This window comes from Belnapia sp. AC561 (assembly GCF_979252845.1).
Genome location: NZ_CEEDBP010000024.1, coordinates 55,985 through 97,618 on the forward strand (window position 1 = coordinate 55,985; position 41,634 = coordinate 97,618).

Annotated in this window: 37 protein-coding genes and 1 tRNA gene (1 of these 38 running past the window's edge); 14 read left to right on the top strand and 24 right to left on the bottom strand. The window is 71.9% G+C overall.

The genetic code is table 11. From position 1 onward, the window contains the following. Positions 1 to 630 carry the 5' end (the start) of a DNA repair protein RadA gene (gene radA, locus AC0IW9_RS19010; RefSeq protein WP_471649864.1) on the bottom strand. Its footprint begins 813 nt before the window's first position, so 630 of the gene's 1,443 nt are visible here — the first part of the coding sequence; the start codon lies at positions 628 to 630; the stop codon falls past the left edge of the window. Between the two features lie 111 nt (positions 631 to 741). Between radA and AC0IW9_RS19015 the strand changes: the two genes are divergently transcribed. Then, positions 742 to 1,329 (top strand): tyrosine phosphatase family protein, encoded by a 588-nt coding sequence (locus AC0IW9_RS19015; protein WP_471649865.1) that lies wholly within the window; start codon positions 742 to 744, stop codon positions 1,327 to 1,329. Here the strand turns inward: AC0IW9_RS19015 and AC0IW9_RS19020 are convergent. Beyond that, entirely contained in the window at positions 1,326 to 1,958 is a 633-nt protein-coding gene (locus tag AC0IW9_RS19020) for a response regulator transcription factor (protein ID WP_471649866.1), read from the bottom strand. The genes AC0IW9_RS19015 and AC0IW9_RS19020 overlap by 4 nt on opposite strands. Next, positions 1,955 to 4,195 (bottom strand): sensor histidine kinase, encoded by a 2,241-nt coding sequence (locus AC0IW9_RS19025; protein ID WP_471649867.1) that lies wholly within the window; start codon positions 4,193 to 4,195, stop codon positions 1,955 to 1,957. Before AC0IW9_RS19025 ends, AC0IW9_RS19020 begins: the two co-directional genes overlap by 4 nt. A 172-nt stretch (positions 4,196 to 4,367) precedes the next feature. On the opposite strand from AC0IW9_RS19025, the gene AC0IW9_RS19030 reads away from it, so the two are divergent. Then, the gene (locus tag AC0IW9_RS19030; protein ID WP_471649868.1) at positions 4,368 to 4,589 is read left to right on the top strand and encodes a hypothetical protein; all 222 of its coding nucleotides are present in this window, start codon (positions 4,368 to 4,370) and stop codon (positions 4,587 to 4,589) included. A gap of 12 nt (positions 4,590 to 4,601) precedes the next feature. Here AC0IW9_RS19030 and AC0IW9_RS19035 read toward each other — a convergent pair whose 3' ends face one another. From AC0IW9_RS19035 to AC0IW9_RS19070, 8 genes are all read right to left on the bottom strand, one after another. After that, complete coding sequence (locus AC0IW9_RS19035) at positions 4,602 to 5,489, bottom strand: TauD/TfdA dioxygenase family protein (RefSeq protein WP_471649869.1); 888 nt, start codon at positions 5,487 to 5,489, stop codon at positions 4,602 to 4,604. Between the two features lie 70 nt (positions 5,490 to 5,559). After that, positions 5,560 to 6,879 carry an ABC transporter substrate-binding protein gene (locus tag AC0IW9_RS19040; RefSeq protein ID WP_471649870.1) on the bottom strand — a complete coding sequence of 440 codons (1,320 nt, stop codon included), beginning with the start codon at positions 6,877 to 6,879 and terminating at the stop codon, positions 5,560 to 5,562. A 117-nt stretch (positions 6,880 to 6,996) separates the two neighbouring features. Beyond that, positions 6,997 to 7,206 carry a hypothetical protein gene (locus AC0IW9_RS19045; protein WP_471649871.1) on the bottom strand — a complete coding sequence of 70 codons (210 nt, stop codon included), beginning with the start codon at positions 7,204 to 7,206 and terminating at the stop codon, positions 6,997 to 6,999. Positions 7,207 to 7,288: 82 nt separating this feature from the next. Next, positions 7,289 to 8,068, bottom strand: coding sequence for an ABC transporter ATP-binding protein (locus tag AC0IW9_RS19050; RefSeq protein WP_471649872.1), 780 nt, complete (start codon positions 8,066 to 8,068; stop codon positions 7,289 to 7,291). After that, complete coding sequence (locus AC0IW9_RS19055; RefSeq protein WP_471649873.1) at positions 8,065 to 8,853, bottom strand: MlaE family ABC transporter permease; 789 nt, start codon at positions 8,851 to 8,853, stop codon at positions 8,065 to 8,067. The genes AC0IW9_RS19050 and AC0IW9_RS19055 overlap by 4 nt, the downstream gene beginning before the upstream one ends. Further along, positions 8,853 to 9,944 (bottom strand): alanine racemase, encoded by a 1,092-nt coding sequence (gene alr / locus AC0IW9_RS19060; RefSeq protein ID WP_471649874.1) that lies wholly within the window; start codon positions 9,942 to 9,944, stop codon positions 8,853 to 8,855. The genes AC0IW9_RS19055 and alr overlap by 1 nt, the downstream gene beginning before the upstream one ends. Beyond that, positions 9,931 to 11,475, bottom strand: coding sequence for a replicative DNA helicase (locus AC0IW9_RS19065; protein ID WP_471649875.1), 1,545 nt, complete (start codon positions 11,473 to 11,475; stop codon positions 9,931 to 9,933). Before AC0IW9_RS19065 ends, alr begins: the two co-directional genes overlap by 14 nt. Before the next feature lie 110 nt (positions 11,476 to 11,585). After that, entirely contained in the window at positions 11,586 to 12,752 is a 1,167-nt protein-coding gene (locus tag AC0IW9_RS19070; RefSeq protein ID WP_471649876.1) for an MFS transporter, read from the bottom strand. 155 nt (positions 12,753 to 12,907) lie between these two features. Between AC0IW9_RS19070 and AC0IW9_RS19075 the strand changes: the two genes are divergently transcribed. From AC0IW9_RS19075 to AC0IW9_RS19095, 5 genes are all read left to right on the top strand, one after another. Continuing rightward, entirely contained in the window at positions 12,908 to 15,886 is a 2,979-nt protein-coding gene (locus AC0IW9_RS19075; RefSeq protein ID WP_471649877.1) for a helicase-related protein, read from the top strand. A gap of 3 nt (positions 15,887 to 15,889) precedes the next feature. Further along, positions 15,890 to 16,195, top strand: coding sequence for an RNA-binding S4 domain-containing protein (locus AC0IW9_RS19080; protein WP_471649878.1), 306 nt, complete (start codon positions 15,890 to 15,892; stop codon positions 16,193 to 16,195). Between the two features lie 72 nt (positions 16,196 to 16,267). Next, positions 16,268 to 16,600, top strand: coding sequence for a ferredoxin FdxA (gene fdxA / locus AC0IW9_RS19085; RefSeq protein WP_471649879.1), 333 nt, complete (start codon positions 16,268 to 16,270; stop codon positions 16,598 to 16,600). 321 nt (positions 16,601 to 16,921) lie between these two features. Then, positions 16,922 to 17,782, top strand: coding sequence for a CarD family transcriptional regulator (locus AC0IW9_RS19090; RefSeq protein ID WP_471649880.1), 861 nt, complete (start codon positions 16,922 to 16,924; stop codon positions 17,780 to 17,782). Positions 17,783 to 17,785: 3 nt separating this feature from the next. Further along, positions 17,786 to 18,721 (top strand): ketopantoate reductase family protein, encoded by a 936-nt coding sequence (locus AC0IW9_RS19095; RefSeq protein ID WP_471649881.1) that lies wholly within the window; start codon positions 17,786 to 17,788, stop codon positions 18,719 to 18,721. A 3-nt stretch (positions 18,722 to 18,724) separates the two neighbouring features. Here the strand turns inward: AC0IW9_RS19095 and AC0IW9_RS19100 are convergent, their stop codons facing one another. Both AC0IW9_RS19100 and AC0IW9_RS19105 read right to left on the bottom strand, forming a co-directional pair. Further along, entirely contained in the window at positions 18,725 to 19,393 is a 669-nt protein-coding gene (locus tag AC0IW9_RS19100; RefSeq protein WP_471649882.1) for an RlmE family RNA methyltransferase, read from the bottom strand. Between the two features lie 13 nt (positions 19,394 to 19,406). Next, entirely contained in the window at positions 19,407 to 20,456 is a 1,050-nt protein-coding gene (locus AC0IW9_RS19105) for a Ppx/GppA phosphatase family protein (protein WP_471649883.1), read from the bottom strand. 253 nt (positions 20,457 to 20,709) lie between these two features. Between AC0IW9_RS19105 and AC0IW9_RS19110 the strand changes: the two genes are divergently transcribed. Further along, positions 20,710 to 20,783: transfer RNA gene (locus tag AC0IW9_RS19110), tRNA-Gln, on the top strand. A 21-nt stretch (positions 20,784 to 20,804) separates the two neighbouring features. Here AC0IW9_RS19110 and AC0IW9_RS19115 read toward each other — a convergent pair. Then, positions 20,805 to 22,073 (bottom strand): hydantoinase/carbamoylase family amidase, encoded by a 1,269-nt coding sequence (locus AC0IW9_RS19115; RefSeq protein ID WP_471649884.1) that lies wholly within the window; start codon positions 22,071 to 22,073, stop codon positions 20,805 to 20,807. Between the two features lie 107 nt (positions 22,074 to 22,180). Here AC0IW9_RS19115 and AC0IW9_RS19120 point away from each other — a divergent pair, with 107 nt between their 5' ends. After that, positions 22,181 to 23,755 (top strand): ABC transporter substrate-binding protein, encoded by a 1,575-nt coding sequence (locus tag AC0IW9_RS19120; RefSeq protein ID WP_471649885.1) that lies wholly within the window; start codon positions 22,181 to 22,183, stop codon positions 23,753 to 23,755. Between the two features lie 28 nt (positions 23,756 to 23,783). Here the strand turns inward: AC0IW9_RS19120 and AC0IW9_RS19125 are convergent, their stop codons facing one another. The 4 genes from AC0IW9_RS19125 to AC0IW9_RS19140 all read right to left on the bottom strand — a co-directional run bounded on the left by AC0IW9_RS19125 (position 23,784) and on the right by AC0IW9_RS19140 (position 29,910). Next, entirely contained in the window at positions 23,784 to 25,379 is a 1,596-nt protein-coding gene (locus AC0IW9_RS19125) for a zinc-binding metallopeptidase family protein (RefSeq protein WP_471649886.1), read from the bottom strand. Continuing rightward, positions 25,376 to 26,956 carry an ABC transporter substrate-binding protein gene (locus tag AC0IW9_RS19130; protein ID WP_471649887.1) on the bottom strand — a complete coding sequence of 527 codons (1,581 nt, stop codon included), beginning with the start codon at positions 26,954 to 26,956 and terminating at the stop codon, positions 25,376 to 25,378. Before AC0IW9_RS19130 ends, AC0IW9_RS19125 begins: the two co-directional genes overlap by 4 nt. 66 nt (positions 26,957 to 27,022) lie before the next feature. Beyond that, positions 27,023 to 29,032 carry a DNA/RNA helicase domain-containing protein gene (locus AC0IW9_RS19135; RefSeq protein WP_471649888.1) on the bottom strand — a complete coding sequence of 670 codons (2,010 nt, stop codon included), beginning with the start codon at positions 29,030 to 29,032 and terminating at the stop codon, positions 27,023 to 27,025. Then, complete coding sequence (locus AC0IW9_RS19140) at positions 29,029 to 29,910, bottom strand: DMT family transporter (protein WP_471649889.1); 882 nt, start codon at positions 29,908 to 29,910, stop codon at positions 29,029 to 29,031. The genes AC0IW9_RS19135 and AC0IW9_RS19140 overlap by 4 nt, the downstream gene beginning before the upstream one ends. Before the next feature lie 128 nt (positions 29,911 to 30,038). Here AC0IW9_RS19140 and AC0IW9_RS19145 point away from each other — a divergent pair, with 128 nt between their 5' ends. Beyond that, complete coding sequence (locus tag AC0IW9_RS19145; protein ID WP_471649890.1) at positions 30,039 to 31,628, top strand: ABC transporter substrate-binding protein; 1,590 nt, start codon at positions 30,039 to 30,041, stop codon at positions 31,626 to 31,628. Here the strand turns inward: AC0IW9_RS19145 and AC0IW9_RS19150 are convergent, their stop codons facing one another. Then, complete coding sequence (locus AC0IW9_RS19150; protein ID WP_471649891.1) at positions 31,629 to 32,795, bottom strand: GNAT family N-acetyltransferase; 1,167 nt, start codon at positions 32,793 to 32,795, stop codon at positions 31,629 to 31,631. Between the two features lie 102 nt (positions 32,796 to 32,897). Between AC0IW9_RS19150 and AC0IW9_RS19155 the strand changes: the two genes are divergently transcribed. Continuing rightward, positions 32,898 to 33,899: a dienelactone hydrolase family protein gene (locus tag AC0IW9_RS19155; protein WP_471649892.1), complete on the top strand. Its 1,002-nt coding sequence runs from the start codon at positions 32,898 to 32,900 to the stop codon at positions 33,897 to 33,899. Positions 33,900 to 33,923: 24 nt separating this feature from the next. On the opposite strand, the gene AC0IW9_RS19160 is transcribed toward AC0IW9_RS19155, so the two are convergent. Continuing rightward, positions 33,924 to 34,514 (bottom strand): DUF2889 domain-containing protein, encoded by a 591-nt coding sequence (locus AC0IW9_RS19160; protein WP_471649893.1) that lies wholly within the window; start codon positions 34,512 to 34,514, stop codon positions 33,924 to 33,926. A 169-nt stretch (positions 34,515 to 34,683) separates the two neighbouring features. Here AC0IW9_RS19160 and AC0IW9_RS19165 point away from each other — a divergent pair, with 169 nt between their 5' ends. Genes AC0IW9_RS19165 through AC0IW9_RS19175 form a run of 3 tightly spaced genes read left to right on the top strand, consistent with a single transcriptional unit; the run spans position 34,684 to position 36,822 of the window. Further along, the gene (locus AC0IW9_RS19165) at positions 34,684 to 35,592 is read left to right on the top strand and encodes a cation diffusion facilitator family transporter (RefSeq protein ID WP_471649900.1); all 909 of its coding nucleotides are present in this window, start codon (positions 34,684 to 34,686) and stop codon (positions 35,590 to 35,592) included. A 22-nt stretch (positions 35,593 to 35,614) separates the two neighbouring features. Beyond that, on the top strand, positions 35,615 to 36,241 hold the full coding sequence (locus tag AC0IW9_RS19170; RefSeq protein WP_471649894.1) for an energy transducer TonB: 627 nt from the start codon (positions 35,615 to 35,617) through the stop codon (positions 36,239 to 36,241). A gap of 20 nt (positions 36,242 to 36,261) precedes the next feature. After that, positions 36,262 to 36,822 carry a cob(I)yrinic acid a,c-diamide adenosyltransferase gene (locus AC0IW9_RS19175; RefSeq protein ID WP_471649895.1) on the top strand — a complete coding sequence of 187 codons (561 nt, stop codon included), beginning with the start codon at positions 36,262 to 36,264 and terminating at the stop codon, positions 36,820 to 36,822. On the opposite strand, the gene AC0IW9_RS19180 is transcribed toward AC0IW9_RS19175, so the two are convergent. Genes AC0IW9_RS19180 through modB form a run of 4 tightly spaced genes read right to left on the bottom strand, consistent with a single transcriptional unit; the run spans position 36,823 to position 41,502 of the window. After that, positions 36,823 to 38,796 carry a molybdopterin biosynthesis protein gene (locus tag AC0IW9_RS19180; protein ID WP_471649896.1) on the bottom strand — a complete coding sequence of 658 codons (1,974 nt, stop codon included), beginning with the start codon at positions 38,794 to 38,796 and terminating at the stop codon, positions 36,823 to 36,825. Then, complete coding sequence (locus AC0IW9_RS19185; protein ID WP_471649897.1) at positions 38,784 to 39,722, bottom strand: MoeA family protein; 939 nt, start codon at positions 39,720 to 39,722, stop codon at positions 38,784 to 38,786. The genes AC0IW9_RS19180 and AC0IW9_RS19185 overlap by 13 nt, the downstream gene beginning before the upstream one ends. Further along, complete coding sequence (gene modC, locus AC0IW9_RS19190) at positions 39,719 to 40,804, bottom strand: molybdenum ABC transporter ATP-binding protein (protein ID WP_471649898.1); 1,086 nt, start codon at positions 40,802 to 40,804, stop codon at positions 39,719 to 39,721. Before modC ends, AC0IW9_RS19185 begins: the two co-directional genes overlap by 4 nt. Then, positions 40,804 to 41,502 carry a molybdate ABC transporter permease subunit gene (gene modB, locus AC0IW9_RS19195; protein ID WP_471649899.1) on the bottom strand — a complete coding sequence of 233 codons (699 nt, stop codon included), beginning with the start codon at positions 41,500 to 41,502 and terminating at the stop codon, positions 40,804 to 40,806. The genes modC and modB overlap by 1 nt, the downstream gene beginning before the upstream one ends. Positions 41,503 to 41,634 lie beyond the last annotated feature (132 nt).

The window sequence follows — 41,634 nt, forward strand, 5'->3', positions numbered from 1 at the left end:
GGCGAAGCCGCGGGTCTTGGCGAGGCGGATCAGCTCGGCGGCGCAGGCGCGGACCTGGGCCACGGTGCCGGGGGCGCTGTCCAGCGCATCCAGCCACATGGTCTGGATGGAATCGATGACGACGAGCGCGACCTCCTCCTCCTGCTCCAGGCTGGCGACGATGTCGCGCAGCGCCGTCGCGGCGGCCAGCGCCAGCGGCGCCTTCTCTAGGCCCAGGCGCAGCGCGCGGAGGCGGACCTGCTCGATCGCCTCCTCCCCGCTCACGTACAGGGCGCGGTGGCCGGCGGCGGCGATGCGGGCGGCGGCCTGCAGCAGGATGGTGGACTTGCCGATGCCGGGGTCGCCGCCGACCAGCACGGCGGAGGCCGGGACGATGCCGCCGCCGAGCACGCGGTCCAGCTCGGCCAGGCCGGTCGGGATGCGGGCGGGCGGGGCGGAGGAGCCCTGCAGGCCGACGAATTCGACCCGCTTGCCGCCGCCCAGCTTGGCGGCCGGGCCGGGGCCGCGCACCGGGGCGGCCGCTTCCTCCTGCAGGGTGTTCCATTCGCCGCAGGCATCGCAGCGGCCCTGCCATTTCGGGTGGACGCCGCCACAGGCCTGGCAGACGTAACGGGCGCGATCCTTGGCCAAACGGATAATCCTCGGGACGAAACGTGAACATGGGCGAGCCCGGGCTGCGGTGCAAGCCTGGACCAGGCGCGGCGGGCGGCGCACCCTGCGAGCCGGCAACCCGGTGAAACCATGCAGAGCATCGCCCCCTTCCCCCTCAGCGTCTGCGGCATCGAGGAATTGCACGGCCATTGCGAGACGGGGGTGAGCCACGTGCTCTCGATCCTCGACCCCGGGCATCCGGAGCCGGAAGCCTTCGGCCGCTTCGGCGAGCATGCCAAGCTGGAGCTGCGCTTCGACGACATCATCGAGCCGACGGCGGGGAAAATCGTGCCGGATGCCGGCCATGCGGAATCGATCCTGCGCTTCGGCCAATCGATTCAGGCCGAGGCGGGCGCCCGGCTGCTGGTGCATTGCCATGCCGGCATCTCGCGGTCCACCGCCGGGATGGCGCTGATCCTGGCCCAGGCGCGGCCGGACGTGCCGGCGGACCGGCTGCTGCAGGCGATCCTCGGCATCCGCGAGAAGGCCTGGCCGAACCTGCGGCTGCTGGAGCTGGGCGATGCCATGCTGGGGCGGGGCGGCAGCCTGCCGGCCGCGGCGGCGGCGCTCTATTGCCACCAGCTCCGCATCCGGCCGCATCTGGTGGAGGTGATGCGCCGCGCCGGGCGCGGGCGGGAGGTGGATGCGGCGGCGACGGCGGTGATGCCGGGGGGTTAGGTCCCGAGCCCGGCGAGCAAGGCCGTCCGCACCGCGGCCGAGAGACTGCGGACGCCGAGCTTGTCCATCACATGCGCCCGGTGGACCTCCACCGTGCGTGGGCTGATGCCCAGCTCATGCGCGATGGTCTTGTTCGGCTTGCCGGCGACGAGCCCGACCAGCACCTCCCGCTCCCGCGGGGAGAGCAGCGCGATCTGGCGGAGCGCCTTGGCCTCGGGTGCCGGCGGCAGGCCGCGCAGCGCCTGGGCGACGGCGCCGAGGATGGCGGTATCCTCGTAGGGCTTCTCGATGAAATCCACCGCGCCGGCCTTCATCGCCCGGACCGCCAGCGGGATGTCGCCATGCCCGCTGACCAGGATGGCCGGGATCAGGCTGCCGCGGCGGCGCAGCGCCTCCACCAGCGCCACGCCATCCATGCCGCCGGGCATCCGAACGTCGATGATGAGGCACCGGGCCTCGGCCGGCAGCCCGGCCAGCAGGGCCTCCGCCGAGGCGAAGCCGGCCGAGGCATAGCCCGCCGCGCGCAGCAGCAGGGCCAGCGAATCCCGCACCGCCGCATCATCGTCGACGACGAGGACGAGGATGGGCGCGGCCGGGCCGCCGGCCATGAGGGAGGCGATGGGCGTCATGCGGCCGTCCCCGGTGCCGGGGGCAGGAGCTGGGGCAGGAGCTGGGGCAGGAGCTGGGGCGGAAGCTGGGGCGGAGGCAGCGGCAGGGTGACGGTGAAGACGGTGCCGCGCTCGGTGCCGTCCGCCGCGGTGATGGCGCCGCCCTGGGCCTCGGCGATCCGCCGGCAGATCGCCAGGCCGACGCCCATGCCGTCCGGCTTGGTGCTGACGAAGGGCTCGAAGAGCCGGTCCAGCACGTCGCGCGGCAGGCCCATGCCGGTATCCGCCACCTGGATGTCCAGCCAGCGGCGGCCCTCCTCCTCCCGCATCGCGGCGGAGACGGTCAGTTCCTGTCGCTCGCAGCCCTGCATCGCCTCGACCGCGTTGCGCAGCAGGTTCACCAGCACCTGCTGCAGCGCCACCCGGTCGACCCGTATCGGGGCTAGGTCCTCCGCCAGGTTCAGCCGGAACCGCAGGCCGGGCGGCTGCAGGACGCCAAGGCCGAGGCGCACCCCTTCCTCGATCACCGCGACGACCGGCTCGGGCACCGGGGCGCTGTCGCGGCGGGTGACGAAGTCGCGCAGCCGGCGGATGATCTCGCCAGCCCGCAAGGTCTGCTCGGCGGCGGCGCGCACCGCTTCCTGCAGCACCGGCAGGCGGTCCGCCGAGTTGCCGCTTTCGAGCAGCCGGCCGGCGGCGCGCAGGTAATTCGTCGCCGCGGTCAGCGGCTGGTTCAGCTCATGCGCGAGGCCGCTGGCCATGGCGCCGGCGGTGGCGCGGCGGCCGAGCCGCTGCATCTCCACCTCGGCACGGCGCAATTCGCCTTCCGTCCGGCGCTGCCGGGTCACGTCCTGGATCAGGATGATGATGCCGGCGATGCGGCCATCCGCCGCATTCCGCAGCGGCGCCTTGGTGACCTTGTAGATCTGCTCCAGGGGGTCGGCGATGCGGTATTCCTCGCTCGAGGTGCGGCCGTCCCGCAGCACCTGGGCATCATGCGCCCGGGCGACGGCGGCGATCTCGGGCCGCGACAGGTCGACGGAGCGCCGGCCGACCAGCCCGCCGCGCGGCACCTGGAAGAAGGCATCCGCCGCCGCATTGGCGACGATGGTGCGGCCATCGAGGCCCTTCACGTGCAGTACGTCGGGCGTGCCCTCGATGACCGCTTCGAGCAGTGCCTGGCCCTGCCGCGCTACCAGCGCCTGCCGCTCCAGCGCCGCATGGGCGGCGGTGAGGGAGGTGCTGAGCAGGGCGAATTCCCGGACCGCGGAGGTCGGCGGTGCCGGATCGGGCGGCAGGCCGGCAATAATGGCCGCGGCGCGCTGGGTCAGCGCCTCGACCGGTTGCAGGCAGCGGCGGGCGAGCAGCAGCGCCAGCCAGGCCCCGGCGGCGATGCCGAAGATGGCGGCGGCCGCGAGCGGCGGCGCCGGGCGGCGCCAGGCCGTGCTCGCGGCGGCCGGGTCGTGCACGACCACGGCCCAGCCGCGCGCCTGGACCAGCGGGGTGACGGCGACCATGCCATCCGCCGCACCGGCCGGTGGCGGCGGCGCATCCGGCTGGCCGGCGCGCCTGATCCAGTCCGGCAGCGCATCGCCGACGTCCGGTGCCTGCGCATCCGACCGGGCGACGATGGTGCCGGCACAATCCACCACCATGGCCGCGCTGCCCGGGCGCAGCGCATGCCGCTTGAGCAATTCCCGCAACTCCGGCAGGTCGAGCCTGACGGCCATGGCGGCCACCACGGCATCGCCCTGCAGCACCGGGGCGAAGGCGGCGGCGACCCAGGCCTTCGACAGCGGGCCGAACCAGGCCCGGCCGACCTGCGGCCGCACCTCGGCGAAGACGCGCGGCACGGCATCGGCCGGGCCGGTGCCGGGCGCGACCGGCAGCAGCGCCGAACCGGGTGGCTGCACGGTATTGGCCAGCGGCAGGATCTGCGGCGGCGGCCCATAGACGAAGACGCCGGCGCCGAGCCGGGCGGCGACATCGCGGAGCTGGTCGCCGAAGGCAGGCGGGTCGTCGCCATTGGCCGCCATCGCCGCCAGCGCGACCGCCAAGCCGATGCGCGCATTGATGGCGGCATCGACGGTGAGCGCCAGGGTGCGGGCCGATTCATCCAGGCTGCGCCGGGCCTCCGCCTGGGTGGCCCGGATTTCCTGCCAGATGGCGACGAAGCCGACGAGGCAGGCCGGCAGCAGCGCGGCGAGCAGGATGCCGATGAGGTGCAGGCGGAAGGAGGCGCCGGGACGGTCGGGCATGGGCAGGCTGCCGGCCCGGGATGCCGGCAAGGCAGCGGAGACGGCGCTATCCATCCTGGGTATCCATGTCACCTCTCGGGAAGGCCCTCCGCTAAGCAATTTCCCGAAGTCGCCGCGGCTCCTCGGGCGGATCATTCTGATCCCGCAGATAGGGCCGAGCCAAGGAGATAGCATGCCCAGTGACGAGGTCCAGCCGCTGGTCGGCATGAGCGAGCCGCAGGTGGCGGGGACGGCGGGCGCGCTGCTTCGCCTCATTCGCCTGAGCCAAGCGGAGACGGCGGATATCGCGCTCTTTATCGCGCCGGGCCGGCTTCCCCTGGCCCGGCAGCGGTTGATGGCCGGCCTCTTCGCCGGGCAGCCGCCGCAGGGGACCCGCCCCTGCAACGATAACTAGGCGGGCGCGGCCTCAGGCCGCCATCTGCTGCTCCAGCGTCGGCGCGACATCGGTCAGGGTGATGCGCCGCATGTCGCGGGCAAAGGCCTGGTCCTCATAGGGCCGGGCGCGATGCATCGTGCTGCGGTTGTCCCAGATCACCAGATCCCACTGCTGCCAGTGATGCGCGTAGACGAACTGCCGTTGCGTTGCGAATTCGAGCAATTGGCGGATCAGCGCCATAGCCTCCGGAACCGGCCAGCCGAGGATGCGGCCGATGTGCGACGACAGGTAGATGGAATGCCGCTGCGAGCCGGGATGCCAGCGCACCAGGCGCTGCTGCACCGGGGCGAAGTCGATCCTCTCCTGCTCGGTGTAGTCGGTGAAGCCGAGCTGGCCGCGGCTGAAGATCAGGCTGTGCTCCGTCACCATGTCGCGCACCTTGGCCTGCATCTTGGCGGGCAGCGCGTCCCAAGCGGCGCGCATGTCGGCGAATTCGGTGTCGCCGCCCTCGGGCGGGATCAGCCGGGCATGCAGCATGGAATACTTGGCCGGCGTCGCCTTGAAGCTGCTGTCCGAATGCCAGAGCTGGTTGCCGAGGTTGAACATGCGCCGGCGGTCGTCGGCGCCGAGCAGCTTGCCGTCGAGGTCGATGTTGGAGATATCGGCCATCTGCTTGTGCTTCAGCCGCATCTTGTGGGCATCCACCACGCCGCGGGACTGCTCGAGCGGGCCGAGCGCCTCGCCGAAGGCGAACTGCTGGTCGTCGTCCAGGTGCTGGTCGCGGAAGACGAGGACGGCGTAGCGGTCCATCGCCCGGTCGATCTCGGCGCAGAGTGCGGGGCCGGGGGTCTGGCGGAGATCAACGCCCTGCACTTCGGCGGCGAACAGCGGGTGCAGCGGGGTGAGTTGCAATGCCATGACGGATCCTCCTCAGTGATATATTAGGACCCCGGGACGGGGCCGGGTCAAGCCGGCCCCGTCCCGCTTTTCACGCCCGGTAGTGTCGCCGCGCGCGCCGTTCCGCCTCCCGCGCCGCGGCTTCCGGCGTGGCCTGGCCGGAGGCGACGGCGGCGCACATCTGCACCAGCACGTAGTCGGCGGCGACCGCGCCGGAGGCGACGCTGATCGGGCCGCGGAAGCCGCTCCAGAAGGGGCTGTTCATGGCATCGGCGAAGACCGCGAGCTTCGGGTCGGAATTCCAGACCGCGCTCTGCCGGTAGGCGTTCAGCGACTGGCCCCAGTAGCCGATGCAGCCGGTGAGCCAGGGGTCGTACTGTTCGGCCTCCAGCATGAAGGTGAGGAAGGCCTTGGCGGCATTGGGGTAGCGGGTGTGCTTGAAGACCATGGCGTTCAGCACCGTCGCGGTATGCGGCGCGGCGCTGGCGAGGCCCTTCGGCATCGGGGCGTGGTCGGTGTCCTCGGCGATGGCGCGGGTGGCGGGATCCGACTTCAGGGTGAAGTAGAGCGAGACGCCGTTCGAGGTGAGGAAGATGTCCTGCGAGGAGAAGGCCCGGTTGTTCGAGACATCGAGCCAGGACAGCGTGCCGTTCACGAAGGTCGGATAGAGCTCCCGCAGGTAGTTCAGCGCATCCACCGTCTGGCGGCTGTTTATGGCGACCTTGCCCTCCTCATCCACCAGCATCCCGCCATGCGACCAGACCAGCCACTGGGCGAAGGCATTGCCGTCGCCGACCGCATTGCCGAGGGCGAAGCCGACCGGCTTGTTGTTCCGCTTCAGCCCCTGGCAGAGCCTGAGGAAACCCGCGTGGTCCTCCGGGATGGCATCGAAGCCGGCGGCCTGCACGGCCGAACGGCGATAGGTGACCGGGCCGATGCCGCCGCCGAAGGGGATGCCGAGCCAGGTCTCCGAGCGGTCCTTCTTGCCGTACTTCTGCGCCAGGAAGGTCCAGCCGCCGTAGCGGGCGCCGAGGTATTCGGCGACGTCGGTCAGCTCGATCAGCTTGTCGGCATAGATATGCGGGTCGTCCGACCAGCCGATGACCACGTCCGGGCCGCTGCCGGTATTGGCAGTGACCGCAGTCTGCGGCCGGATATCCTCCCAGCCGACGAAATCGACCCGGACGGGGATGTTGAAGCGGTCCTGGAAGGCCTGGGCATTGCGGCGGAAGATCACCTCGTCCGGCTCGACGAAGCGGGCGGGGCGGATGATGCGGAGGCTGGCGCCGGGCTCCGGCGGCAGCCGGGGGGCGGCGATGTCGCGGCGGGGGATGGCGCCTTGGCCGAAGGCGGGGGCGGCGAGTGCCGCGGCGCCGAGGGCGAGCGTCGCCCTGCGGGTCAGATCGTGCATGGTTTGTTCCTCCCAGGTGTTGGCTTTGGCGGGGCCAATACCCTGGGGCATTCCCTGGGGCACGGCCCAGCGCGGGAAGGATGCGCCGTGGCCGGGCAGGAATGCGAGGAAAACTGGCTAGGAGGGCGTGTCCACGAAGCCGCGGTAGACTTCCATGATCTGGTCGTCGATCTGCAGGCCGCGGTCGAGGAAGCGGTGCAGCACCTTGGCATCCACCTTGCGCCCGGCGGCCTTCATCCGGGCGGCCAGGTCATGCACGGTGATGTTGTTGTCGGTGAGGTAGGATTGCAGGGCGGTCTTCACCCGCTCGCGCTCGGACGGTGTCATCGGTGGGCCTCCCCCGGGCGCCTTGCTTCGCGGCGCCTCGAGCGGTGATCCAACGCAGAAGGCACGCCACCTGTCCAATCGCCTACTTGCGAAGCTCCATCTGGATCGGCCCGTCGCGCTCGCCATTGGCGAATTGATCCACCATGGCATTGCCGCTGCGGCCGAGGCTTTCGGCCGGGCCGGTCCAGACGATGCGGCCGTGGTAGATCATGGCCGCGGTGGTGCCGATCCGCCGGGCGCTGGCCATGTCGTGGGTGATGGAGACCGCGGTCGCGCCCAATTTCTGCACGCAATCGACGATCAGCCCGTCGATGACGGCGCCCATGATGGGGTCGAGGCCGGTCGTCGGCTCGTCGAAGAAGATGATGTCGGGCTGGGCGGCGATGGCCCGCGCTAGGCCGACCCGCTTCTGCATGCCGCCCGAGAGCTCGGCCGGGGAAAGGTCGCCGACCGTCGCGGCGAGGCCGACCTGGGCCAGCACCTCGGCCGCCTTGTCGCGCGCCTTGGCCCGGGTGATGCGGTTCTGCGCCAGCAGCTTGAAGCAGACATTCTCCCAGACCGGCAGGCTGTCGAAGAGCGCGCCGTTCTGGAAGAGCATGCCGATGCGGTCGCCCAGCGCCTCCCGCTCCCGCCGCGGCAGCTTGAGGACGTCGACGCCGTCGATCTCGATCGTGCCCTCGTCGGGCTCGATCAGCCCGAGGATGCATTTGATGGTGACGGACTTGCCGGAGCCGGAGCCGCCGAGGATGACCAGCCCCTGCCCCGCCGCCACGTCGAGGTCGACGCCATCCAGCACCTGCTTGCCGGCGAAAGACTTCTTCACGCCGCGCATGCGGATTTTCGGAGTCGCGGAGCCGCTCATTGCGCGAAGAATATCTCGGTCAGCACATAGTCCAGTGCGAGGATGAGGATGGAGCTGGCGACCACCGCCGCGGTCGTCGCCCCGCCGACGCCCTGGGCGCCGCCCTTGCTTTTGTAGCCGCACCAGGTGCCCATCAGGGCGATGATGAAGCCGAAGACCGCGGCCTTGACCAAACCGGAGACGACGTCGTCGGTCTCGAGGAAGTCGAAGGTGGATTTCAGATAGGCGGCCGAGACGAAGCCCAGCTTGAAGGTGCCGATCAGCCAGCCGCCCATGACGCCGAGCACGTCGGCGACCACCACCAGCAGCGGCATCGCCAGGGTGGCGGCCAGCAGCCGCGGCGCCACCAGGTATTTCATCGGGTTGGTCGAAAGGGTGGTCAGCGCATCGATCTGGTCGGTGACGCGCATGGTGCCGATGACGGCGGCGAAGCTGGCGCCGATCCGCCCCGCGACCATCAGCGCCGCCAGCACCGGGCCGAGCTCCCGCACCAGGGAGATGACGACCACGCTGGCGACCGCCGACTGGGCATTGAAGCGGGCGAAGCCGGTATAGGATTGCAGCGCCAGCACCATGCCGGTGAAGACCGCGGTCAGCGCCACCACCGGCAGGGAGAACCAGGCGACCTCGAGGAAGGCGGACCAGAACAGCCGGCCATAGAAGGGCGGGCGGACGAGGTGGCTGATCGCCTCCAGCGCAAACAGCGCGACGCCGCCCACCGTGCGGCAGGCGCCGAGGACCATGCGGCCGAGCGCCGCCATGGGATCGAGGATGACGGACCCCATCAGGCGCCGCGGTATTCGCGGCGGTAGCGCTGTCCAAGCGAGGTCAGGATCTCGTAGCCGATGGTGCCGGCCCGGGCGGCGATATCGTCCGGCGTCTGCCCTGGCCCAATCAGGTCTGGCCCGATGAGGCGGATGGAATCGCCAGGCGACAGTTCAGGCACGTCGGTCACGTCGAAGGTGATGAGATCCATGGATACCCGGCCGACCAGGGGCACGGGCCGCCCGGCGATGATGCCGGCAGCCCGCCCCGAGAGGCTGCGAAGGTAGCCATCCGCATACCCGGCGGCAACCGTGGCAATCCGGCCGGGGCGGGGGGCGGTCCAGCCGGCGCCGTAACCGACTGTTTCCCCGGCCGGGATTTCCCGGATCTGCAATATCGGGGCATCCAGCGTTACCGTTTGCCGCATGGGGTTCGGCCGCCCCGGCGTGGGGTTGATGCCATAGAGGGCGCAGCCCGGCCGGGCGAGGTCGCTGCCGAAGGCCGGGCCGAGGAAAAGCCCGGAGGAATTGGCGAAGCTGGCGGGCATGGCGGGCAGCCGGGCCCGCGCCGCGGCGAAGCGGGCGGCCTGGGCGGCGTTCAGCGGGTGCTCCGGCTCATCGGCGCAGGCCAGATGGGTCATCACATACAGCAGGTCGAGGCCGGCGAGCAGGCCGGGCTCGGCGGCCACCCGGTCCAGCTCCCCGGCATCCAGCCCGAGCCGGGCCATGCCGGTATCAACATGCAGGATGGCCGGCAGCGCCCGCCCGGCGACCCGGGCCGCCGCCGTCCGCGCTGCGATGTCGCCGAGGCCGTTCAGCACCGGGACCAGCCCGGCCGTGCCATCGGCGCCGGGTGGGAAGCCGTTGAGGACCGCGACCATCGGTCCGGGGCCGAGCGCGGCGCGGACCGCCATGCCCTCCGCCAGATGGGCGACGAAGAAATCCCGGCAGCCGGCGGCCAGCAGGGCGCGGGCCACCGGGGCGGCGCCCAGGCCGTAGCCATCCGCCTTCACCACGCCGGCGACGCGACCGGGGGCGGCATCCGCCAGTTGCCGCCAATTCGCGGCGATGGCGCCGAGGTCGATGGTGAGCCGGGCCTCAATACCCGCCATGGGGCTCATGCGCCTGGTCGAGGTCGCCGAAGCGGGTGAACTCGGCCTCGAAGAACAGCGGGATGGTGCCGGTCGGGCCATGCCGCTGCTTGGCGATGATGAGGTCGGCCTTGTTGTGCGCCTCCTCCATCGCCCGCAGCCACTGGGCATGGGCCTCGTCGAACTTGGATGTCCGGTCGGCTTCGTCCCGCCCCTCGAAGCCGGTCGGCTTGGGCTGGCGCTGGCTGAGGTAGTAGTCGTCCCGGTAGACGAACATCACCATGTCGGCGTCCTGCTCGATCGAGCCGGATTCGCGAAGATCGGACAGCTGCGGCCGCTTGTCCTCGCGCTGCTCGACCGCGCGGGAGAGCTGGGACAGCGCCATGACCGGCACCGAAAGCTCCTTGGCGATCGCCTTCAGCCCCTGGGTAATCATGGAGATCTCCAGGACGCGGGATTCCGGCCGGGTGCCGGCGGCGGGACGCATGAGCTGGAGGTAGTCCACGACGATGAATTCCAGCCCCCGCGTCCGCTTCAGCCGGCGGCAGCGGGTCCGCAGCGCGGAGATGGTGATGGCCGGGGTATCGTCGATCACCAGCGGCAGCCGGGCCAGCTCGCGGCTGACCTCGACGAAGCGGTCGAAATCCCGCTGCGAGATGTCGCCGCGGCGGATCTTGTCGCCGGAGATGCGGGAGGCTTCCGACAGCAGTCGGGTGGCGAGCTGGTCGGCGCTCATCTCGAGCGAGAAGATGGCGACGGTGCCGCGCGGCTGGACCCCCTCCCCCTTCTCGTCCGCTTCCCGGACCAAGGCCTGGGCGGCGCCGAAGGCGATTTTCGTCGCCAGCGCGGTCTTGCCCATGCCGGGGCGGCCGGCGAGGATCAGCAGATCCGAGCCATGCAGCCCACCGGTCTTGGAATCGAAGTCCCGCAGGCCGGAGGACAGGCCGGAGACGCCGCCGGGGGTGGAGAAGGCACGTTCCGCCGCCAGCACCGCATCGGTCAGGGCGCGTTCGAAGGTGACGAAGCCGCCCTCCGAGCCCCCATCCTTGGCGAGGTCGAAGAGCCGCTGCTCGGCGGCCTCGAGCTGCATCTTGGCATCGAGCTCGGGCTCGGCCCCGAAGGCGCGGTTCACCACCTCCTCGCCCACGTCCACCAGCTGGCGGCGCAGCCAGCTGTCATGGACCATGCGGCCGTATTCGCCGGCATTGATGATGCCGATCATCGCCGAAAGCAGCTGGGTCAGGTAGGCCGGGCCGCCGACCTCGTCCAGCAGGCCGGAATGCTCGAATTCCGGACGCAGGGTGACGACGTCGGCGAGCTGCCCCGCTTCGCAGCGGCGCTGGATGGCGCGGAAGATCCGGCCATTCACCGCATCGGCGAAATGTTCGGGGGCGAGGAATTCGGAGACCCGTTCGTAGGCCTTGTTGTTGGCCAGCAGGGCGCCGAGCAGCGCCTGTTCCGCCTGGAGGTTGGAGGGCGGCACGCGCTGCGACAGGCCGAGCAGGCCGGCGCCGGCATCCAGATAGGGGGCGGACGGGTCCATGGTGTTCATGAAGTCCAGTCTAGCCCATCCGCAGCCCTGTGGATTACGGGGATGCCTGTGGATAACGGGGAGGAAAACCGTGCGGCCCCGCTGCGTGGCCTTGCCGCCACGTTGCCGCTTCAGCCTATTGACAGCCTGGGCCGCCGTTTGAGCGCGGCCTGGAGCAGTACCGCCAGCGGCAGGGCCATCCCGCACAATGCCGCCATCGCCCAGAAGCCGCCGCCGCCGAAGGCCGCATACAGGGGTCCGCAGCCCAGCGTCAGCAACCCGGAGGCGAGGCCGACGCCGAGCGAGGCATGCAGCGTCTGCGCCGTCGCCGCCTGGCCCGGCGGCATCCCGCCCAGCACCCGCATGGCGCCCAGGTGCATGCAGCCGAAGGTCAGCGCGTGCAGCAATTGCACCACCGCCAGGGCCGGCAGCCAGGTGGTCTCGGCCAGCACGGACCAGCGCAGCACCCCGGCCAGCGCCGCGACCGCGGCCAGCCCGGCCGGGCCCAGCCGGTCCGCCAGCGGCCGGCCCCAAAGGAACAGCGCGACCTCCACCACGACGCCTTCGCCCCAGAGCAGGCCGATGACCGAGGGCGAGAGGCCGGCGGCGGTCCAGTGCAGGGTGCTGAAGCCGTAGTAGAGGGCATGGCTGCCCTGGATCAGCGCCGAGAGCGGCAGCAGGCAGCGGAAGGCCGGATCGGCGAAGGGGGCGGCGAAGCCGGTGCGGCCGCCGCCGGTGCCGGGCATGGCCGGCAGGCCGCGCGCCGCCAGCGCCGTGAGCAGGAAGGCGCCGGCCGCCAGCCAGATGACCGCCACCGGCCCGGCCCATTGCACCGCCGCCCCGGCCAGGATGGCGGCAAGGATATAGCTGGCCGAGCCCGCCGAGCGCACCCGGCCATAGTCGAACCGCAGGCCGCGGGCGGCGCCGAGGCAAAGGGTATCCGAAAGCGGCACCACCGGGGCGCTCACCATGGCATGCAGCATGGCGGCCAGGATCAGCACGGCATAGCCGGAGGCCGCCGGTACCAGCCAGGGCGCCCAGGCGAAGGCCGAGACGGTGCCGGTCGCCAGTGCCGCCGCCAGCACCAGGATGCTGCGGGCATCGCCGAAGCCATCCGCCCCCCGGCCGACCGCCGGCGCCGCCAGCAGGCGCACGGCCGAGCCGGTGGCCAGCACCACGGCAATTTGCCCCGGTGTCAGCCCATGCCCGGCCAGGACCGCCGGCAGGAAGGGCATCAGCACCCCCACCGCGGCGAATTGCGCGGCGAAGAGCAAGGCGAAACGGCCTGATACGGTCAAGGCTGGCGCCTGGGGACGGTCAAGGGTGCCACCGGGCGGGCGGGCGAAAACGGCAGGGATTCGGCATTGCGCCCAGTAGCGCGGCCTTGCCCGAGGTTGCAATCCGCGGCCATCCGGCCCATGCATGGCGCCACATGCCGGACACCCATACCCCTATGTTTGACGCCCGTGTTCGTGCCGTGCTGGGCCCCACCAACACCGGCAAGACTCATTTGGCGATCACCCGCCTGCTGGCGCACTCCAGCGGCATCATCGGCTTCCCGCTCCGCCTGCTGGCGCGCGAGAATTACGACCGCATGGTCGCCGCCAAGGGGGAACGCTACGTCGCCCTGATCACCGGGGAGGAAAAGATCGTCCCGCCGGAGGCGAAGTGGTTCGCCTGCACGGTCGAGGCCATGCCGCTGGACCGGCGGGTGGAATTCCTCGCGGTGGACGAGATCCAGCTCTGCGCCGACCCGGACCGCGGGCATGTCTTCACCGACCGGCTGCTGAATGCCCGCGGCATGGTCGAGACCATGTTCCTCGGCGCCGAGACGATCCGGCCGCTGCTGCAGCGCCTGGTGCCCCAGGCCGAGATCGAAACCCGGCCGCGGCTCTCCCAGCTCACCCATTCCGGGCCGCAGAAGCTGACCCGCCTGCCGCCGCGCAGCGCCGTGGTCGCCTTCAGCGCCGCCGAGGTCTATGCGATCGCGGAAGCCATCCGCCGCCGCCGCGGCGGCTGCGCCGTGGTCATGGGCCGGCTGAGCCCGCGGACCCGCAATGCCCAGGTCGCGCTCTACCAGAACCGCGAGGTCGATTTCCTGGTGGCGACGGATGCCATCGGCATGGGGCTGAACATGGACGTGGACCATGTCGCCTTCGCCGCCCTGCAGAAATTCGACGGCCACAAGCCACGCCAGCTCACCGCCCAGGAAGCCGCGCAGATCGCCGGCCGGGCCGGGCGCGGCATGCGCGACGGCACCTTCGGCGTGACCGGCGACTGCCCGCCGCTGCCGGAGGAGATCGTCGACAAGATCGAGAAGCATAATTTCGAGGCCCTGCAGACGCTTGCCTGGCGCAACAGCGACCTCGACTTCTCCAATGTCGATGCGCTGCTCGACAGCCTCGCCGCGCCGGCGCCGCAGCCGGGCCTGGCCAAAGGCCATGACGCGACCGACCACATCACGCTCTCCATGCTGGCGCGGGATGCCGAAATCCGTGGCCTGGCGGCGACCCGCGGCCGGGTGCGGCTGCTCTGGGAAGCCTGCCAGATCCCCGATTTCCGCAAGCTGTCGGACGACAGCCATGCCGCCGTCTGCAGCCGGGTCTTCCGCCATATCGCCGAGGACGGTGTGCTGCCGGACGAGTGGGTGCTCAGCCAGATCGCCCTCTGCGGCAGCACCGAGGGCGACCTCGATACGCTGATGGCCCGGCTCGCCAATATCCGGGTCTGGTCCTATGTCGCCGCCCGTTCGGATTGGGTGAAGGACGCGGCCAATGTCCAGGGCGAGGCCCGCAAGGCCGAGGATGCCGTCTCCGACGCCCTGCACGAGCGCCTGACCGCCCGCTTCGTCGATCGGCGCGCCGCGCATCTGATCCGCCGGCTGGACGATACCGAGGATGAGCTGCTGTCCGCCGTCACCCGCCAGGGGCAGGTGGTGGTCGAGGGCCATCCGGTTGGCCGCGTGGAAGGCTTCCTCTTCCATCCAGAGACCGAGGGCGGGACCGAGGATGAGAAGAAGCTCGTCCTCCGCGCCGCCCGCCGCGCCCTGAAGGAGGAGATGCCGCGCCGCGTCGCCGCCCTCGACATGGCGAAGGACGATGCCTTCACCCTGACCGCCAGCCACCGCATCAGCTGGAACAACGGCGCCACCATCGCCGAGGTCGCCCGGCTCCGCCCCGGCTCCGAGCCCGGCAAGCCGCTGGTCGAGCCGCTGCCGAGCGAATTCCTTGATGGCGCCCAGCGCGAGCGCGTGCGCGCCCGGCTGGCGAAATTCGTCGAGGGGCTGATCAACAAGGAACTCGGCATCCTCACGACCATCGAGGGCAAGGCCGAGGGCGAGGGATCGCTGCGCGGCCCGGCCTTCCTGCTGCGCGAACAGCTCGGCCTGGCGCTGGGCGGGACCGAGGGCAACATCGCCCCCGACCTGCGGCAGAAGCTGAAGGCAATCGGCGTCCGCGCCGGGCGCTTCGCCCTGTTCGTGCCGGAGGCGCTGAAGCCCCGCGCCATGGCGCTCAGGGCGCAGCTCTGGTCGATGTCGCGCAACATCGAGACGCCGACCCTGCCGCCGCCGGGCCTGGTGGCGCTGCAGATCCGCGAGCCGGCCGAGGGCGAGACCGCCCTGCCGCCAGGCTCCCCTCCCCCGGCCGGCTGGCCGACCGGCTTTGCCGAGACCATGGGCTGGATCCCGGCCGGGCCGGTGCTGCTGCGGCTCGATGTCGCGGAGCGCATCGCGGCCGAGCTCGGCTACTTGACCCGCCGCGCCCCGGCGCCGCCGCCGCCCGACCTCGCCAGCCGCCTCGGCGTGAAGGCGGATACGCTGGGCGTCACGCTCGCCGCGCTCGGCTTCCGGCTGATGGAGGCGCCGCCGCTGGAGGAGGGCATGTATGGCCCGCCGACGCCGCTGCGCGTCGCCCAGCCGCGGCCGCAGCATCATCAGCCGCGCGGGCCGGAGCGCCGTCCCGGCGGCCGGCCGCAGCACCAGGGTGCCGGCCCGGCCCCGCAGCAGCGCGACCGCCGGCCACAGCAGCCGCCGCGTGAGGCCGCACCGGCACTGCCGGAAGGCATGTATGGCCCGCCCGTGCCGCCGCCGGAGCGCCCGCGCCATGAGCCTCGCCAGGATCGCGGGCCCCGGCCACAGCAGGGCCGGCCCTATCAGGGCAAGGGTCCGCCGCGGCATGAGGGGGCCCGGCCAGATGGACCCCGTCCCGAGGGAACCCGCCATGAGGGGCCGCGGCCCGAGCGGCAGGACCGTGGCGACCAGCCGCGCCCGCCGCGTGAAGGCAATCGCCTCGGTTCCGGCCGTGACGAGAGCCGGGCCCGGCCGCCCTACCAGGGGCCGATCCGCGAGCGGCCCGAGCCGCGCAAGCCGCCCGAGCCGCGGATCAACCCCGATTCGCCCTTCGCCATCCTGGCCAAGCTCAAGCTTCGGTAAGCCTTGGCGACGGAGACGGAAGACCGCGACTGGCAGCGGCTCGACAAATGGCTGTGGTGTGCCCGGGTCGCCAAGACCCGGGCCATCTGTTCCCGGCTGGTTGAGACCGGCGGCGTCCGGGTCAACCGGCAGCCGACAGACAAGCCGCATTACAAGCTGCGGCCGGGCGATGTGCTGACCTTCGCCCTCGGCGGGCCGGACCGCGGGGTGGTGCGGGTCTGGCGGGTGGTCGCCCTCGGCGAGCGTCGCGGGCCAGCCACCGAGGCACAAGCGTTATTCGAGGACATTGCGAGCGGTCCGGGCGCCTGACCGGCTTGCCAGCGGCTTCGCGCCGGTCCATGTCTCGGGCTGTTGTACCGCCCGCGCGAGGGACCGCCTGCCGTGACCTATGTCGTTCTCGAGAATTGCATCAAGTGCAAGTTCATGGACTGCGTGGAGGTCTGTCCGGTGGACTGCTTCTATGTCGGCGAGAACATGCTGGTGATCCATCCGGATGAGTGCATCGACTGCGGCGTCTGCGAGCCGGAATGCCCGGCCGAGGCGATCGTCCCGGACAGCGACGACCGTGCCGCCGAATATGCCGAGTTGAACCGCACCTATGCCGCGGAATGGCCGAACATCACCCGCAAGGGGGAAGCGCCGGCCGATGCGGATGAGTGGAAGGACAAGCCGGGCAAGCGCGCCCTGTTCAGCACCGCACCCGGCAAGCCCTGAGGGCACGCAAGCCCTGAGGCCGCCACTCCCGGCGGTCGTCTCAAAACGACGACAGTGGCCGGGAGGATGGACGGCGCCTGATGACTCGTCCCGAAATTTATGCTAGTGGTTTCAGCGTGATGGCAGAACCGGCTCGACAGGGTCGCGAACGGGATTGACCGAAGCTGGCGCATGCCCCGGGACGGCACCATATGCGGTGTCTCGGCGCTGCCGGAACTTTGGGCCGGTTCTGACGCCAATGGATAGTCCAGGCCCGCGTTCGCCTGCGCGCCCGAACGGCGCCGGGCCGTCGTGGCCGGCGACGCAGGAGAGTTGTCCGGTATGAAGCCAACCGCTCGCGCCAAGCCTCCGGGCCAGCAGCCCCCGTCGGGCCGCCCGGCCGAAGCCGCCAGCGTGACCGCCACCGGACGTCCCCGTGCCATGGCCGCCGCCATCGCCAAGGCCCCCGCCAAGATTGCCGCCGAAGCTGCCACCCCCAAAGCCCCGCCCGCCGCGAAGCCCTCGGTGAAAGCCGCCGAGGCGACTAGGCCTGGCCTGGCGGAGGCGCAGAGTTCGGCCCCCATGATGCCCAAACCCGAAGTCTCCAAACCCGACGCTGCTCTGGCCACCCAGTCCAGCCCCGTTCCTCCCACCGGGCCCATGCCCATGCGGCGGGACGCCCATCCCTCCATCCCGCAACGCCAACCGTCCAAGCAGGTCGAGTTCAAGGCCGGCGATCATGTGGTCTATCCGACCCATGGCGTCGGCACCGTGCAGGGCATCGAGACGATGTCCGCCGCGGGGCATTCGCTGCAGGTGATCGTCGTGACCTTCGACGAGAACCGGATGACGCTCCGGGTGCCGGTCGGCAAGGCCGCCTCCTCCGGCCTGCGCAAGCTGGCCGGGCCGGATTCGATGAAGGAGGCGCTGGATACGCTGAAGGGCCGTGCCCGGATCAAGCGCACCATGTGGTCCCGCCGCGCCCAGGAATACGAAGCCAAGATCAACAGCGGCGACCCGATCGCCATCGCCGAGGTCGTGCGCGACCTGCACCGCAACGCCGGCCAGCCCGACCAGTCCTTCAGCGAGCGGCAGATCTACGAGCAGGCGATGGACCGCCTGGCCGCCGAGCTGGCCGCCATCGACCGCACCGACAAGGCGCAGGCGACCATCAAGCTGCTGGAACATCTGAAGGCGGCCTGAGCCATGCGCATCCTGGTCCTCGGCGCCGGGGCGCTGGGTGGGTATTTCGGCGGCCGGCTGGCGCAGGCGGGGGCGGATGTCACCTTCTTCGTGCGTCCCGGCCGGGCGGCGCAGCTCGCAGCGCAGGGGCTGGTGATCGAGAGCCCCTTCGGCGATGCCGCCCTCCCGGTGCGGACGGTGGCTGAGGCCGGGCCGGGCTACGACCTGATCCTGTTGACCTGCAAGGCCTATGACCTGGAGAGCGCGATCGCCGCGATCCGCCCGGCCATGGGCGCGGGTACGGCGGTGCTGCCGGTGCTCAACGGCCTGTCGCATGTCGCCACCCTGCAGGCGGCCTTCGGGCCGCAGGCGGTGCTCGGCGGCATCGCCAAGATCCAGGCGACGCTGACCCCCGCCGGGGTGGTGCGGCAGCTGAACGATTGGCGCTGGCTGACCTTCGGCGAGACGGACGGTAGCCTCTCCCCACGCGTCCAGGCCCTGGCCGAGATCGCCGGCCGGGCCGAGGGCATGGTCGCCGAGGCGGTGCCCGATATCATGCGGCGGATGTGGGAGAAGCTGGTCCATCTCGGCACCAGCGCGCTCGGCACCGTACTGATGCGGGCCAATACCGGCGAGATCGCCCGGGCGCCGGGCGGGGCCGCCTTCATGCACCGCATCCTGGCCCGCAACGCCGCCATCGCCGCGGCCAATGGCCATGTGATGCGGCCCGGCTTCCTGGCGGATTTCGAAGCGCTGTTCGCCGACCCGGCGGGGGGTTATGCAGCCTCCATGCTTCGGGACCTCGAGGCCGGGGGGCGGATCGAGGCGGATCATATCCTCGGCTTCCTGCTGGAGGCGGCCAGGGCCGCCGGCGTGCCGCATGAGCTGCACGAGGCCGGCTATATCCATGCCAAGGCCTTCGAGCAGCGGCGCGATGCGGGACGCCTGCCCCGGGGCTGAGCCTCAGCGCCCGCGGAAGCCGGTGGCGACGACGTAGAGCTCGGCACTGTCCTTGCGGCTGGCCGGCGGCTTGCCGTGCTTCACCGTGGCGAAGCTGCGCTTGAGCTGATCCAGCAGGCCTTTCTCGGTGCCGCCCTGGAAGACCTTGGCGACGAAGCCGCCGCCGGGGGCTAGCACCTTCAGGGCGAAATCCAGCGCCAGCTCGGCCAGGCCGATGATCCGCAGGTGGTCGGTCGCATTATGCCCGGTGGTATTCGGCGCCATGTCCGAGAGCACCAGGTCGGCCGGGCCATCCAGCGCCGCGAGCACCGCCTGCTCCGCCGCCGCGTCCTGGAAATCCCCCTGCAGGATGACGGCGCCGTTCAGCGGGTCCATCGGCAGCAGGTCCAGCGCGACGACGCGGACGCCGCCCTTCTGCACCACCACCTGGGTCCAGCCGCCAGGCGCGGCGCCGAGGTCCACCACCCGCAGTCCGGGCTTCAGCAGCTTATGCTTCTCGTCCAGCTCCAGCAGCTTGAAGGCGGCGCGGGAACGCAGGCCCTGGGCTTGCGCGGCGCGAACGTAGGGGTCGTTGAGCTGGCGTTCCAGCCACTTCTGGCTGCCGACGGTACGCTTCTTGGCGGTCTTCAGACGGGTGGTCAGGCCGCGACCACCCGGGGTGGGGCTTTTCATTATGGGGCAATACTCAGGTGAAGGCCCGCCTTGGGGCGGCGGGGCGAGAGCCGCCGGCGCAGCGGTCGGCCCGCATCATACGCAGAAGCATGCCCTCGCGCAGCCCCCGGTCGGCGACGGTCAGCGCCGGCAGCGGCCAGACATGGCGGATGGCGGCATAGACGGCGCAGCCGGGCAGCACGAAATCGACCCGTTCCGGCCCGACGCAGGGATGCGCGGCCAGCCCGGCCCGGCCGAGCGCGAAGAGGTCGCCGAGCGCCTGGTCGGCGGTTTCCATGGCGAGCGTCCGGCCATCCACCAGCGGCCGGCGGTAGCGCGGCAGGGCCAGCGCCACGCCGGCGAGCGTCGTGACGGTGCCGCTGGTGCCGATGAGGCGGACGCCGCCGGCGCGGATCTCCTGGCCGATGCAATGCACCCGGTCGAAGGCCAGCAGATGGGTCGCCACCTCCTCCACCACCGCGTGGAAGCCTTCCTCGGTGAAGCACGAGGCACCGGCGCGCTCCGCCAGGGTGACGACGCCGAGCGGCAGGGAGACATAGCCGATCAGCTCCGCCATGGGGGCGCCGGCCGGGCGGCCGCCGCGGGGCGGGATGCGGATCCAGGCGATCTCGGTGCTGCCGCCGCCGATGTCGAAGAGCAGGGCGCGGCGGTCCGTCTCCTCCAGCAGCGGGGCGCAGGATTCCATCGCCAGCTCGGCCTCCTCGCGCGCCGAGATGGTGCGGGGGCGGAGGCCGGTCTCGGCCTCGACCCGGGCCAGGAAGGCGGCGCCGTTGGTGGCGCGGCGGCAGGCTTCGGTGGCGACGGCCTGGAATTGGCGGATCGGGCGGCGGGCGAGCTTCTCGGCGCAGGCCGAGAGCGCGGCGATGGCGCGGTCCATGGCGGGCTCGGCGAGCTGGCCGCTGGCGGCCAGGCCTTCGCCGAGGCGGACGATGCGGCTGAAGCTGTCCACCACGCGGAAGCCGCTGCCGGTGGGCGCGCCGATGAGCAGGCGGCAGTTGTTGGTGCCGAGGTCGAGCGCGGCATAGGCCGGCGCGGGCGGAATGGCATAGCGCGTGGCAAGCACCGCTGGCGCCACAGGCTCGGGGAGCGCGGTGGTCGGCAAAGGGGGCTCTGTCAGCCGAAGCGGGAGGACATCATCCGGCATAATCGTTGGCCTGGGGTTTCCCGGCGGGTTGCGGCCTGCTGCGGCACCCCTCTGCATGATCCGGGGATGCACGCTTGGGAGCAAGCGCTTTCCGCAGGCAACGGGTTGCAGGGTCCGATGGGAAATGGTACTGGCGGCGCCCGCGACCAAGAGTAAGGTGGCGGGTCCCGCTTGGGGGATAGTTTAACGGTAGAACTCCCGACTCTGACTCGGGCAGTCTTGGTTCGAATCCAGGTCCCCCAGCCACTTCCGCCCGATGGCGGCACCCTACCCCACCCGCGCCGCTGCCGCCGCCCAATGGGCGATCGCCGTCGTCGCCGCGGCGAAATCCTCGATCCGCATGGCTTCCAGCGGCGTATGGCTGCCGTTCTGGTTGCGCACGAAGACCATCGCCGCCGGGATCCCGACCTGGGCGAAGGAAGCCGCGTCATGCCCGCCGCCCGAGGGCATGATCTTGTAGGGCGTCCCCACTGCCTCCGCCGCCAGCCGCATCGCCTCCCGGATGCCGGCATCCATCGGCGTCGGGTCGGCCTGCTGCCGGCCGGTCAGGGTGAAGGCGACGCCGCGGCTGGCCTCGATCTCGGCGATCAGCCGGTCCACCTCGGCGACGGCGCGCTCCAGCGTCGCCACCTCGGGCGCCCGCAGGTCCAGGCTGAAGGCGATCTCGCCCGGCACCTTGCCGAAGCCGGCCTGGTCGGAAGTGGCGATGGTGCAGAAGGTGCAGACCATCGGTACGCCCTCCGCCTCCAGCCCGCCCCAGAACTGGTCCAGCCGATGGGCGAATTCCGCCAGCGCCAGCGCCGCGTCATGCCGGTAGCGGCGTGGCGTGGCGCCGGAGTGGTTCCACTCGCCGCGGATGGTGCCGAGCCGGATGCGGCGGTTGCCGGGCAGCGCGGTGACGATGCCCATCGGGATCTCCTCGGTGTCGAGGACCGGCCCCTGCTCGATGTGCAGTTCCAGATAGGCCTGGACATTGTCCGGTGTCAGTTCCGCGCGGCCGGCGCGTACCGCGTCGGGGTCGAAGCCGAGTTCGCGCATGTGATGTTCCAGGGTCTGGCCGCTGTCCTTGCGCTTCGCCTGCAGGTTTTCCGCGGGATAGGTGCCGAGCGCCATGCGGCTGCCGGGCAGGTTGGGGAACCAGGCGCCGCCTTCCTCCGCGCGGATCGCCATGACGGTGATGTCCCGCCCCGGCACGAAGCCCGCCTGGCGCATCCCGGCGACGACCGCGAGGCCGCAGAGCACGCCCGCCGCGCCATCGTAATTGCCGCCCTGCGGCACGGAATCGAGGTGGCTGCCGAGGATGATGCGCTTCAGGCCGCGGTCGGCGCCGGCCAGGGTCATGTAGAGGTTGCCGGCATGGTCGTTGTGGATCTCGAGGCCCAGCGCCTCGGCTTCCGCGCGGACCAGCGCATGGGCGATTTCCTCACCGCGGCCGAAGGCTTCGCGGGTGACGCCGACGCCGTCGAAGGTCTGCTCCCGCAGCGCATCGAACAACCGCGATGCCATGGCGATATCCGGGCGAATGTTCGTGGGCATGCGGGATCTCCTTGCGCCGGGGCAGCCTAACCCACGGCTTGCCAGGGGCAAGCGACCTCCATAGGCTTTCCCCAACGCCGGCACGCGCTCCGCGAAGGATCGCCGCCATGAAACGTCGCCATCTGCTTGCCACCACGGGTCTGCTGGCCGCGCCACGCCTTGCCATGGCGCAGGCCGCGCGGGTGCTGCGCTTCGTGCCGCAGGCCGATCTCTCCGGCATGGACCCGGTGGTGACCACCCGCCAAGTGGTGCGCAACGGCGCGCTGCTGGTCTGGGACATGCTCTATGGCATAGGCGCCGATTTCGTGCCGCGGCCGCAGATGGTCGAGGGCCATACACTTTCGGCCGATGCGAAGACCTGGGACTTCACGCTCCGTGCCGGCCTGCGCTTCCATGACGGTGAACCAGTGCTCAGCCGCGACGTCGTCGCCAGCATCGCCCGCTGGATGCCGCAGGATGTCATGGGGCGGAAGCTGCAGGCGGCGCTCGCCGCGGTGGAGGTGGTGGACGACCGCCGCTTCCGGGTGCGGCTGAACCGGCCCTTCCCCAAGCTGCTGCAGGCTTTCGGCAAGGTGACGACCCTGGCGCTGGTCATCATGCCGGAACGCATCGCCCGCACCGAGGCCTCCCGCAACATCACGGAGTTCATCGGCTCCGGCCCCATGGTCTTCAGGCGCGACGAATGGAATGCCGGGGCACGGGCCGCCTTCGAGCGCTTCCCCGGCTACCTCCCGCGCGAGGAGGCGCCGGACTGGCTGGCGGGCGGCAAGCGCATGCTGCTGGACCGGATCGAGTGGATCACCATGCCGGACCCCAGCACCGCCGCCGCCGCGCTGCGCCGCGGCGAGATCGACTGGTGGGAACAGCCGATCCCCGACCTGGCGCCGATGCTGCGTGCCGCGCGCGACGTGCGGATCGACATCGCCGATCCGCTCGGCAATGTCGCCATCTTCAAGCTGAACCATCTGTTCCCGCCCTTCGCCGATGTGCGGATGCGGCAGGTCATGCAGGCGGCGGCCAACCAGGCGGACTACATGGGCGCGGTGGTCGGCGGCGACCCGGCGCTGTGGAAGCCGATGCCGAGCTTCTTCACCCCCGGCACGCCACTTTACACCGAAGCCGGCAGCGAACCGATGCTGGGGCCGCGCGACCTGGATGCGGTGAAGCGCCTGCTCGCCGCCTCCGGCTATGGCGGGGAGACACTGGTGCTGCCGGCGGCGACCGACGTGCCGGTGGTGAAGGCGCAGGCCGAGATCACCGCGGACCTGCTGACCCGGCTCGGCATCAAGGTGGATTTCCTGGCAATGGATTGGGGCGCCCATTCCAGCCGCACCGCCAGCAAGCTGCCGCCGCAGGCCGGCGGATGGCACATCTGCCATACCTGGGTCGCCGGCGCCGAATGCGCCAGCCCGGCCGGGCACAAGTCGCTGGATGGCAGCGGGGAGAGCGCGACCAATGGCTGGGCAAAATCCCCGGCGGTGCAGGCGCAGATCGAGGCCTGGTTCGACGCCACCGACCCCGCGGCGGAACGTGCCGCGGTGGAGGGCGCCAACCGCGCCGCCATGGCGCATGTGAGCTTCGTCCCGGCTGGCTTCTTCCTCAACTACACCGCCTGGCGCGGCAATGTGACGGGCATCGTGAAGGCGCCCTTTCCGTGTTTCTGGGGGGTGGGAAAAGGCTAGAACCGAGGAGACGTATTCGCCCGGCCCCCTACAGCGCTTCCCCTGCCCCCGTCCCGTGGTGCGGCGTTGGGATGCACCATTCCTCGCCGCGCGGGGTGCTGACGTATTCCGGCCAGCGCAGGTCGACCGGCGGGTCGAAATCCGCCGGCAGCAGCGGCCCGACCCAACCCGGCCCGCCGATGCCGCCGGTGCGGGCACGGAACTCCGCCTGTGCTGCTTCCAGCGTCTCCGGCAGGGTCGCCAGATCCACCAGCGTCAGCGCCATGGTCTTGGCCGCGACGAACATCCCGGGGTCCATCGCCGCCGGCAGCCCGCCGAGGGCGTTGTAGGTCCAGTTGGGATAGGCGAAGCCCGGCGTTGGCGGGCGCAGCCGCGGCCGCCCGGCCAGCAGCCGCACCGTCGGCGCATGCCAGCAGAATTCCACATAGTCGTCGGCACTGAGGTGTTTCTGCCAGGACGGCAGGCCGGACCGCAGCTTGGCCTCGAAGGCCTCCGGCGGCGTGAGCTCGCTGACGCTGGCGATGAAGGGGTCGGGCATCGCATCCAGCCCCAGCTCCCGCTGCATGGCGCGGCCGAATTCCAGCGCTTCTTCCGGGAAGACCGGCGCGCCGACCGCCTGCAGGTTCTTCCAGGTGAGGTCGGTCATGGCCTGGTTCGGCACGCCGACGCGGGTCTTGGTCACCCAGCGGACGAAGGCGCGGCATCCCGTCATCGCCGCGACGTGGCGGGCGTTGTTGGCCAGCACCCGCCAGATCTGCTCCTGGATGCCGAGCGAGGAGGACCGCCAGGAATACTGGATCTGCGAGAAGCGGGGCGCCAGGTTGTCCGAGGTGGCGCCGCCATCGCCGAGGACGAACTCGTTGAGCGTCCATGAGCCGGCGTGGGGGAACATCGCCTCCTTGGTGTATTTCGTCGTGGTGTACATGAGGCAGAGCGCATCGAGCGCGCCGGGGCAGCGGGCGGCGGCATGCGCCCCCTCGATCGGCACCAGGGTCGGGTCGATCCAGGTCTCGGGCGAGGTCGCCTCGAAGGAGATCACCGCGCTCCAGTAAGCACCGAAATGGGTATCGCTGGTGACGGTGTTGGAAGGCCAGGGGTGCCAGACCACGGCGGCATCCAGCCCGTCGTAGTAGCCCTTGGCGGCGTGGATGGGCTTCGAGCCGCAGACCTTCTCCGCCGGCTCGCCGAACAGCTTCAGCGTGCCGGGCACGCCATGCGCCTGCATCGCCGCGCGGGCGCCGAGCACGCCGGCCAGCGCTGCGGTGCCGAGCACCGAATGCGGGTCGGTATGGCCCGCCGTATAGGGGTGCAGCCCCGCGCGCGGCGCCTCGCGCGGCACCACCTGCTGCGAATTGCCGGGCACCGCATCGTATTCGGCGAAGCTGGCGAGGGTCGGCCCGGCGCCGTTGCGCCACTCCGCGACGAAGGCGGTCGGCATGCCGCCGGAACCTTCCTCCACGGTGAAGCCCTCGGCCCGCAGCAGCTCGACGTAGTCGCGGGCGGAGCGGTACTCGCGCCAGGCCGGTTCGGCATGCGCCCAGATGCGGGCATTGAAGGCGGAGAGCCGCGCCTCGTTGGCGGCGATCCAGGCGAGCGCGGTGTCGCGCTGCGGCGTGTTGCTCATGTGCGTCTCACATTCCAGAAGGTGGCGAAGCCGTCGAGGATACCGGTCAGGTTGCTGCGATAGGCGGTGGGCTGGAGGTACTGGCCGAGCGGATAGTAGGGCACCTCCCGCATCGCCTCGCGCTGGATGTCGCGGCAGATGGCCTGCTGCGCGGCGAGGTCGGGTGCGTCGAACCAGGTGCTGCGTAGTTCCTCGATCCTCGGCATGGTGGCCCAACCGGCATAGCCGGCCTCGCCATTGCCACGGAGGGCGATATGGCCGGCGGGATTCAGCCAGTCGGTGCCGACCCAGTTGGTGACGAAGGCGCTCCAGCCGCCCTCGGCGACCGGGCCGCGGCGGTTGCGCCGCTGCAGCATGGCGTTGAACTCGACCGCGTAGATCTCGACGTTGAGGCCGGCGCGGCGGAACTGGTCCTCGACCACGGCGCCGGCGATGGCGTTGATCTCGGAATTGGAGGGGATCATGAGCACCACCGGCTCGTCCCGGTAGCCGGCGGCGCGCAGGTCGGCGCGCACCTTGGCGTAGTCGCGCGGGCCGGTGAGCGGCTCCAGCCCGACGCTCGATGCCATCGGCGTGCCGGTGCCGAAGAAGCCGAGCGGGACGTTGTAGAGGCTGGTCTCGGCCGGGCCGACGATGGCCTGCATGATGGAGGTCTGGTCGATGGCGCCAAGCAGCGCGCGGCGGATCGCCGGGTTGTTGAACGGCGCCTGCAGGTGGTTCACCCGCACCATGCTGACGAAGCCGGAATTGTCCAGCACCCGCACCTGCACGTTGCGCGACCGCCGCATCAGCGGCAGCAGGTTGTGGTAGGCATACTCCATCCAGTCCTGCTCGCCGGCGAGCAGCGCATTGGTCGCCGTCGCACTATCCGGCATGGTCGTCCACTCGACGCGGTCGAAATGCACGACCTTCGGGCCGGAGGTCCAGGCCAGCGCACCATCCTTCCGCGGCACGTAGCGATCGAATTTGCGATAGACGTTCCGCGAGCCCGGCACCCGTTCATCCGCCACGAAGCGGAAGGGGCCGCTGCCGATCATCTCCGGCACCTGGCGGAAGGGGTCGGTCTCGGCCAGCCGCTCCGGCATCATGGCGCAGACCGGGACGGAGGCCTTGCCGAGGGCGATGGGCAGCAGCGGGAAGGGACGCTTCAGGCGGAAGCGGATGCTGCGGTCGTCGGGGGCGGAGAGCTCGTCCGTCGCCTCCATCAGGGTGGCGCCGAAGGGATCGCGCTTGGCCCAGCGGCGGATGCTGGCGACGCAGTCCCGCGCCAGCACGCGCTCGCCGTCGTGCCACAGCAGGCCCTCCCGCAGGGTCAGGGTCCAGAGCTTGCCGTCGTCGCCGACGACATGGCCCTCCACCATCTGCGGCGTCGCCTGATAGGCGCCATCCATGCCGTAGAGCGTGTCGAAGACCATGTAGCCGTGATTGCGGCTGATATAGGCGGTGGTGGTGACCGGATCGAGCGTCACCAGATCCTGCTGCGGGGTGAAGCGCAGGGTGGTGGCCGACTGGGCCCGCACCGCGGCGGGTGCGGCCAGCGCGCTGCCTGCGGCCAGCATCAGGGTTCGACGGTGCATCGGCTTCACTCTCCTGCCGCGCCGCCAGGGTGCGGGCGCGGCGGCGCCCATGCAAGCGGGGTGCCGCTACAGCAGTAGCGTCGATGGCACCGGGGCGGGTGCGGGCAGCGTGCCCAGCGCGCGGGCGCCGCAGTCCAGCAGATGGGTGGCAATGGCGTCCATCTCGGCGGCGGGGCGCGTGGCGTCGTGGAAGGGATCGCCGAGCGGCGAGCCGCGGGGGACCCAGATGATCGTCTCGTAGCGGGCGCGGGTCAGCAGGACGCGGTAGGTGTTGCGGATGAACAGGCGCTCCTCCGCGCTCTGCACCACCTGCCAGGACTTGCCGGCGAAACGCCGCGGCTGCCAGGTACCGGCAACGCGGATGAAATCGCCGCCCCAGGCCAGCCCGACCACGTCGAGTTCCAGCCCCTGGCAATCATACTCGGTGGCGAAGGTTTCAAGCGCCTCGGAACCGCGGATGTCCGGCCAGCGGTTGAGGAACCAGTCCGCCACCTCGGGCAACTGCACGCCCAGCCCTTCCGCCCGCAGGCGGCGGGCCCCGGCCGAGGCGACCAGCCCCGCCCGGCGCAGCCCGCGGCAATAGCCACGCAGCCCGGCCCGCAGCGCCGGCAGGTCGCGGGTGACGTAGAAGGGGACCGCCGCCGCCGCGGCGATGTCGCGGGCCTCGGCGGTAGCCCCGCGCAGCACCGCATCCACCCAGGGCGCGCCGGCGGCATCCCGTACGCTCCGCATCGGCACCGTCAGGTCGAGGTCCGCATCCAGCGTCAGCCAGGCCGGATGGCCTTCCGCCAGGCGCTGTGCCGGCTCCGCCGCCTCCAGCACACGGACCGCGGCAACCGCCCGCCAGCGTGGATCGGCGGCGATCACCCGGCCCCATTCGGCCAGCCCGGCCTCGCCGGTATTGATCTCCTGCCCATTGCCGATCAGCGCGACGATGACGGACCAATCCGGGTGGCGGCCCATGATCTCCAGCGCATGCGCCGGCTCGCTGGCGGTCAGCCGGCTGACCCGGCGCTGGGTATCCTTGGTCGCCTGCTGCTCGTTCCAGGCGCGCTGCGCCTCGTCGAAGACGATGACGTGCTCGGGCGCCTCGTGCTGCTTCGCGGTGACATGCTCGTCGAGGAAGCGATGGACATTCTGCAGCACCTTGCTGGCCCGGGCATGGGCCAGCTTGCGGGCGGGGCCGCCGGCCGGCGCGGCATTGCGGGCCAGCGCCTCGCGCAGCACGCTCACCAGCGGGACGTTGCCGGTGAGGAAGGCGGCGCCGTGGTCGCGCAGCGCGCCGAAGACCACGTTCAGCCCGCACAGCGTCTTGCCGGCGCCCGGGATGCCGGTGACGAAGACGACGCAATGCGCGCCGTCGCGCCGCGCCGCCGCGATCGCCCGGCCGATGGCGGCCGTGGTCCGGGTCAGGTTCGGCGCATCGGCCCGGGCCGCGGCGAGGTCGGCGACGGAGTTGCGCCGGTAGAGCAGGGTCGCCGCCTCCAGCACCGTCGGCACCGGGCGATAGGGCGCGGCTTCCCAGGCCAGCGGATCGAGCGGATCGAGCGGTTCGGACGGGATGCCGATCCCGGCCTGGATGGTGGCGAGCAAGGCGCCCAGGTCTGCCGCATTGACGCATTGCACCGGTGCCACGCCATGCCAGAACAGCGGCGCGGCATTGGTGGCGGCCGGTGCCGCCGTCGCCACCAGCACCGGCACCACCGGATGCCGGCGGCTACCCGCGTGGAAATCATGCAGGTCGAGCGCGTAATCCTCCGCCTGCCGCAGGTCCGCCGCCTCGAAGCGGGTCGCGCCATGCTTGAATTCCAGCGAGACGATGGCGCGGTCGGTCAGCAGCACGGCATCGACGCGCTTCTCCAGCCGCAGCAGGTCGAATTCGAACAGGAGGCGCCAGCCGGCCTCGGCCGTGGCCAGCGCCTCCTGGAGGATGGCGACCTCCGCTTCCCAGGCGTTCCGCTGGGTCAGTTCCAGCGTGGCGAAGCGGCTCGCCTGGGCATAGGCGAGGCGTCCCGCCACGTCCTCGGGCGTCTCGGCGAGCAGTTCCCCGACCGACAGGGACAGCCAGGCCCTCACGCCGCCGGCTCCCGCCGCGGCCAGGTCGCCAGCAGCAGGCTGCCCCCCATCAGCACGAAGCCCACCCCATGCACCGGCGTGAATTCCTCCCCCAGCACCAGCACCGCGACCGCCGCGGCGCTGGCCGGCAGCAGCGCAGTGAAGACACCGGCCACCCCCGCCGGCACCCGCCGCAACCCGGCATACCACAGCAGCAGGCAGATCACGCTGGCGGTGAGCGAATGGAAGACCAGCAGCCCGACCAACTTCGGCTCCGCCAGCATCCCCAGCGATCCCAGCCCGGTAAGCGAGAGCGGCACCAGCATTGCCGCGCTGAAGGCCTGCATCCAGAAGCTGGCGGTCACCAGCGGCACCCGGCCGGAGATCCGTTTGGCGAGCAGCACATAGGCGGCCTCCCCCAGCACCCCGGCGAAGACCAGGGCATTGCCCAGCAGGTGCCCCGCCCCGCCGCCGCCGCCCAGCCGCGCCAGCACCAGCGCCGCCATGCCGCCCGCCGCCAGCCCGGCGGCCAGCCAGTGCCGTGGCGACAGCCTTTCCCGCAGCCAGGCGGCGCTGCCGAGGGCCACCACCGCCGGCAGGGTCGCCAGCACCAGCCCGGCCTCCAGCGCCGTGGTCAGGCGCAGCCCGGCCAGCAGCCCGGCATTGTACAGCACCGTGCCAACCAGCGCCTGCAAGGCTAGGTTCCGCAGCACCCAGGGCGCTACCCGCACCCGGCCCTCGATCAGCCGCGCCAGCGGCCAGAGCACCGCGCAAGCCAGCAGGCAGCGGAGCAGCAGGATCAGCGGGACCGGCAGCGCCTCCGCCAGCAGCTTGCCGACGGCGACATTGGCGCCGACCAGCGCCATCGCGCCGGACAATTGGGCATAGGCCAGCAGCACGGTGCGGGTTTCTCCTCCCGTCTCTCCCCCGGGGCGGCCACCTTACCACGCCGCTTGCGTTGCACCGCCCACGCTGCTTTTTTGGCCGGCGGAGAACGCCGGTCCAACCCTGCCGGGAGACCGACCGAATGCTGCGACGAACCCTGTTGACCGGCGCCGCCGCGGCGATGGCCGCCCCCTTGGCGCGCCCTGCCCTCGCCCAGCCCGCCAATGCCCGCACCCTGCGCTTCGTGCCGCAGGCGGACCTGACCGTGCTCGATCCGGTCTTCACCACCGCCTATATCACCCGCCACCACGCGCTGATGATCTACGACCAGCTCTTCGGCCTCGACAGCAAGCTGCAGCCGCAGCCGCAGATGGTGGAGGCGCATGAGGCCGCGGCGGATGGGCTGAGCTGGCGCTTCCGGCTGCGCGAAGGCCTGCTGTTCCACGATGGGGAGCCGGTGCGCGGACGGGACTGCATCGCCTCCATCAAGCGCTGGGCGCAGCGGGATGCGCTGGGCCAGGTGCTGATGTCCCGCACCGCGGAGATGACGACGCCGGACGACCGCAGCTTCACCATCCGCCTCACCAAGCCCTTCGGCCCGATGCTGGAGACTCTGGCCAAGATCGGCCCTTCCGCGCTGTTCATCATGCCGGAGCGGATCGCCGCGGGCGATGCCAATACCCAGATCCGCGACACCATCGGCTCCGGCCCCTTCCGCTTCGTCGGCGACGAAAGGGTGGTCGGCGCCCGCGTGGTCTATGAGAAGAACCAAGCCTATCGCCCGCGGGAGGGCGGCGCCGCGGATTGGGCGGCCGGGCCGAAGCAGGTGCATTTCGACCGGGTCGAATGGACCGTGATGCCCGACCCCGGCACCGCCGCCGCGGCGCTGCGCAACAATGAGGTGGACTGGTGGGAGAACCCGCCGAACGACCTGGTGCCGGTGCTGCGGCGGTCGCGCGACATCGCGCTCAAGCGCGGCAATCCGCTCGGCACCTTCGGCACCGGCATCTTCAACACGCTGCACCCGCCCTTCGACAAGCCGGCGGTGCGCCGCGCGGTGCTGCGCGCCATGTCGCAGCAGGATTTCATGACCGCGGCGGCGGGCGCCGATCCCTCGCTGTGGAACGACAAGGCCGGCGTCTTCACCCCCGGCACGCCGCTGGCGACCGATGTCGGGATGGAGGCGATCACCGGCCCGCGCGACATCGAGCGATCCCGCAAGGAGATCCGCGATGCCGGATACAACGGCGAGACGGTGGTGCTGATGAGCGCCAGCGACCAGCCGGTGCTGGCCGCCCTCGGCGAGGTCGGCCACGACCTGCTGCGCCGGCTCGGCATGACTGTCGACTTCCGGGTCGCCGACTGGGGCACGGTGGTGCAGCGCCGGGCGAGCAAGGAAGCGCCGGACAAGGGCGGCTGGTCGATGTTCCACACCACCTGGAACGGGCTCGACGGCATCAACCCCGGCGTCATGCAGTATATCCGCGCCAATGGCGCCCAGGCCTGGTTCGGCTGGCCGGACGTGCCGAAGCTGGATGCGCTGCGACTGAGCTGGTTCGACGCACCGGACCTGGCGGCGCAGCGGAAGGTCGCCGGCGAGATCCAGCAGGTGGTCTTTGAGGAGGCGCCCTATCTGCCGACCGGGCAGTATTTCGCCTCGACGGCGTGGCGGAAGTCGATCACCGAGCCGATCTCGGAGACGATCGCCTTCTGGGGCGTGCAGCGGGCCTGACTAGTCGGTCTCACCGGCCTGCTTGAACGGGGAGAGGGTGGCGAGGGCCTCCATCTCCCGCAGCATCGCCGGGCGTTCGCGGTCGAGGAAATCGCCGACCGCCCGGCGCAGCCCGGGATGGGCGATCCAGTGCGCGCTGTAGGTCGGGCTCGGCAGGTAGCCGCGCTGGATCTTGTGCTCGCCCTGGGCGCCGGCCTCGACCCGGGGCAGCTTGTGCTCGATGGCGAAGTCGATGGCGCGGTAGTAGCAGAGCTCGAAATGCAGGAAGGGCGCATCGACGATGCTGCCCCAGTTGCGGCCATAAAGCGCCTCGGTCCCCAGCAGGTTCAGCGCGCCGGCGACCGGTTCGCCATCCTGCTCGGCCACCATCAGCACCACGCGGTCGCCCAGCGCCTCTCCCATCAGCGGCCAGAAGCGGGAGGTGAGGTAGGCGCTGCGGCCCCATTTCTTGTCGGTGGTGGATTTGTAGAAGCGGTGGAAGGCCTTCCAGTGCTTCGGGGTGATCTCATGCCCGCGCAACGTCTTCAGCACGAAGCCGGAGGCCGCGGCATCCCGCCGTTCCCGCCGGATCGCCTTGCGCTTGCGCGAGGAGAGCGCGCCGAGGAAATCCTCGAACGTCGCATAGCCCTGGTTGTGCCAGTGGAACTGGGTGCCGATGCGCTGCAGCCAGCCGGCCTCGCCCAGCGCCTCCCACTCCGCCGCCTCGCAGAAGGTGACATGCACGGAGGAGAGCTCGAGCTGGCCGCAGACCTGCACCAGCCCCTGGCCGAGCGCCGCCGGGCCGACCCCCGAGCCGGGCCGGACCAGCAGCCGCGGGCCGGGGACCGGGCTGAAGGGGGCGCAGACCTGGAGCTTGGGGTAGTAGTTGCCTCCCGCCCGCTCGAAGGCATCGGCCCAGCCGTAGTCGAAAACGTATTCGCCCTGGCTATGGGTCTTGGCATAGCAGGGGGCGCAGGCGACCAGCGTGCCGGCCGCATCGCGCAGGGCGGCGTGCTGCGGCAGCCAGCCGGTGTGGTCGGTGGCGCTGCCACTGGCCTCCAGCGCCGCCAGGAAGGCGTGGCTGACGAAGGGGTTCGTGCCGCCGGCGCACGCATCCCAGTCCGCCGCCGGCAGATCCGTGATGGCACGATGGAGGCTGAGGGTCAGGGCCGGGGCAGTATCGGGCATCACCGCCAGCATGTGCTGCTGCGGTGCGGCACGGCAAGACCCGGCTGGACATCGGCGGCGGCGCGATGGAGCCTTGCGGCCAATTCGCTGGAGGAAATTCCCATGTCGCCGTCACGTCCGGCCGGGCTCGCGCTCGCCCTCCTGCTCGCCCTGACGCCGCTCGCGGCCACGGCCCAGGCACCGGCTCCCCTCCCCGCACCGGGCCGCATCGAGACCATTCCGCTCGGCACCCGGACCCTGAACGGCGAGGAATTCCTCCGCGGCCGCCGCGATGCCGGCCGCGAATCCCTCGTCGCCGGGGAGCTGCGGCTGCCGGCTGGGCTGCGGCCGGACCAGAAGGTGCCGGCGATGGTGCTGGTACATGGCTCGGGCGGCATCAGCGGCTCCACCGACCAATGGGCACGGGAGCTGAACAGCGTGGGCGTTGCCGCCTTCATCCTCGACAGCTTCGCCGGGCGCGGCATCACAAGCACGGTGCAGGACCAGACCCAGCTGCATTCCCTGGCGATGATGGTCGATGCCTACCGGGCGCTGGACTGGCTGGCCGCGCATCCACGCATCCGGGCCGACCGGATCGGCATCATCGGCTTCTCCAAGGGTGCCGTCGCCGCGGTCTATTCGGCGATGACGCGCTTCCAGCAGGCCTATGGCACCCCTGGGCACCGCTTCGCCGCGCATATCGGGCTCTATACCCCCTGCAACGTCGGCTTCGAGGGGGATACTGCGCTCAGCCCGGTGCCGGTGCGGCTGTTTCATGGGATCGCCGACGATTACGTCGCCATCGGCCCCTGCCGGGACTACGTGGCGCGGCTGAAGCAGGCCGGCGCCGACGCGACCCTGGTGGAATACCCGGACGCCCACCACAGCTTCGACAATCCCTTCGGGCCGCCGCTGCTGGCCATCCCGGCGGCGCAGACCACCCGCAACTGCCGGCTGGTGGAAGGGCCGGATGGCGCCACGCTGAATGCCGAGACCAGGGCGCCCTTCGCGGTGGCGACGGATGCCTGCGTCGCCCGCGGGGCTCACGTCGGGTACAACGCCGCCGCGGCCACGGCGGTGCGGGCCGCGGTGCGGGACTTCGCGGTGGCGAAGCTGGTGAACTGAGCCCCGCCTGCGGCGGCGGGGCGCCTACTCCGCCGCCTTGGCCTCATCCGCCAGCCAGGGCCAGCGCGCCAGGGTCACCGGACTGTCCGGGGCATAGGCGATGCAGCTGCCGACGAGGCCCGGCCGCTGGCGCGTCACCGGCTCGCCGGCGGCCAGCTTCCGCTCCAGCTCCGCGCGCTCCCTGGCGGCGCGGATCGGATAGAGCGTCTGGTAGACCACCGTCGCCATCTGCCCGAGCACCTCGCGCAGATGGGTACAGCCCTGGATGCCGCCGACCCGCTCGTTCACCGCCCGGTTGAAGCCGGGGCCGATCTTCAGCCCGGCCAGCCGGCTGAAATTCGGCGCCGCGCCGGGGCACATGGCATAGGGCGTGTGGTCGGAGGCGGCCTCGCATTCCACCACCTCCATGTCCTCCCGCACCGTCAGCCGCAGCCACATCCCGTGCAGCGGCTCGCCCGGCTGCATGACGCCGCGGTTGTCGTTCTCGAAGGGTTGCGCCTTGGTATCGACCAGATGGGCCTCGATGTCGAAAAGCCCGTCCGCCCGGTGGTAGCCCCGCAGCTGGATATCCCGGAGGTGCAGCAGGTCCCGCTCGGCGGGGGTGGAAAGCGGCATGGCACCATCCTGTTGTGCAGTGCGATAGGATGTCATGCCATGCACCGGCGCAAGTGCATAGGGTGCTACCCAAGAGGACTTGAGGGGGGGTTGCCGGGGGTAGGTCCCTCGGGCGAAAAGCCCTGACCGGAGACGACCCGGCAGTCCGGAGCCTATCCCGTTGGTCCACATGACCCCCCATCCCGGCCCGACCGACCGTACGCTCCGCATCGCGATCGGCAGCGTCGTGGTCGCCTGCGCGGTGCTGGCGCTGAAGATCGCCGCCTGGGGCCTGACCGGCAGCGTCGCCCTGCTGGCCGACGCGCTGGAAAGCGTGGTGAATGTCGCGGCCGCGGTCGCCGCCCTGGCGGCGGTGCACTACGCCGCCCTGCCGGCCGATGCGAACCACCCCTATGGCCATACCAAAGTGGAGTATTTTTCCGCCGTGCTGGAAGGCGCGCTGATCGTCATCGCCGCGGTTGCCATCCTGCATGAGGCCTGGGGCGCCTATCAGCGGCCACGCGCGCCGGACCAGGCGGCCATCGGCCTGCTGATCTCGGCCGCCGCCACGGCGGTGAATGCGGGCTGGGCCTCGGTGCTGTTCCGCCAGGGCCGGCGGTCCAAATCCCCCGCGCTGGTCGCGGCCGGGCACCATCTGATGTCCGACGTGGTAACCTCCGGCGGCGTCATCATCGGCGTCGGCCTGGTGGCGCTGACCGGGAAGCTCTGGATCGACCCGGCCCTGGCCGGGCTGACCGCGCTGAACATCCTCTGGTCCGGCGGCCGGCTGATGCGGGAAAGCGTCGGCGGGCTGATGGACGAGGCGGTGGAGCCCGGCCTGCTGGCCCGCATCCGCACCGTCGTTTCCACCAATGGCGATGGCGCGATCGAGGCGCATGACATGCGGACGCGCCATGCCGGGCGGCTGACCTTCATCGAGTTCCATCTGGTGGTGCCCGGCGCCATGACGGTGGATGAGGCGCATGAGATCTGCGACCGGATCGAGGCGGCGCTGAAGGCGGAGGTCCAGGGCGCCACCATCACCATTCATGTGGAGCCGGAAGGCAAGGCGAAGCACCGGGGCGTCCTGGTGCTGTGAAGCACCGGGGCGAGGGTGTGCCGTGACGCGGCTGGTGCCGATCCTCCGGCAGCCGGAGGGCGAGGCGATGACGGTCCGCGCCCGCCCGCCGCGCCGGCCGCGCGTCTCGCCCTGGGCGGCGGGGTTTTCGGCGCTGCTGCATGGCGCGGCGCTGGCGGCGCTGGTGCTCTGGCCGCGGCCGCCGCGGCCGGACGCGGGGGCGCAGCAATCCGTCGAGGTGGTCTGGCAGGAGCAGACCGGCGAGACCCTGGGCGAGCCCAGCGAGCCGCAGCCGCCCGCGGCGCCGGAGGTGCCGGACGCCCCGCCGCCGGCCGGCGCCCTCGGCCCGGTGCCGCTGACCCAGGGCGGCGCCCCGGTCTTCGGCGCCGTCACCCCACCGGGCCTCGCCGAGGGTATCCGCAACCCGGACCCGGAATACCCCGCCGCCAGCCAGGCCCGGGGCGAGCAGGGCGTCGTCACCGTCCTGCTCCGCATCACCCCCGGCGGCAGCGTCGAGGAGGTGGAGGTGGTCCGCAGCTCCGGCTATGCCGCGCTGGACGAGGCGGCGAAGCGGGCGGTGCAGCGCTGGCGCTTCCGTCCGGCGATGCGCGACGGCCTCGCCATCCCTGGCAGTATCCGCACCGCGATCCATTTCCGTCTGCGGCAATAGACCGATGAGGAGCCTTCGCCGTGGTCAAACTCGATGTCATCACCACCCGCGGCGGCGATGCCGGGGAGACCTCGCTCGGCGACGGGACCCGGGTGCGGAAGGATGCGCTGCGGATCGAGGCGATGGGCGCGGTGGACGAAGCCAATGCGGTGCTCGGCCTGCTGCGGCTGCAGACCGCGGACCATGCGGAGGTCGACCCGATCCTCGCCCGCATCCAGAACGAGCTGTTCGACCTCGGCGCCGACCTCTGCGTCCCCGGCGAGGGCGGCGAGCGGCTGCGGCTGGATGCGGCGCAATCCGTCCGGCTGGATGCCGAGATCGCGGCGCAGAATGCGGAGCTGCCGCCGCTGCGCAGCTTCGTGCTGCCCGGCGGTACCCCGGCAGCCGCCATGGCCCACCTCGCCCGCACCACGATCCGCCGGGCGGAGCGGCTGGTGGTCGGGCTGGCGGCGGAGGAAGCGATGAACCCGGAGGCGGTGCGCTACCTCAACCGCCTCTCGGACCTGATGTTCGTGCTGTCGCGCCGGCTGAACGGCAATGGCGCCGGCGACGTGCTCTGGGTGCCCGGCGCGACGCGCTGATCAGGCGGGGCTGAAGCCCAGCGCGTCCAGCCGCGCCCGACCCTCGGCGCTGGCCAGCGAGGCAAGGAAGGCGCGCACCGCCGGGCGGTCCGCCCGCGTCTCCGGCAGGAAGAAATCGTAGTGCTCATCGGCCAGGGCGGCGAAGCCGAGGCCATAGGCGTCGGCCACCGCGGCGATCGCCACGCCCCAATCGGCGCGGCCCTGGGCGACGGCGGCGGCGACCGCGTTGTGCGACTTCGGCTGGTTGGCATAGCCCGGCGGCCGGGCGCCACCGAGCAGCCCGTCCAGCAATATGCGGGTGCCGGAGCCGGCGTTGCGGTTGACCAGCAGCAGCGCGGGGTCGGTGGCGCCGCGCCGTACCGCGGCCGGCCCGTCCAGCCCCTCGAAGCGCGGATCGCCGGGGCGGAAGACCACGCCTTGCAGCCGTCGCCAGCCCGGCACCAGCCGCAGCCCGGGCGCGAGGAAGGGCGCGTTGTAGGCGCCCGAGCCCGGGTCCAGCAGATGCGCCGGCGCCAGGTCGCATTCGCCGCGCCTCGCCGCCGCCAGCCCGCCGAGGCTGCCGACCGCCAGGCTGCGCGCCCGGATGCCCTCGGCCGCCAGCACATCGAGGATGGCATCCAATCCGGTGCAATGACTGCCGATGATGGTCAGCTCCGGCAGCCGGTGCGCGCCGCCGATCAGCCGGACCTGCAGGGGCGCCCCGGCCGCCGCGCCCTGTTCCGCCGCATCGATGGCGAAGAAGCCATCCGCCTGGGAGAAGGCGGTGACGCTGCCGGAGCCCTTGCCGAGCGGCCAGGCGGCGAGACCGCCGGCCGGGTCCTCGGCCAGGGAGACCATGACGTATTCGGTACGACCGGCCTCGCTCGGGGTGCGGACCGCGAGGCGGGCTTCGGCCACCGCCTCCTCCCGCGCCGGCAGCCCGGCCAGGGCGCGGATCACCGGCACGGCGAATTCCTGGAAGGTGAAGACCGCGCTGGTCGGGAAGCCCGGCAGCACCACCACCGGCTTGCGGCCGACGGCGCCGAGGCAGAGCGGCTTGCCCGGTTTCAGCGCCACGCCATGCACCAGCACGCCGGGCGGCGGCAGGCGGGAGAGGATGCGGTGGGAGACGTCGCCGGCGCCCTTCGAGGTACCGCCCGACATCACCACCAGGTCGGCCATGTCGAGGGCCTGCCGCAGCGCCGCTTCCAGCACCGCCTCCTCGTCGCGGAAGATGCCCATGGGCAGCGGCTCGCCGCCATGCTCGGCGACGGCGGCGGCGAGGATGGCGGCGTTGCTGTCGTAGATCCCGCCCACCGGCAGCGGCTGGCCCGGCGCCACCAGCTCGTCGCCGGTCGAGAGGATGGCGACGCGGGGGCGGCGCACCACCGGCACGGTCGCCAGCCCGGCGGCGGCCAGCATGCCGATCTCCCGGCTGGTGACGAGGGTGCCGGCCCGCAGCACCGTCTCGCCTCGGGCGATGTCGCTGCCGGCATAGGCGACCGCCTGCCCGGCGACGGCCGGGCGGCGGACCAGCACCTCCGGGCCATCCGGGCCCTCCTCGGCCTCGGTCTGCTCGACCATGACCACGGCATCGGCGCCGCGCGGGATGACGCCGCCGGTGGCGATCGCCGTCGCCGTGCCCGGTTCCACCGCGATGGCGGGCGCCACGCCGCAGGCCAGCAGCTCGCCGTTCAGCCGCAGCCGGCGCGGTGCCGTCTCGGTGGCGCCGAGGGTATCGGCGGCGCGGAGCGCGAAGCCATCCATCGAGGCGCGGTCGAAGGGCGGCGCATCGGCGGCGGCGGCGACCGGCACCGCCACCACCCGGCCCAGCGCGGCGCCGAGCGGCACGGCTTCGGCCGGCAGCGGCGCGAGGTCGATGGCGGCATGGAAGCGCACGGTCGCCACCTCGGCGGAGACGACGTCCAGGAATTGCTCCTGCCGGGCGGCGCGGCGGATACGCTCAAGCAAATCGGCGTTTGTCAGGGATCGCATGCCTCGATCTGGGTGCCGGCGTCGTAGCCTTCCAGCCCGGGCGGGACAATCAACAGCGCCTCGACCGGTGCCAGGGCACTGCCCTGCGGCATCCCGCCCGGCCCCAGTGGCACCACCCCGGTGAAGCCGATGGGGGAGGCAACCTTGCGGCCGAGGGTCAGCCGGCGCCGCGGCGGCGCGGCCCGCCCGGCCAGCGCCCGCAGCGCCGGGCGGCCGAGCAGCCACCAGCCGGCCAGCAGATCCTCGGGCAGCGGCCCCAGCCGCACGGCGGGGCGGCCACCCAGGGTGCCGATCGCCGTCGCCTCCCCCGGCCGGGCGCCGAGGGCCGGACAATGCACCGTATCGAGCGTGAGGTCGCAGGCGAGGACGAGGTCGGGATCGGCCTCGGCCACCTCGGCACCCTCGGCGGCGGCCAGTGCCGCCAGGGCGCTGGCGCCGGGCAGGGCGATGCGCGGCACCCGCACGGAGGCCGCCTCGATCCCGGCATCGGCGAGCAGCAGATCAGCGGGGCGCAGCAGGGTGCCGGCGGGGCGTAGCTCGATGCCGGCCTGGGCCGTCTCGCCCGCCAGCCGCACCCCCTCGCCGGGGCCGACCGGCTCCAGCACCAGCTCGCCGTCGCGGGCGAAGGGCTGCAGCACCGCATCGGTGCCGGGCGGCAGGGCGGCGCCCGCGGCAATCCAGGCGAGGCCGGGCAGCAGCACCGGGGCATAGGGGCCGGCGCCCTCGGTCAGCGCGGCGGCAACCGCCCAGCCCTCGCGCAGGGCGATGGCCACCGGCGGGACCGGGCCCCTGGCCCGCAACGGCGCGGCCAGCACCCGGCCGATGGCCTGGGCCAGCGGCAGGCGGCGCGGCGCCACCGGCGGCAACAGGCCAAGCAGCAGGCGGAGCGCCTCCGCCACCGGGACCAGACGCGGCGGCGCGCTCATGCCGGTCCCGCATGATCGAAGGCGACCGACTTCACCAGTGCCCAGAGCGGCATCCCCGGCCGCAGCGCCAGCCGGTCCACCGTATCCCGCGTCACCCGTGCCAGCAGCGGCGTCTCCCCCACCGCGAGGCGGAGGAAGACCTCCACCTCCCCGGCTGGGTCGATGCCGCGCAGGGTGCAGGGCAGGATGTTGTGCATGGAGATGCCGCGCGGCGGCTCGGTCGCCACCGCCAGGTCGCGGGCCCGCAGCCGCACCCGCAGCCGGTCGCCCGGCGCCAGGCCCGGACGCAGCGGCGCGACCAGCTCGCCGCCGGCGAAGCCCAGCCGGGTCAGCCCGCGCGCCGGGTCCTGCGCCAGCACGGTGCAGGGCACCAGCGCCCCGGCATCGCGCCGCCGAGCGAGCGCCGGCAGGTCGGCCCGCGCCGCCAGCGCCTCCACCGGGCCGGCGGCGAGGACCCGCCCGGCCTCCAGCAGCACCAGCGTATCGGCCAGGGCGTCCACCTCCTCCAGCGCATGCGTCACGTAGAGGATCGGCAGCCGGGCCACGTCGCGCAGCCGGGCGAGGAAGGGCAGCACCTCGGCCCGCCGCGGCGCGTCCAGCGCGGCCAGCGGCTCGTCCATCAGCAGCAGCCTCGGCCGCGCCAGCAGCGCCCGGCCGAGCGCCACCCGCTGCCGCTCCCCGCCCGAGAGCCCCAGCGGCCGGCGGCCCAGCAGCGGGGCGATGCCGAGCAGCGCCACAACCTCCTCGAAGCCCGGGCCGGTGGCCTCGCGCGGGGCGCGCTTCAGCCCGTAACGCAGGTTGGACGCGACGCTGAGGTGGGGGAAGAGCCGGGCATCCTGGAAGACCACGCCGCAGCGCCGGTGCTCCGGCGGCAGCATGACGCCGCGGGCGGTGTCCAGCAGCGGGACGCCATCCAGCGCCACCTGCCCGGCCAGCGGCCGCAGCAGCCCGGCGACGGCGGCCAGCACGGTGGACTTGCCGCAGCCGGAGGGGCCGAAGAGCGCCGTCACCCCCGCCGGCGCGGTGAAGGCGACATCCAGCGCGAAGCCGGGCCAGGCGTGGCGCAGCGCGACCTCGAGCATCAGCCGCGGCCCAGCAGGCGGTGCATCCGCCGGCCGATCAGCTCGGCCAGCAGCAGCCCGGCCAGGGCGAGCGCGAAGGAGACGCCGGCGAGGCGCGCCGCCATGGCCTCGCCGCCCGGCGTCTGCGTCGCGCTGTAGATCGCCAGCGGCAGGGTCTGGGTCTCGCCCGGGATGTTGGAGGCGAAGGTGATGACGGCGCCGAACTCGCCGAGGCCCGCGGCGAAGGCGGTGACCGCCCCGGCCAGGATGCCCGGCGACATCAGCGGCAGGGTGATGCCGAGGAAACGGTCCAGCCGCCCGGCGCCCAAGGTGCGCGCCGCCGCCTCCAGCCCCGGGTCCAGCCCCTCCAAGCCAAGCCGCACGGACCGCACGATCAGCGGGAAGGACATCACCGCCGTCGCCAGCGCCGCACCCTCGGTGGTGAAGACCAGGCGGATGCCGAACCAGTCGTTCAATGGCCCGCCGATCGGGCCGCGGATGCCGAAGAGCATCAGCAGGCCCCAGCCGACGACGACCGGCGGCACCACCAGCGGCAGATGCACCAGCGCATCCAGCAGCAGCCGGCCGGGGAAGCGCCCGCGCGCCAGGGCCAGGGCCACCAGCACCGCCGGCACCAGCGAGATCAGCACGGACCGCCCCGCCACGCCGAGGCTGAGCCGCACCGCCTGCCATTCCTCGGGGCCCAGCCAATCCATCATGCGGGCAGCAGGCAGCGGGCGGGCATGCGGCATCCTTTGGCAGGAGGCGCAGCTGGACCAGGCCGAGGTCGGATTTGTGGACCACGGCGCGGCTGACGCCCTTCAGCACCACCGGATAGCCGATGGTCTCGG

What these genes read in the sequence shown, in the direction of transcription:
- modB (WP_471649899.1), bottom strand. Translation starts at nt 41,502, where the DNA reads ATGATGGATTGGCTGGGCCCCGAGGAATGGCAGGCGGTGCGGCTCAGC.
- AC0IW9_RS19040 (WP_471649870.1), bottom strand. Translation starts at nt 6,879, where the DNA reads ATGCACGATCTGACCCGCAGGGCGACGCTCGCCCTCGGCGCCGCGGCA.
- modC (WP_471649898.1), bottom strand. Translation starts at nt 40,804, where the DNA reads ATGCTCGAGGTCGCGCTGCGCCACGCCTGGCCCGGCTTCGCGCTGGAT.
- AC0IW9_RS19165 (WP_471649900.1), top strand. Translation starts at nt 34,684, where the DNA reads ATGACCCCCCATCCCGGCCCGACCGACCGTACGCTCCGCATCGCGATC.
- AC0IW9_RS19090 (WP_471649880.1), top strand. Translation starts at nt 16,922, where the DNA reads ATGAAGCCAACCGCTCGCGCCAAGCCTCCGGGCCAGCAGCCCCCGTCG.
- AC0IW9_RS19125 (WP_471649886.1), bottom strand. Translation starts at nt 25,379, where the DNA reads ATGAGCAACACGCCGCAGCGCGACACCGCGCTCGCCTGGATCGCCGCC.
- AC0IW9_RS19050 (WP_471649872.1), bottom strand. Translation starts at nt 8,068, where the DNA reads ATGAGCGGCTCCGCGACTCCGAAAATCCGCATGCGCGGCGTGAAGAAG.
- alr (WP_471649874.1), bottom strand. Translation starts at nt 9,944, where the DNA reads ATGGCGGGTATTGAGGCCCGGCTCACCATCGACCTCGGCGCCATCGCC.
- AC0IW9_RS19150 (WP_471649891.1), bottom strand. Translation starts at nt 32,795, where the DNA reads ATGCCCGATACTGCCCCGGCCCTGACCCTCAGCCTCCATCGTGCCATC.
- AC0IW9_RS19120 (WP_471649885.1), top strand. Translation starts at nt 22,181, where the DNA reads ATGAAACGTCGCCATCTGCTTGCCACCACGGGTCTGCTGGCCGCGCCA.
- AC0IW9_RS19075 (WP_471649877.1), top strand. Translation starts at nt 12,908, where the DNA reads ATGTTTGACGCCCGTGTTCGTGCCGTGCTGGGCCCCACCAACACCGGC.
- AC0IW9_RS19020 (WP_471649866.1), bottom strand. Translation starts at nt 1,958, where the DNA reads ATGACGCCCATCGCCTCCCTCATGGCCGGCGGCCCGGCCGCGCCCATC.
- AC0IW9_RS19065 (WP_471649875.1), bottom strand. Translation starts at nt 11,475, where the DNA reads ATGAACACCATGGACCCGTCCGCCCCCTATCTGGATGCCGGCGCCGGC.
- AC0IW9_RS19185 (WP_471649897.1), bottom strand. Translation starts at nt 39,722, where the DNA reads ATGAGCGCGCCGCCGCGTCTGGTCCCGGTGGCGGAGGCGCTCCGCCTG.
- AC0IW9_RS19015 (WP_471649865.1), top strand. Translation starts at nt 742, where the DNA reads ATGCAGAGCATCGCCCCCTTCCCCCTCAGCGTCTGCGGCATCGAGGAA.
- AC0IW9_RS19130 (WP_471649887.1), bottom strand. Translation starts at nt 26,956, where the DNA reads ATGCACCGTCGAACCCTGATGCTGGCCGCAGGCAGCGCGCTGGCCGCA.
- AC0IW9_RS19025 (WP_471649867.1), bottom strand. Translation starts at nt 4,195, where the DNA reads ATGCCCGACCGTCCCGGCGCCTCCTTCCGCCTGCACCTCATCGGCATC.
- AC0IW9_RS19115 (WP_471649884.1), bottom strand. Translation starts at nt 22,073, where the DNA reads ATGCCCACGAACATTCGCCCGGATATCGCCATGGCATCGCGGTTGTTC.
- AC0IW9_RS19160 (WP_471649893.1), bottom strand. Translation starts at nt 34,514, where the DNA reads ATGCCGCTTTCCACCCCCGCCGAGCGGGACCTGCTGCACCTCCGGGAT.
- AC0IW9_RS19145 (WP_471649890.1), top strand. Translation starts at nt 30,039, where the DNA reads ATGCTGCGACGAACCCTGTTGACCGGCGCCGCCGCGGCGATGGCCGCC.
- AC0IW9_RS19055 (WP_471649873.1), bottom strand. Translation starts at nt 8,853, where the DNA reads ATGGGGTCCGTCATCCTCGATCCCATGGCGGCGCTCGGCCGCATGGTC.
- AC0IW9_RS19035 (WP_471649869.1), bottom strand. Translation starts at nt 5,489, where the DNA reads ATGGCATTGCAACTCACCCCGCTGCACCCGCTGTTCGCCGCCGAAGTG.
- AC0IW9_RS19045 (WP_471649871.1), bottom strand. Translation starts at nt 7,206, where the DNA reads ATGACACCGTCCGAGCGCGAGCGGGTGAAGACCGCCCTGCAATCCTAC.
- AC0IW9_RS19095 (WP_471649881.1), top strand. Translation starts at nt 17,786, where the DNA reads ATGCGCATCCTGGTCCTCGGCGCCGGGGCGCTGGGTGGGTATTTCGGC.
- AC0IW9_RS19180 (WP_471649896.1), bottom strand. Translation starts at nt 38,796, where the DNA reads ATGCGATCCCTGACAAACGCCGATTTGCTTGAGCGTATCCGCCGCGCC.
- AC0IW9_RS19155 (WP_471649892.1), top strand. Translation starts at nt 32,898, where the DNA reads ATGTCGCCGTCACGTCCGGCCGGGCTCGCGCTCGCCCTCCTGCTCGCC.
- AC0IW9_RS19030 (WP_471649868.1), top strand. Translation starts at nt 4,368, where the DNA reads ATGCCCAGTGACGAGGTCCAGCCGCTGGTCGGCATGAGCGAGCCGCAG.
- AC0IW9_RS19100 (WP_471649882.1), bottom strand. Translation starts at nt 19,393, where the DNA reads ATGAAAAGCCCCACCCCGGGTGGTCGCGGCCTGACCACCCGTCTGAAG.